A 57,671-nucleotide genomic window follows, 5' to 3' on the forward strand; every position below is an offset into this window, starting at 1 on the left:
CGTCCGATGTGTATACGCGTCCGGGCGGCAGAGGGGGGATTCTGGTCTTCGGGATCGACAAGAATGGCCAGGTCATATTTTTTCTTATCGGGTTTCAGGTCGCGCTTTCGCTGCAGGTAGGTTTCAACGGCCAGCCTGAGCAGGCTCCGGTCCTCTATGGGAACTTCACCGAGGCTGAGCGGCTTGATGCTCTGAAGCACCCATTTGTTCTTCTTGGAGAATGCGGCACTGAGGCAGGGCGCCTGTACATACTGGAACAGCTGCCGGGCCAGCTTGTTGAGATTCTCATGCTGGGTGATGCCGAAATAGATGTCGAACTCAACTTTGTCGCGTTTTTCATTTTTGAACGACGTCTGGATGAGGTCATCGAAATCTTCGAAGTCTTCGCGGAGAATGGAAGGGAAGCGAAGGTCCTGGATGGTGGAGATGCCGGGCAGCACTTTGTGTTTGCGTGCTTCGGCCAGCAGCGACACGTAATAGCCCAGGCTCTGATACTGGTAGGACTTGCAGAGGTTGATCACCTTGAGGCCCTTGAACTGCTGGTAAGTTTCTGTGGAGATGTACTTGGCCGGCGACACAACTTCTGCGTCGTAGAGGTTGAACCGCCAGTGATCAGGATTTTCAACGATGATAAGCTTTTGCATATCCCTGCATTAATACGTGTGTAGGCGTAATGTAATCATGCCAGCCCTGTTATTTTTTTGGTTCGATCACCAGCAGGTTGGCATCATAGGTCACGATGCCAAGCATGATGCTGTTGATCAGCCGCACGAAGCTCACCGGGTATACCTGGCCTTTGCCCAGCGGGTTGGGTTCCATAGGATCGGCGATATACACACAGTTCTTTTCTTCGTCGTAGCCGGTGATCACCACAAAATGGCCCGCGGGTTCGCCCTTGATGGCATCATAAATATCGAACTGCGGGATCTCGCGCGCGGTGCCATACAGATACGTGGCGCTCAAACCTGTGAGAATGGGCGCAGAGCGTTTCAGAAATCCCTTGATCAGGTTCTCATCCAGCTCGCCATAACGGATCTCGCCACCCGACTCCAGGAACTTGATATAGGCCTGCGATGCCACCTGCAGCTTGCGGCGCTTGTGTTTGAACTCCATCTGCTCTTTGAGGAACTGCACGATCTTTTTCGAAGAGTGCTTGAACCAGGTGGGATCGAAGATGTTCAGATTGTATGTGTAGATATAGGCTTTGTAGCCGCGCTTCAGGGCATGGTTGCCCAGCATCACGGCCAGTGTGCCACCGGTCTTCAGTTTTTTCACATCCCGGATCACATCTTTCAGCGGCACAGGATCCTTGTAATACTGGTAGAGGGCGTGGAGACAGGTGGGGCCGCAGGTGACCTCGTCGGGCTGGGCTTGGATATCGAAGCCTAAAGAGAGCTCTTTTCTCATTAAAAATTCAGAATCTTGATGATCAATAAATCAAAAACTTCTACCAGGATCAGGATGATGATAATGTACTCTAACGTGTTGCTTTCCCGTTGGTGGATGATCTCGCGAAACACAGTCAGGTTATCTTCGATGATGCGCAGCGTATATTCGATCTCACTGAAACGTACGCGAAGGTCGAAGTGTTTCATCAGCCCCTGGTTAAGCTTGTCGAGGTACTCGTCTTCCCAGGCCAGGTCCGGTCCATCGAAGATATAGATATTCTCGGCGATATCGTTCTGTGTGTTCAGTGCCTTACCCAGGAACCGCAGCATGTTCTTGCGGCTGATCTTCAGCTTTCCGGTAAGCTCCAGCTCATTGGCAAAGCCCTTCACTTCCGTGAGCAGGTTCTCGCTCACACCGTGGTAGTAATCCAGCGCCACAGACTGAGCCAGGTTGAGCATCGCCACGCGGATCACCCTTTCATCAAGCTTGCCGAGGATGGCTTCGTTGAACTCGAACAGGTTCTCACGGCCTTCTTCCACACGGATCTGGAACTCATCGCGAAGCCATGCAACGATCGGGTTCTTCTGATATTCATGCACGGTCTTGATGCCCCACTTCATCTCCTCTTCCGAATACCCGGTAAAAACGACCACGCCGTAATTAAAGTATTGCTGGTATTTGCCGCTGCCAAACCCGTAGAATAATTCAGACGATGAGTCTGCCAGTGGCTTAATATCCAGAAACGATTTAATGCCCTTGATATCAAGCTGATTGGCTACCAGAAAGGCGGTCAATTTTACGGTTTGGGCCATGCGTGCTTTTACTTAAATATAAACGTAAAATAATGTGTGAACAATTCCGGGTTGCGGTGAAATTGAAGATATTGGCGTTTATATTATACGGTTATGAAAAAGTTCATTCCTTCACTTTTACTATGCTTCGTTTTTTCTCTTTCGGCCTTCGGATGGGGAGCCACAGGACACCGTGCCACAGGCTGGATCGCAAATAAATACCTGAGCAAAAAAGCGCGTAAGGCCGTCGAACAGATCCTCAACGGCCAATCCCTGGCCATGGCCAGCACCTGGATGGATGAAGTGAGGTCTGACTCCACATTCGATTACATGACCGACTGGCACTGGGTGACCATACCTTATGACCAGAACTATGAGCAAAGCACCAAGAACCCCAATGGCGATATCATTCAGACGCTGGAACGCATCATCGGCGAGCTGAGATCAAAGAAGCTCAGCGCACAGGAGCAGGCACAACGCATCAGGATCCTCATCCATTTGGTAGGCGACATTCACCAGCCCCTGCATGTTGGCGGAAAAAATGACAAAGGTGGAAACGATGTGAAGATCATGTGGTTCCGCGTAGACAGCAATCTACACCGCGTGTGGGACAGCGACATCATCGATGGTACGCAGCTCAGCTACACAGAGCTTGCCGAGTCGCTCGATAAACCCTCCGACACAGAATTCAAGACATGGCAGAAAGCCACCGTCAGGGAGTGGGCCAACGAAAGCCAGGCCTATCAGAAACAGGTCTATGATTACGGCGCCGGACGCCTCGGCTACCGGTACTCCTATCTGTATTTGCCGATTGTAAGGCAGCGACTGCTCCAGGCAGGGGTGAGGTTAGCGGGTATTCTGAATGAAATTTATGGTTAAGAATTAGAAGTCAGGAGCCAGGAGTCAGAAGGGGAAGTTTAGAAAGTAGTAAGGAGTAAGTAGTAAGCCCACCCAAAGGCCCGTCATTCTGAACGGGGAATGTGCGGGAGCAGGAGGGAGTGAAGAATCCCCATATAACGAAGTGCACGAGTTGTAGACCGAAGAGGCACGCACGTTCTGGCACGCAACGCACGCCCTACGATCATGGCGTTTTTACAATGTTGATGCATGAAGTGAGGAGAAGATTACGCGATTTGTGATTGAGGGGGCGGCCGTTTTTACTTACCTTAGATGTGTATCAAATCCATTCGCCCTTATGAGATCCAACAACATCACCATGCTATTGCTGATCATTTGTTTGTGTGGTTGCTTCAGCGCGGCTTTTGCCCAGGAGCCCACCTACGCTGAAAAGCTCGGTTTCCCGAAAGGTTCCAAAGTTCTGATCATGCATGTGGACGATGTAGGCATGTCGTGGGATTCCAACAAAGGTGCGGTGGATGCGATCGAGAAAGGTGTGGCCACGTCGTTGAGTGTGATGATGCCATGCCCGTGGGTGCCGGGATTTCTTCACTACATGAAAGAGCACCCGCAGACAGATGCCGGGCTGCACCTGACCCTTACATCAGAGTGGAAAGATTATCGCTGGGGTCCGCTGGTAGGTAAGCCTGCAGCCCCAGGGTTGGTTGATACGGAAGGTGCCCTTTGGCGTAGCGTGAATGACGTGGTAAGCCATGCTTCCGCCGATGAAGTGGAGGCAGAGATCCGCGCACAGCTTCAGCGCGCAAGGGATGCCGGCTTCGAGCCCACCCATCTTGACTCACACATGGGCACACTGTTCGCCACACCGCAGTTCATGGAACGTTACATCAAGGTTGGCATCGAGAACAAGATCCCGGTGATGTTTCCCGGTGGCCACAGCACCATGATCATGCAAACGCGCAATGCCGACGCCGCCACGTGGGCCCAGATCAAACAGACGGGAGAGATGCTCTGGAAAGCAGGCCTGCCCGTGCTCGACGACCTTCACAACGTCAGCTATGGCTTCGATTACTCCAAAGAGAAGAACCTGAGCGATGCACAGATCCAGAAGTATGCCACCTCAAAATACATCGAGACCATCGGTCAGCTGAAACCCGGCCTCACCATGGTGATCATGCACTGCACTTCGCCTTCAGAAGTATTCCCCTACATCTCAGACTCCGGCCGCATCCGCAAAGGCGACCTGCTGGCGATGATGGACCCTGAGCTGAAAAAGTACATCGAGAAAGAGAAGATCATTCTCACCACCTGGAGGGAAGTGAAGGAGCGAAGGGCGAAGATGAAATAAGATGTGACCTCAGGCTTTGCCGATCCGGCCCAGGTGCGTATTCTGAAAACTATCAGCGTATTTTAATCCGTAGCCCAGCAGCCTGTCAAAGGCGCTGTGGCCGAATAACAGCAGTCCCACGAACTGAACTTCGTGGAAATTGAGGGCAATGCCGAAAATGTAAATGGCCAGCGCAACGCCCTTGTGATGAAACAGGTTGTAGGTGAAGGCGCCGACCCTCGTGTTGAGCACATAACCGATCATGCTTACGTCAGGCGTAAGGAACAACACCCAATACCACCACCACGCAAATGGCAGAAGCGTGCTCAGGTATGCAGCGAAGATGAGTTGGAGCGCTTCTTCGAGTTTTAGGATAGTTTTCATTTTCTTATTCAGTGGTGTTTAGGCGTTCAAAGTTCGGTTTTGGATGCAGACGGGTCAAGTTTAAAGTTTAAGGTTTGAAGTTTAAAGTTGCCACGTTCACGTGTGGATTACTTTGTTATAGCCTGTGTTTTGACCCGGCTTGCGAAAGTTGAAACTGCCCGTTAATCGGGTTCTCAACTTTAAACCTTAAACTTGTAACTTCAAACTTCATACCTCAAACCTCCTCCTCCACCACTGAAACACGATCAGTCCCCAGATCCTGGCATGTACATCTCCCGGGTTGGATGAGAAAAGCTGACGTTTTAGTTTGTCGATGGCGGCGTAATTGAAGATGCCCTGCTCTTCGATCTTCTTTTGGGCGAGCAGGTCGTCCATGATGAGCGATCGCATCTCTTTTCTGAACCACTTCAGCAGCGGCACTTCGAAACCCTTCTTTGGGCGATTGTAAAGCTTCGCCGGCAGCACATCGCGGTAAGCATCCTGAAGAATTCTCTTGCGCATGCTTTTGTTGATCTTGTAATGCGAAGGCAGGCTGAAGGCAAAGTTCACCACTTCGTAATCGAGGAAGGGCACGCGTACTTCCAGTCCATTCGCCATGCTCATGAGGTCTACTTTTGTGAGCATGTCGTTCGGGAGCACCACCTTCATGTCTGTGAGCAGAATATCGTTCATGGTGTGGTGGTCCGGCACGGTTTGCATCAGGGCCTGTTTCCTGGACTCGTATTCCTGCCGGTGAAATTTTTCCTGCGACGCTGCGCTGAAAAGCTCATACGCGCCATTCTCTGTGGCGTACGATGCCCAGCGCCAGTACCGTGCCGCAGGTGAAAGTCTTGCTCCTTCGGCGAATCGTGCAGCCTGACGCAGCTTGTTCGAGAACGCACCGTTGCGCGACTGCGGTAACACTTTCCACAACGGATGCAGCGCACTCACCACGTTTTCTTTCAATCCCGGGTGGGCCATGCTATAGAAGGCGGCGTGTTTGTTATATCCTCCCAGCAGCTCATCGGCGCCGTCGCCGGATAACGCTACCGTGGCGTGCTTGCGCGTTTCTTTGCTGAGGATGTAAACGTTGATGGCAGAGGAGTCGGCAAACGGCTCATCGATGTAATCCAGGATGGAGCTCACATGCGCATACAGGTCGTCATTGGTCAGTGAGAAGACGGTGTGTTCTGTATTGAACTGTTTCGCCACCAGGCGTGCATATTCGGTCTCGTCGAAGAATTTTTCGTCGCGGAAGCCGATGGAAAAAGTGTGAAGATCGGGTTTGTGTTTGCTGGCCAGCGCCGTGACCACAGAAGAATCGATACCACCACTCAGGAAAGCGCCGAGCGGAACATCGGCCACAAGCCTGCGCTGCACAGAAGCTTCGAGCAGCGTCTTCAGCTTTTCACGGGCCTGGTCATACGACAGGGGATTCGATTCAGCTTCGCCGGAAGAATAGGGGATGTCGTAATATTTTCCTTCGCTCAGCTTTTTGTTGCCCACCTTCAGGTAGTGGCCCGGTAAAAGCTTTTTCACCGTGGTGAAAATGGTGTCAGGGGCAGGGATGTAGTTCAGCTGGAGGTAAGAATGGAGGGAGCTGTAGTCCAGTGGCCTGTCGATGCCATACTTCAGCATGGTCTTCATCTCAGACGCGAAGATGAACTTGTCGTCATCGTACAGGTAGAGCAGGGGTTTGATGCCGTACCGGTCGCGGGCTACGAAAAAAGTTTGCTGTTGTTTGTCGTAGATGCAGAACGCAAAGAATCCGTTCAGCTTCGCCAGACATTGTTCCCCATAATGGAGGTAGAGCTTGAGCAGCACTTCGGTGTCTGACTGCGAAAAGAACGTTACGCCTTTATCGAGCAGATCCTTTTTCAGCTCGCGGTAGTTGAAGATCTCGCCATTAAAAACGATGCAGTAGCGTTTCGACTCATCCCACATGGGCTGATGCGCTACTGAAGAAGTATCGATGATGGACAGCCTGCGGTGCCCGAGACCTACCCATTCATCTATGTAGATATCCTGGTAATCGGGTCCCCGTTTCTCCAGCGACATAGTAGCGGCTGTAACGTGGATCTTGTTGAACTTGCCAACAAGGTTAAATGCCAGGATGCCGGTGATGCCGCACATGTGATGATGCTTTAATGGGGCAAGTTAAAAAGTTATGGCTTGCGGAGGGCGACTATTTGGGAGCTTTTATTACTTGAATTAGTCCACGGTCCACAGTCGACAGTCCACGGCAGCACCGGGTGTTTGGGCCTTTGATCAATGGGTGCCCTAATGTCTCATGTCCAATTCCTGGCGCCCTTAACACCATATGCTGATGCAGAGATGGGTCTAACTGTGGACTGTGGACCGTCGACCGTGGACTCTTACAACGTTTTGATCATGATGTTTTTGAACCACACTTCACCGCCATGGTCCTGCAGGTCTACGTGGCCGGATTGTGCCATGCCGTAACCTTTGGCATCTTTCCACTTGCTGCCTTCTTTCAGTTTTTTCCATTCGGGTGAGCCGAACTCATATTCCACGAGCTTTGCGCCGTTCAGCCAGTGCTCAACGTGGTTGCCATTCACTACAATGCGTGTGTCGTTCCACTCGCCGGCGGGGTTCAACTGTTTGTCTGCAGGGGCTGCGTGCATATCGTAGTTGGAGCCTGTCTTCTGCGCAGGTTTCAGCTCGCCGGGATACCCCGTGTCATCGATGAGCTGGTATTCCGGTCCTGACAAATAAGGCCTGTCAAATTCTTCTGTTGCCCGGTAGATCACACCACTGTTGGCTTGTGCAGCGATCTTCCACTGAAAGGCCAGCTCGAAGTTGGCATACTGGTCAGCGGTCATGATATCGCCCCGTTTATCAGCCTGATCTTTGGGCTTGCAGTGCAATGTTCCGTCCACTACTTCCCAGCTGTTGTTCTCGATGCCCTTGAAGTTGCGCCAGCCCTCCATGTTTTGCCCGTTGAAGAGCAATTTCCATCCTTCGGCTTTTTGCTGATCCGTGAGCTGGTTGGCGGCCGAGGCATCGCTTACCACAGCAGTTGTGTCCTGCTTTTGTTCTGATGATGATTCATCCTGTTTAGCAGGCAGGCAAGCGGCCAGAACCGCGATGAATGAAAAAAGGTAGATCGGTTTTCTCATGATGTAGGTTATTGTACAGCCTGAAAATAGTTAAAATAGTCCACAGTCCACTGTCGACGGTCCACGGCAGTGCTGTGCTGCTTCTCAGCTCTTGTTCCAGGTACGAGGTACGAATTACGAGGTACGGTTAGGCGCCTCCCAAACAACTCGTCTGTGGACCGCGGACCATTTAAAAGATCTTCCCCGGATTCAATATCCCGTTAGGGTCAAAAGCTTTTTTGATGCCGCGCATGAGGGTAAGGTTGGCTTCTCTCATGGCGATGGGCATGTAAGGCCTTTTGGCGATACCGATGCCGTGTTCGCCGGAGAGTGTTCCGCCCAGGCTCACCGTGAGCTTGAAGATCTCGCCGATGCCGTCGTTGATCTTGGTGTTCCAGTCCTCGTCGCTGATCTGCTCTTTCATCACGTTCACGTGCAGGTTGCCATCGCCGATGTGGCCATAGCATACAGAGTTGAATCCGTAACGTTTACCGATCTCCTTGATCCCTACAATAAGCTTCGGAAGACTGGCGCGTGGCACCACAACATCTTCTGCCTTGGTGAGTGAATAGGCGTTCACACCGGGAGAAATATTTTTTCTGATCTTCCAGAGCTCTTCCTTCTGGGCTGCCGTGTCGGCGAAGAGGATCTCGCCTGCCTGAAATTTTTCCACCACACTCATCACCGCTTCGGCTTCGCGCATCAGCACTTCATCGTCGTTGCCATCGAGCTCGCACAACAGGTAAGCATCCATGTTCTCGGGGAACGGTGTGGTTACTTTGGCGGCGTAGATCTTTTCGCAGTAGTCGATGGTCTTCATGGCCGCTTCGCGTTCGAAGAATTCCATGCCCGAAGGATTTACACCGGCCCTGAAGATCTCTGCAATAGCTTTGCAAGCTTCTTCGTTAGTAATGAAAGGCATCAGCAGCAACACTGATTTCTGGGGGATGCCCCTCAGCTTGAATACGATCTTGGTGATGATGCCCAGCGTACCTTCGCTGCCGCACATGAGTTGGGTGAGGTTATACCCGGTTGAGTTCTTGAGCACGTTGGCACCGGTCCAGATGATGTCGCCGGTAGGCAGCACTACTTCGAGGTTCAGCACGTAATCGCGGGTGACGCCGTACTTCACGGCCTTGGGACCGCCGCTATTCTCGGAGACGTTGCCGCCGATGAAACAGGAGCCACGGCTTGCGGGGTCGGGCGGGTAGAACAGCCCTTTTTCTTTCACGGCATTCTGAAACACCTCGGTGATCACGCCGGGTTCAACAGTAGCCTGAAGGTTCAGTTCGTCGATGTTTAATATTTTGTTGAAACGTTCCATGGAGATCACCACGCCGTTCTGCACGGGTAATGCGCCACCGCTCAGGCCTGTGCCGCCACCGCGGGGTGTTACAGGGATCAGGTGCTGATTGCAAAGCTTCATGATCCGGCTGATCTCTTCGGGCGTTCCCGGTTTTAGTACCACATCGGGCAGAAACGAATAGTCTTCTGTTTCGTCATGTGAATAATTGTAGCGCTTTTCCGGGTCAATGATCACGTTTTCTTCGCCGACTATCGTCTCAAACTGGCTGATGAGATCCGTGGAAACTTCTGCAAATGCCATGAATTGGATATATTTGAATACTTTTTAGACTTGTTATGAAGCTGTTTTTTCGATTCAAAATTAATCAAAAGCTTCTTTTTACTGTGCTTTTTGCAGTAACAGTTTTTCTGGTATCGTGTGCGTCATCCAGAAAAATGACAGTGAGAGAGGAGAAAATTGAGAAGGTGATCATCGCGGCACGCAGCTACACAGGTACACCTTACAAGTATGGCGGAACAACCCGCTCAGGCATGGATTGCTCAGGATTGCTGATGAATTCCTTTAAGGTGATCGCGCTGGACCTGCCCAGAAGCTCAGAAGCACAGAGCAAGATCGGCAAAGAAGTGAAGCTCAAAGACCTGGAGCCGGGCGACCTTGTGTTTTTTGCCACGGGCAAGAAGAGAAGGAGGATCACACACGTAGGACTGGTTACAGATACGAAAGACAAAGACAACGTGAAGTTCATTCACGCCTCGTCTTCGCTCGGTGTGGTGGAGACAAACATTTTTGCGGAATACTATCAGAAGCGGTTTCGAGGAGCGAGAAGAGTTATTGAATAGTTAGTTGGGTTTGAAGTTTCAGGTTTAAAGTTTAAAGTTAGGTGATCCCTGAATTCAGGGAGGATGGTTGCCGGTTGCCAGTTACCGGTTGCCAGTTGGAGGAGTTCAATCAACACGATTTTCAGTCTCCTTGAATCGTTAGAACAAAGGAGTTTCATACACCAGTATACCCGGTAACTGGCAACAGGCAACTGGCAACCTACCCGCGCTATTATCGTAGTGGGATCTAACATCAACCGAAGAAGCCTCGGCTAACGAAGCCAGGCATCCCCCACACACGGACACACGGAGTGAAATCTTCCCCAACTTTAAACTCGTAACTTGAAACTTCTAACCTGAAACTTTTAACTTTCGGTCATGACATCACGGAGAAAATTCATTCAGCTTTCTGCGTTAGGCACTTCGCTTCTTTCATCGCCACAGCTGCTGGCGGGGCAGGTGCAGCAGCATAAACCCATTGTTCTTTCTACCTGGAATTTTGGTATGGCCGCCAATGTAGCAGCGTGGAAGATCCTGTCTGCGGGCGGACGTGCGCTGGATGCTGTTGAAGCCGGTGCCAAAGTACCTGAAGCAGATCCAACGGAGGTGACGGTAGGTTATGGTGGTCTGCCCGATCGCGATGGTCATGTTACGCTCGATGCCTGCATTATGGATGAGCTTGGCAATTGTGGCTCGGTGATCTGTCTCGAGCACGTTGTACACGCTGTATCAGTAGCGCGTGCCGTGATGGAAAAAACACCTCACGTGATATTGGCCGGTGAAGGCGCGTTGCAATTTGCGCTGGCCAATGGATTCAAGAAAAAAAATCTGCTCACGCCCGAGTCAGAAAAAGCGTGGAAGGAGTGGAAGAAGAAGTCGGAATACAAACCGGTGATCAACATCGAAAACCACGACACCATCGGTATCATAGCGCTCGACGCCAATGGTAATCTGTCAGGTGCCTGTACCACTAGTGGCATGGCCTTCAAGATGCACGGCAGGGTTGGTGATTCGCCCATCATCGGCGCAGGTCTGTATGTTGATAATGAAGTAGGCGCCGCTACCGCCACCGGTGTGGGTGAAGAAGTGGTGAGGATCGTAGGCTGTCACCTTGTGGTGGAGCTCATGCGCCAGGGAAATTCTCCCGAGCAGGCGTGCAAGCTGGCCGTTGAGCGCATCCTGAAAAAAAATCCTGCGAAAGCAAAAGACGTTCAGGTCGGATTTCTGGCCCTGAACAAGAACGGTGAATATGGCGCTTATTGCCTGCAAAAAGGTTTTACATTTGCCCGCCACGACAACAGCGGTAACAAGCTGTTCGACGCCAAAAGCAATTTCTGATGACTGTTGAGATCGTAGTTTACAATATCGTCTCCGCCCTGAAGGCGCAGGAGGGCGGTGCAGACCGCATCGAGCTTTGTGATAACCCTGGCGAAGGAGGTACCACCCCTTCATTCGGTACCATCGAGGTGGTGCGGCAAAACCTGAGCATCGATGTGTTTGTGATGATCCGTCCGCGCGGAGGTGATTTTCATTATTCGAGCTATGAGTTTCACGCCATGAAACGCGATATCTACCAGTGTCAGAAGCTGAGTGTGGACGGCGTGGTGTTAGGCATCCTCAACGCCGATGGGACCATCGATAAAAAGCGTTGCCGGGAGCTGGTCGAAAAAGCGCGGCCGCTGAAAGTGACCTGCCACCGGGCGTTTGATATGGCGAAAGACCCATTCCAGGCGCTGGAAGATTGTATTGAAGTTGGTTTTGACAGGATCCTGACCTCGGGCCAGCAGCCACAGGCCATCAAAGGAGCCGAATTACTGGGAGAACTGGTGAAAAGAGCGAACGGCCGTATCACTATCATGGCAGGGTCGGGCGTAAACGAAAATACGGTAGAAGAGATCGTTGCCAAATCCCGGGTAAAAGAGATCCATTTTTCGGCGGTGGCCACCAAAGAAAGCGCTATGCAGTTCAGGAACCCCCAGATTGCCGGAATGGGCTCGGATGAGGGTTCGGAATTCAGGCTGCGGACCGTGGACCCCGAAAAGGTAAGAAAAATTCGTGCGCTGGCAGAAAATACCCTTTTGTCTGGTTCCTAATTTGGAATATATTTGCACCCTGTTACGGGGGATTAGCTCAGCTGGCTAGAGCGCTTCCATGGCATGGAAGAGGTCATCGGTTCGACTCCGATATTCTCCACGGAATTCTCCCCACAAAGGTCTGCAATAGCGGGCCTTTTTTTATGCCGTCTCGGGGACCATTGCCACAAAGTTTTCCATCCTTGCGGGATTCCCCTCGTCGTCGTGAATGATGTTGATGGTTTGCCGCACCTTTCTTTGCTCCGGGCCGGCGGCGATGCGGTAGCAGAATTCGGCACAGTGATCATGCTCCAGCCTGCCCAGCTTTTCTGTAACATTGCTCCTGTCTTCTGCCGCGATGTATGAAAGCCAGAAGTTAGGACAATCCATTACCTGGTCTTTGCCCACGCCGAAGAATGTCAACGCAGCGCGGCTTACATGGTCGTCTCCTTTTCCCGTAAGGTCAAATGACCACACACAATCGCTGACCTGTTCCATTAATCTGCGGATCTGCTCTGTTTTTTCACGCAGCTGGGTAGACGACTGCACGGCAAGTGTACGGTTGTTATTCAGCAACAGGGTATTGAGGTCTATGAGGTCGTCGTTGGTGGTGTTGATCTCCCGGATGCGCACCTCAAGCTCTTTGTTCACGAGCGAAAGCGCGGCGGTTCTGTCGAGCAGCTTTCTCTCGAACTCCATTTTAGCGATCTTCAGCTCTTCTTCGGCCTTCACCTGGTTGGTGATATCGTTGCTCATGATGAGCCCGGCATGCTGGTTATTGTAGAGGATGGAATAGGCGGATACTTCAACGTGAAGCAGGGTGCCGTCTTTGCGGATGTGCTGCCATTGTCCCAGCAACCTGTGGCCACGTTGCAGCTGACCGATGGCGTCCTGCATCCTTGACAGGTCTTCCGTGGGCCGGATCTGGTCTACGGTCATGGACAAAAATTCCTTGCGGGAATAACCATACATGATCAACGCAGCCTCGTTCACTTCCAGGAAACGCATGGTCTCCAGGTTGTAGATCCACATCGGCAGAGGATTTCGCCTGAAGAAGTCCTGGCGATCGATGGTGGTTTGCGCGTGACGGTGCTGCTGCAGTATAAAAAAGAAAATAATGCCCATGGCCACCACAAAACAGATCCCCTTTAACACGCCCAGGTGGAACAGTGAAAAATGATCCGTGCCCGGCGTGTGAAAAATGAAGAGTGCAAGATCAGACAACACTACCCACAAGATGCCGGCAACAACAAATTTAAATGTTGTACTCAGCGAAAAAACGAAACGTTCTTTGTGCAGGGTGTAGAAAAGAAGCTTGGTCATATGGCGTCCTGTTTCATCTCCTCCTAAAACCTATGTTTAAACATAAGGTCATGGGAAAGATCCAAGCTTTCTCAGAGGGGGTCAAAGCGCGCGCAAGATACAGCCGTTAAATTGAATTGTAAACCATGCGTTGCAAATTCAGTAGTTCAGGGTACGGGATACGAGGTACGAAGTACGTAAATACCCTTATTTCGCTGTCTCTACTTCGTACTTCGTATTTCGTATCTCACACTTGCCCGAACGGCCAGTAGCCTTGTCCGTTATTGAGACGACTTCGACGTGTTATCGTTTGAAAGGCCGTTATTTGTTGAGGGTTGCAATACCATCGTAGAGAACCTTGAAACAGTTTCCAGAGGTGTTCTCGCCGCCCAACGCATCTTTTTTCCGGCCATAAAATTCTTCCATGAATGAAGCCGGATCAGACCACACGGTTTGTACCATACCCTGAAAATTCTCTTTCATCTCGGTTGTGGCGGTCTGCCTGTAGTTGAGCATATCACTGAGCTGCGCGGAGGCAACGGAAGGAGTTCTCCACGGGCAGGTAACAACCTTAAAGCCCTTCATGGCAAAATAGACTGCGGTTTTATCGGCGCGTTCGTAATGCCAGTCGCAGATCATCACGTCTTTGGGGATCAGGTCAACGGCCCTGTGTGTATTGTTCATGCTGGCTTCCCACATGCCCAGCCCGGTGGTTTTTCCGTCGATGAGCCTGTCGCCCCAGATCCAGAGCTGCCTGTTCTTCTGCTGAAGATGATCGCGAACGGTTTTGACTTCGCCGGCAAACAGCTCGGCTTTATCGCGGCCGGAACAACGCGGACACTTGTCGTCGCCGAGGTAAAACACTTCATCCATACCGGCATGAAAAGCATTGGCTTCGAAGACGTCGCAGATCTCATCCACGATCTCGAAAACAACTTTGTGAACATCGGGATGCAACGGGCAGTAACTCTTGCAGTAGAGGCCGTCGGCATTGGGCCACTCATATTTTGCCGGCATCTTCACATGCGGCGTTTCATCGAACTGCGGATATTTTTCGAGCAGCTTGTGGGTTTGACTGGCCCACGACTGGTGCCCGAGCAGGTTGATCTGCGGGATCAGCCGGATGTTGTGTTTTTTTGCGATGGCCACGATCTTTTTAACATCGGCTTTCGAGAGCGCAATGCTGTCGCGCAGCTCGGGATGCGACGTGAACTGGTAATTGAAGTCGACGCGTAAGATCAATGTGTTCACGTGGCGGGGTGCAAGCTCTTCGCCTATGAATTTGATGAACGGGTCCAGTTGCTGTGGCCGTGGTGCTGCAATGCAGAAGCCCCGAACAGGAAGTAAGACATCAACTTTTTTTTGTGCTGAAGTCGAAAGTGATACAGCACAGCAGGCAAGGGCAAAAAGAACCTTAGCCGTGGAGGATTGCAGTGTTCTCATACCATGTAAAATAGAAAATTCCATGGAGAGACAAGAGGCATTTTACACATGCGTGAATAAAAAAAACACTTACCGCGATGTGTTTATTCGGACATCGCGATAAGTGCATAATTAAGGTACGAGGTACGATTTACGACCTAGAGATCTTCGATCTCTTTCCTTACCTGTTCTTTTGTTTTACCAAGCTTCTGTTGCAGGCGGCCATACAATTCGTCTTCCTTTCCTTCTGCAAAAGTGAGATCATCATCGGTAAGCTGGCCGTATTTCTGCTTCAGTTTGCCCTTCATTTCATTCCAGGCGCCTTTGATTTTTAACTTTTCCATGATTTTACTGTTTAAATTGTTGCTTCATCCGCCGCGAGGCGGGTGTCCGATGTATAGATGCTTAAATTATAATGCCACCATGATATCGTCTGCTATTGTTGAAAAGATCGTGCAACGAACCGGCTATCCGGGCCTGCTGTCGCTTCTCGCGGAAGGCCTTTCAGGCTCTGAGCTCAATTCACTGCTGCTGGAAGTATTCAATTTGCGTACGGCTTCGATGTCGCCCGCTGAATTGCTCAGCCTTTACCGGCAGAACCGGTTTGTGAAACCTGCCGACCTCCCGGTGATCCCGCTCAGGAAGATGGAGCTCGACCTGTTGCAGATCTTTGCAGACGCATCCTTTCAGCCCATCGAGCTTTCGCCGGTATCATTGCTGGGCTCCTGCTCAGTGGTGGCTCCCGCTGACCAAAAAAAAATTCTCACCGCTTTACGCGGAACGGAGGTGCTGGCCGATGCCACCAACGCCATTGCCTTGCATGTGAGCGACCTGAAGAAAACGCAACAATGGATCCCATCAGGTCCGGAAGACAGGATCAGGTTCAGCGCGATGCAGCGACATATCCGCACCCAGGCCATCAGTGGTAAAGGGTTCACGCCACATTTCAAGATCGCGTGCCTCGTTACCTGTGGTACGGATACCGGCAACTATACGTTTGAAAAGGAAAGCCTGGCAGAACACATCGCCGTGATGACTGCGCTGTACCGCGATTATTATAAGGTTGATAAAGTGCAGTTCAGATTCCTGCGCAGGCAAGGCTACCCACATGCGGATAAGCTGCTCACCGAAGTACGCGCCCATGTGCTGCAGAGAACTCAGGATGTGGTTGTAGATATTGTATCAGAACCGGCGAAAGAGATCAGCTATTACAAAGGTATTCAGTACAAGATCGACATCTGGGTAAAAGGCAAACAATACGAGATCGGTGATGGTGGTTTTGTTGACTGGACACAGCAGCTGCTGCAGAATAAAAAGGAGCGAATGCTTTCTACGGGCATCGGGTTTGAATTTATGTACAGGATCGTAACGGGGGAAATTTAACTTCGTAGGGTTATGGTTGCCGGTTGCCAGTTACCGGTTGCCGGTTGTGAGGTGTTAACAACATGGTTGGGTTATGTTCGAGAACAACTATAGATGCCGTAGGGGCCCCTGAACTGGCCATCCGGAAACCGGCAACTGGCAACCAACTACAGTCCGAGCTTATGCTGAAATATACCCGCAATGCTGTGCGCGCGTTCTATGGCCTCGGTTGCTTTTTCGCCTGAAAAATTATCTTCCACGGTTTGGCCGAACAGCTCGAGCCAGCGGTTAAAATGCCTGCGCTCGATGGGCAGGTTAATGTGTTTCTGAAACGGATTGCTTCGATAGCTTTGATCACCCAGCAGCACTGAGCACCAGAAGTCGACGATAATAGGCGTATGATGCGGCCAGTCCACATGGCTGAACACGGGCGCCAGCAATTCATCTTTCCGCACCTTGTCATAAAACCGGCTGATCAATAAGGCTACATCCTCGCGGCTGCTGATATCTTTCTTCATCGTCAAATGCAAAAATCCCTTTCACGCAAAGGACGCAAAGAAGGCGCAAAGGCCGCAAAGATTTTTGAGAAACTTTGATATGAGCGCAGCGAATCACCTTTGCGCTCTTCCGCATACGCTGATGACAGGCGCAAGCTGATTTGCGCAAAACCAGGCAAGCCTTCTCCATGCATGTTCTTGCGCTCTTGGCGTCTTCTCAGCGGTCTTTGCGTGAACCTGCATTTCCAGCATTTGTATTTCTAGATACCGATCGGTATCTTTGCCGCTATGCGCGATCCGGACAGAACCAGGGAGAAGATCTTGAGGAAATCGGGGATATTGTTCAATACCCAGGGTTACAAGGCTACGTCCATCAGCGACATCACTACAGCTACAGGATTCACCAAGGGGGCTATTTACAGGCATTTCAAGAACAAGGCGGTGCTGGAGAAGGAAACGTTGTTCTACCTGTCGTCCATCATGTTTGAAACGCTCCGCGCGCGGATCAAAGCTGAGACCACGGCCATGGGCAAGCTCGGCGCCATACTCCTTTATTTTGAATCGTATATCACCAATCCGGAAGTGAAGGGGGGATGCCCGCTAATGAATGTGGCCATCGAAGCCGACGACGCGCATCCATTGCTGCGGAGGGAAGCGGTGAAGATCCTCGATATTCTCAGGGATTCGGTGATCGCCATCCTGAAGAACGGTATTAAATACAACCAGATCAAAAAAGACATTGACCTGCAGTACTATGCCACGCTGATCATTGCTTCGCTGGAAGGCGCCATCATGATGAGCAAGCTCAGGGGCAACAACGAAGATATCCTGCGGGTGAAGAAGCACCTGGAAGTGCAGCTGAAAGCGATTGAAATGTAATTTTTTTTAACCCTATAGATACCGATTGGTATCTAATAAAATAAAAGCGATTATGAAAACACTGCTTGTACGTATGTATGGCCTCTACCTGAACGCGCTGGCATGGATCGCGCCGCGCACCGCTGGCCACAGAGGTTTTTTGTTGTTCTGCCGCCCCTTCAGGCTGCCGTTGACACAAAAGCAAAAGGAGTTCTTCAACACGGCCGACAGGCTTACCATTGCGCATGAATCGGAATCGATCCAGGTATACCGTTGGGGCAACGGGCCGAAACGTATTCTCTTTCTTCACGGGTGGCAAAGTCATACCTATCGCTGGAAAGCATACGTGGAGGCACTGCCGAAAGACGATTTCACCATTTATGCGCTCGATGCACCGGGCCATGGTCTTTCATCGGGTAACTTTCTCTCCGTGCCGTTATACAGCGCATTGATCGAGAACTTTATCAGGGAACAGGGTCCGTTCCATACAGTGATCGGTCACTCGCTGGGTGGTTTTACATTGCTTTACACATTATACCGGCAGCCATTGTTGCCGCTGAACAAGATCATTCTGATGGCGCCTCCGGGAGAAGCCAGCGATTTTATTTCAGTCTTTAAAAATACATTGGGTCTTTCTGACCGTGCCCTGCAGCTGGTCACAGATCATTTCGTAAGCCGTTATGACGTTACACCGGAATATTTCTCAACCCAACGCTTCGTAGCACACGTGAACATGAAGGGGCTGATCATCCACGATGAAGAAGACAAAGAAGCGCCCTATCACTATTCTGTTCCGCTGCAGCAAGCCTGGGAGAAATCAAGACTGATCACCACCCGGGGCTTCGGGCACAATCTGCGCTCCGCCACGGTGGTGAAAGACGTGGTCGACTTCGTTCATGAGCCGGTGAAACAGGCGCACCCTGTTAGTTAGGCCGTTGTGCGGGAAAAATAGTAAGGTTGAGCTTTTCTGTGTGCCTGATCACCGAGATATCCACGGCAGTGAGGATGTCTTTGTGGGTAAGCTCACGGAAGAGCTCATGCAACGTGTTCACAGGTTTACCGTTGAACGATACAATAATGTCGCCTTCCTTGATTTGCGAAAGTGCTGCGGGCGATCCTGCTTCGATGCTCACCACGAACAGGCCTTTCTGGTTCGGCAGATGATAGTGCCTGAGGATCTTGGGGTTCACGGGCACCTCTTGTAAGGCAAATCCCAGGTATGCCTTGAACACTTTGCCATTCCTGATCAGCTGGCTCGCGATCTCTTTGGCGGTATTGATATCCACGGAAAAGCTGAGCCCTTGTGCACCGTTGATCATGGCGGTATTCACACCCACCACCTCTGCATCGGTGTTGATCATCGGTCCACCTGAATTGCCCGGATTCAACGCGGCATCGGACTGGATCACATTGTCTACGAGCCTTCCGGACTGTGTGCGCAGTGTGCGGCCCAATGCGCTGACCACACCGGCCGTTACCGTATGCTGGTATCCATAGGGGTTGCCGATGGCGATCACGAACTGCCCGATCTGAAGCTGTGATGCATCGCCGAGCCTGGCAACGGAATATCCGTCGGTGTAGATCTTGAGAATGGCGAGGTCCGTGTCGGGGTCTTCGCCGATGAGCACACCTTCGATCTCGTTCTCATTCAGCAGGCTCACCATGATCTTCTCCGCTCCGTGCACCACATGGCTGTTGGTGAAGATCAGTCCGTCAGACGAAAAAATAAAACCCGAGCCCGATCCTGCAGGCCTGAGCTTGCCGTTGGTGTTTTTGTATACATCGATCTTGACAACCGCATTCTTAACTCTCTCCACGGCGTCAACGATCATTTTGGAAAAGGTATCCATACGCTTCCTTATTTTGTCTTCGCATAAAAACTCAAAAATCTCTCCCGTTCCTGAAAGCAGCTAAAATGGCCTGACGCCCTCAGCGTTTTGCGACATATTGGCTCAAAAAAGCATACAATAATATTCAAGCGTTTCCGTCCCCTGCTTTAAAATCGCCTGGAGAATGCCACTTTGCCAAGCGCGGATACTTTAGCCTTACATCATCTTTCCTCTTTTGCAACGATTGCAGATCTTTGGATCTATTGCTTAGATAACCCGTGAAGCGTTTCAGCTACATATTGCTTCTGCTCAGCGTTGCGTGCACCTATTTTAAAAACCCTTCAGCGCCTCAGGCCCCCACCTGGTCGCCGGTGTTCGATGCTGCAGCCATCGGAGGTTCGGATCTCGTCGCGTCACGGGCGGTGGGTGAGTTCTACAAGCGCAATGGTTATCAGTTCGTGTGGCTTGATTCAGGCGGCATCAGGCAGGCGGCTGATTCAATGGTTTCTATCATCCGCTCGGCCGATAGTTACGGACTTCTCCCCGAAGATTACCACGTTGCCGAGATCAACAAACTAATGACGTTGCCACGCGATGCACAACAAGCCGTAGCACTGGAGTTATACCTTACAGACAGTTTTTTCGCCCTGTGCTATCATCTCAGGCATGGCAGAATTGAAAGAAAGAGTCTGAGCAGGCGTGTGCTTTCCGATCATCTTGACGGCGCAGACCTTGTTGCTCTTCAGCGTGTGCTTGCAGGAAGCTTGCTCAGCGATGTGCTTGGCAGCTATGAGCCCCGGTATCCGGCATATCACACATTGAAGTCAACCCTGAAGCAAATGTTAGCCAGACGTACCAGCGACACTTTATGGTTGTGGCAGACCGGGCAGCTCGCTGTGAACATGGAAAGATGGCGCTGGTATACCCCCGGGTTGCCAGCGCGCTATATCAGTGTGAATGTGCCTTCGTTCACCATGCAGGTCATTGATCAGGATTCAGTTGTGGTGAAATCGAAGGTGATCATCGGCAAGCCCGAAACGCCTACGCCTGAATTGGAAAGTGTTGTGAGGTCGTTCATCATCTATCCTTACTGGCACGTGCCCCGCAGCATCCTCAAAGAGATCCTTCCGCACATCCAGCAAGATACGTTATACCTGAAGCAGCATAACTATGACGTGCTCGATGCGCGCGGCAGGCCCATGAAAACATCGTCCATCGACTGGCTTGCGCATACTGCTGACGATTTTCCCTACACGCTGCGACAACGCGAAGGTTCGGAGAATACCATGGGCATCATCAAGTTTGTGTTCAACAACCGGTATGGTGTTTACCTTCACGACACCAATGCACGCGGCCTGTTTTCCAAAACCGACAGGGCGCTGAGCCACGGTTGCATCAGGGTACAAAAGGCGGTAGAGCTTGCCCGCTACCTGATCAGGAACGATCACATTGTTTCTCCTGAAGACCTCGATCAATACCTCATGCTGCAGCACCGCATGGAGATCAAGCTCATCGAACCCATTCCTGTTTACCTGCAATACTTTACCTGCACCGAAAACGATGGCAAAGTTACTTTTCACAATGATCTTTATGGTAAAGACAAGGCGATGATGATTGCTTTGTATGGAGATAAAAAAGAAGTCAGGAGCCACCCTCCTTCGCTATAACTACGGCGGGCAAGGGAGTCGGAAGCCAGTGGAGCGTAGTGTGAAAATCACTCGCCTGAGTGCAGAAATTATTGGCACCTGTGAGCGAAACGCATCCGGTTGATCTGCGTTAAACCTCACTGAAAGCCTTCTCGGGAAGATCCAATGTAGAATGGCCCTGTACAACAATGGACTATGGGCCGTTGACTATGGACTTTTCCGTAACTTTGACTCCAACAGGTTTATTATGGACGACTTTCTTGCTGCGCGCATGCAGATGGCTCTGTCACTGGGCTTCCACATTATCTACGCCTGCATCGGTATGGTGATGCCTTTCTTCATGGCGGTATCGCACTATAAATGGCTGCGGAATGGCAACGATGTATACAAGAACATTACGAAGGCGTGGAGCAAGGGTGTAGCGATCTTTTTTGCAACGGGTGCCGTTTCAGGCACGGTGCTGTCGTTTGAGCTTGGATTGTTGTGGCCTGAGTTCATGAAACATGCCGGTCCTATTTTCGGAATGCCTTTTTCACTCGAGGGCACTGCTTTCTTCATCGAAGCTATCGCGTTGGGATTTTTCCTCTATGGCTGGGATCGTTTCAATAAATGGTTCCACTGGTTTACAGGCGTAGTGGTGGGCGTGAGCGGACTGGCTTCCGGCATTCTTGTGGTATCGGCCAATGCGTGGATGAACAGTCCCGCGGGATTTGACTATGTGAATGGTGAATACCTGAACATCGATCCGATCAAGGCTATGTTCAACGATGCGTGGGCGCTGCAGGCGTTGCACATGACCATCGCGGCTTTCGCCTCCACCGGTTTTGCTGTGGCGGGTGTGCATGCGGCCATGATGGTGCAAAAAAAGAATGTGAACTTTCATTTGAAAGCGTTCAGGATCGCGGCGTCGTTTGGCGCCATTGCTGCGTTGCTTCAGCCCCTTAGCGGCGATCTTTCTGCAAAAGACGTTGCAAAGCGTCAACCCGCGAAGCTTGCTGCCATGGAGGCACACTATCATACACAGGCATCTGCACCGCTGCTGATCGGTGGCATTCCCGATCCTGAAAATAAAAAAGTAGACTATGCGCTCGAGATCCCCGGCATGCTTAGCTACCTCGCCCATGGAAATTTTTCAGCGGAGGTAAAAGGACTCGATACCATTCCTGAACGTGATCATCCTCCCGTGCCCGTGGTGCATTATGCGTTCCAGGTAATGGTTGGCATCGGTACATTTCTAATGGTGCTATCTGTAATGCTGCTAATCGCCTTCCGGCGGAAACAATGGCTTTCAGCACGGTGGTTCCTGATGCTTTTTGCACTGGCAACCCCGTTGGGATTTATTGCAGTGGAAGCCGGATGGACTGTGACAGAAGTAGGAAGGCAACCGTGGATCATCCAGGGCATCATGAGAACGGCAGATGCAGTCACACCCATGCCCGGCATCGCGTGGTCATTCTACCTTTTTACGGCAGTGTATATTTCACTGAGCATCGTGATCATTTTTCTGCTGCACCGGCAGATCAAAATGGTGCCTGTACAATACGATGTGCCCGCGGGTTCATCGCAAAAACACTAACGCATGGAGTATATCGTGATAACTTACCTCTGGCTTGCTATTGTGCTCTACTTCCTGCTGGGGGGCGCTGATTTCGGCGTGGGCATCATCGAAATGTTCACGTCCACAAAAAATATCAGCCGTACACGCCGCACCATGTACCATGCGATCGGTCCCATCTGGGAAGCCAATCACATGTGGCTGATCATTGCCATCGTGATCTTGTTCGTGGGCTTTCCCGTCATTTACAGCCAGCTTTCGGTGCACCTGCACATTCCGCTGGTGATCCTGCTGCTGGGCATCATTGCGCGGGGCACCGCCTTTGTTTTCAGGCACTACGATGCGGTACGCGATAACATGCAGGAAATTTACAACAGCATCTTTGTCTGGTCGAGCTTCATCACGCCACTGTTCCTCGGCATTATTGCAGGGAGTGTTCTTTCAGGACACATCGATGCAAAGGCTCACGATTTTGCAACGGCCTATGTTTTCAGCTGGCTTAACTGGTTTTCCGTTGCCGTTGGACTTTTCACCGTGGCGCTCTGCGGATTCCTGGCATCCGTATATTTGATCGGTGAAGCGGAAGATGCAAAGGATCATCATCGTTTCATCCATAAGGCGAAGACCATGAACATCGCCGCTGTGTGCTGTGGTGCGCTGGTATTTCTCGCCGCGCAGGTGGAACGTGTGCCCCTCGCAAACTGGATCTTCGGAGATGCTGTAGGTTTAAGCGCCGTGATCCTGGCAACGCTATCGCTGGTGCTGCTATGGACTCAGATCGGAAGCGGGCGTACCACACTCCTGCGGATCCTGGTGGGTTTCCAGGTCACCATGATCCTGCTGGCAATCAGCTACGCACACTTCCCTGACTTTGTGATCATCAGGAATGGTGAAAACCTGTCGCTGTTCACGGCGCAGGCACCGGAAAAAACCATGCAGGCATTAGGCTCGGCGTTGCTCATCGGCAGCGTGCTGATCCTGCCGGCGCTGTTCTACCTTTATTATAGTTTTCAGAAAAAAAAGGTAAATGGGAGTTAGGCCTTCGCTCCGCCATCGCTTGCGCAGCGAAGTCCCTGTACATCTGCGCGCTATTTTATAGCACCACTTTCAAACAGCTCGTCTAACCGCTCGTGCATTTCGATAATACCGGTTGTCATCCCAGCCGCCATGGCTCCTTCTTTGTCTGCCACGGCCTGGAAGATATCCTGATACGAAACACGTGTGCGATTGCCCGGAAGGCTTTCAAACCTGATCGTTTCAAGACAAACATGGCCTCGTTCCGGTAGTCCTTCAAACTCGAATGTCTGAATAATTCTCTCGGGTGCTGTTACTTCATGAAATACACCGCGGAAGCTTACCTCATGTCCCGATGCAACCTCATGAAAGTAACGGTATGAGCCACCGTCACGTGGTTCGAATTTTTCGAATCGCATTTTGGTTGAACGCGGGCCCCACCATTGAACCAGGATCTTGGGGTCAGTGTATGCCCTGAAAACTTTTTCGGGCGATGCTTCAAATTCTCGGGTGACGATCACTTCCAGGCTATTGGGTTCGGCCGTGATCAGTGTTGGATTTTTTTGTGCTGTTGCTTTCATAAGAATGTGTTTAATCGGTTTGAATCTATTTTTTTCGTTTTTTCTTTATCGGTTTCTTCTCTTCATCATCCATGGTGAGCAGTACATCATCGAGCCGGGCATGGCGTTCTTCCCAATGCCTTCTGTAGTTTTCAACCCATGACGATACTTCCCTCAGCGGCTCGAGACGCGCTTCACAAACCCGCTCACGCCCCTGTGTTATAATGGAGATCAATCCACATTCCTCCAGGATCTTTACCTGAAGGGAGACTGCGGGCCGGCTGATCTTGAAATTCTCAGCGATGGCATTCACATTCATCGACTGGTTGGCAATCAGGTTAATGATGGCCCTGCGCGTAGGGTCAGCTATCGCTTGAAAAACATCTCTTCGCATGTTGGTCTTATATGTAAGTGTTCGCTTACAAATGTAAATGTAAGTGATCACTTACGCAATAGGGCGGATCATTTTTTTTTAGCGACTGTGAAAGAAGATCACGGATGGTGTTGCCATCGATGACCGATGTTCCTCAGTATTCGACTTATTGTGTTTGCAACTGCACAAACGGGATGGAAGGAATTTTATAGTTCAATCCATTGGTGGTGCCGGCAGTCACATCTATGGTAACACCTGTGATCTTACTCGCTAAAGGTGATGCCAGGAACAGCGCAACATTGGCGATATCAGCCATCATCGGCAGCTGCTTCAGCATGGTGTCGTCTTCAAGCTTGTGAATGAAGCTCTCTGTCGCACTTTGTTCTTGTGCCAGGGCATCCAGAAACGGCCGTGAGTCAGGAGAGCCTGCAGAACGAATATTGATCACGCGTACACCATGCGCACCCAGCTCACAGGCCAGGTCTCTCGAAAACCCTTCGATCGCGCAGCACGCAGGCCCGAAACCACCTACCAGCGGATAAGCCAGCGCTCCAGGTGTAGCCGTGAGTGAAAGAATAACACCCGAACGTTGTTTGACCATGATCCTTCCAGCAGCCGTAGCCGTTAAGAATTGTGTTTGCATGGCGATATTGATGGGCCTTGTAAAATCCTCGAGCTGCATATCGATCAGCGGGATGTTCTGCGTATCCTGAACACCAATGCCATTGAACGATATATCTACTTTTCCGGCAGAACGCACAACCATTTCGAGGTGGTCGCGGATCTCTTTTTCGTTCAGGGCATCTACGCGGGCAAAGTCTGCACGGCCACCCTGTGCGATGATGTCATCGGCTACCTTCTTTACCTTTTCGACATTACGGCCGGTAAGAAATACGTGCGCACCTTCCCGGGCAAATACACGGGCAAATTCTCCGGCGAGTGACTCAGCCACTCCATAAATAACAGCGGTTTTGTTTTTTAGCAACATGGGTTATTGGGTAAATAAACTCATCGAAAGTACGCTGCCGTAAATAATTGCTCAGGGGGATATTGCGACTTTCTAAGGGTGGTCATACGACAGAGGTTTTCAGTCATTGTTAAATTTAGGGTAAGGACTAGAAGCCAGTAGCGAGGAGTCAGAAGTCAGGAGGAGCAAGAATTAAGAATTAAGGAGTAAGAATTAAGGAGTAAGGAGGTATCGTGAAAGTTTTGAGGTGGGGGTACTTCTCCAATGTGTGATCTTATTGGCGTTATTTTATCTTTATGGTTTTCAGATCCAGCGTTGCGCATCAGGTATTGATGATGCAGATAAAAAAGTAAATTCACATTAATATATGAACAGTCCCGGACCGGAACACAAGTTATTGGATGCATTTGTCGGGAAATGGAAGACCACAGGCATCATCAGGGCCACCGCCGAAAATCCTGAAATTGAAATAGGTGGTACCGACACCTATGAATGGCTACCGGGTGGTTTCTTCCTGCTTCACCAGGTGGATGTGTACGTGGGTGATGACCGCAATGAGACTCATGAGGTCATCGGGTTTGACCGGCAGACCGGGAGTTATACGATGCAACATTTTGACAACAAAGGAAACTCCGGAACAATGAAGGCAAGTGTTCACAACGGCATCTGGACTTTTTTGGGCGATTCGCTGCGGTTCACGGGCAGCTTCAGCGAAGAGGGAAACGTGTTGTCGGGCCTATGGGAGCAATCCGAAGATGGAAAGAACTGGTCGCCCTTCATGGATATTAAACTGGTGAAGGATAAAGCGAATTAGCGCGGTTAGGTCGTATCATCAAAACAAAAAAACGCACATTGTCACTTCAAAGCTGCTATTTATGGATCTGAAATATCTGAATTCGTTTATTCTTGCAGGTATATTGCTCGCTTCGTGTCAGGGGCAGCGGGAAATGAATGAACAGGAAATGGAAAAATTCGAGGCAGGTACTTTCGGTTACGACCTGAACTTTCTGAAGGCAAAAGACAGTGTCATTGTTCTAAAGAATAAAAGTGGCGATGGCCAGCTGATCGTTTCGCCACGGTACCAGGGCAAAGTATTTACATCCACTGCTGAAGGTCTTGCGGGCAAAAGTTTTGGATGGATCAACTATAAGGCCTTTGACGCGGCGCCCGATCCGCACATGAACGCCTACGGTGGAGAAGATCGTCTGTGGCTTGGACCCGAGGGTGGAAAATTCTCTCTCTATTTCAAACCCGGTACCACCATGGACTTCGAGCACTGGCATACACCGCCCGCCATCGACACCGAAGCATGGAACACCGTATCCGCCAGCGATAAAAAAGTATCGCTTGCCAAACCGATGGAGTTGCAGAACTATGCAGGCACCCTGCTGAAGCTCACCGTTACACGCGACATCGAGGTGATCGAGAACAGCGGCATTGAATCGCAGTTAGGCATCACGTTGACAGATTCGGTGCGATCCATCGCTTTTCAGACAACCAATGCCATCATCAACACAGACATAAAAGAATGGAATGAACAAACGGGTGCTCCCTGCCTGTGGAACCTGGATATGCTCACGCCTTCACCGGAGGCCGTGATCGTTGTGCCGTACCGTGAAGAACAGGCCGGCAAAGTTGCCACCACCGATTATTTTGGAGAGATCGCCGCGGATCGCATCCGATACACGAAAGGTGTTTTGTTATTCCGGGCAGACGGAAGATCACGGGGAAAGCTCGGCATTGGTCCCCAGCGTGCAAAGAACATCGCCGGAAGTTATGACGGTAACAACCTGCTCACCATCACCCTGTTCGATCTCGATGCCAGGGCCACCTACCTGAACCAGGAATGGACGGTGAATAAAGACCCGTTTGCCGGAGACGCGGTGAACGCCTACAACGACGGCCCGCTTGCCACGGGAGGGCAGCTGGGGCCTTTTTATGAGCTGGAAAGTGTATCGCCCGCGGCCTTTTTGAAACCGGGCGAAAAACTTGTTCACCGGCACAGCGTTTTCCATTTTACAGGGTCGCGCGAGCAGCTCGATCAGATCTCGGAAAAAGTGCTGGGAATCTCATTGGATGAGATCGGATCCGCATTCGAAAAATAATCCCAACCTTTGCGGGTAGCCAGCGTATACCCTAAGATCACATCCCGTCTTTTCCGGATATGCAGTATCGGCAGTTTCCTCCATCCAGTATCCTGGCACCGTACGTCAAGTACTACTGGACCCTGGCCATGGATGCGGACCATCACGATGTGATCTACCCCTCCGGCCATGTTGAGCTCGCCCTTAATATTTCAGATGGAAAGGTCATTACAATTCTGGGCGACAATCACATCAAAATGCCGAACGTGGAAGTGTTCGGGCAGCTGACGGCACCCGCTCATATTGTAGCAACGAAAGGCACCACCATCCTTGTGGTCCGGTTTCACGCGCATGCCAGCGCACTTTTCTTTCCCAATCAGGCCTCTGATTTTACCAACGACTCCATCGACCTCAACGATGTTTTTCGCGGTGAACCTGTTGAGCTCCATGATCGTGTGATGGAGCAAAACAGCATCGAGCATAAAATCGATGCGTTGGAGAAATTTCTCATCCGGAGGCTGATCCGGAATGACAAGAACCAGGGGAAGCTGAAGCTGGTGGAAGAGATCTGCCGCCATGCCATGAACAGCGGGGAAGTATTCAGCGTGGAGAGCCTCGCCTCGCATTACGGTTTTTCTGAACGGTATCTTCAGAAGTTGTTCCTTGATTTTACGGGCGTCAGCCCCAAGAGCTTTTTCACCATTCAGCGCTTCAACCGGAGCCTCGAGCTTCTGAAGTCAACCACCTTGTCGCTTACAGCCATAGCCCACGAGTGCGGCTATTACGATCAGGCGCATTTTATCCGTGAATTCAAGGCATTTACCGGCATCACCCCCTCGCAATTCAGCAGGCCGCAGATCGCCGTTAAGGTATTTTAAACCTGTTCGCTTTTTTACAATTCGCGGACCGGGCGATTTATTTTCTTTGCTGAAGATCAAAATGGAAGGAATTATGATGTACAGGAATTATTTCACGGTTTTCAAACGCAGCTTTTTAAAGCAGAAAGGTTATTCGTTTGTCAGTGTATTCGGGCTTGCCATCGGTATTGCCTGTTTTCTCCTGATCAGTTTATATATCCGCGATGAATATAGCTTCGATCGCATGCATACGAAGGCAGGCCGGATCTACCGGATCCACGAGATCTTTCAGGCCGACGGTGTGGGCGAACGATCTGCCAGCCAGCCTTTTCCGGTGGCGGAAGCATTGCAGAACGACTATGGCACACAGATCGAGAGGGTGGTACGGTTCTTCAATTTCCAGGCACCTACGCTAGCCATATCCACCATCGATCATCAGAAGGAGTTCAACGAGTCGCGGTTGTTCTTCGTAGACTCGACGGTTTTTGACGTGTTCGATTTTCGTTTGTTGCAGGGCGATGCCAGCACTGCGCTCAACGATGTGAACACAGTGGTGATCACCGAAAGCACCGCGAAAAAATATTTCGAAGGAAAAGATCCCGTGGGGCAATACCTGAGATTCCAGGGAACCACCAACCTGCTGGTGACAGGTGTGCTCGCAGATATTCCGGACAACACACACTTCCAGTTCGACTTCCTGGTGTCTTTTGAAACGCTCGCCGACCTTTATAACCCAGCCGTTCCCCAGCGATGGCACTGGTACTGGAATCCCTGCTGGACCTACCTGCTGCTGAAAGATGAAGGCGCGGCGCAAGGGCTGCAGGCGGCGATGCCAGCCTTCGTTCAGAAATATTTTCCGGAATTTGTGCGCAATGACATTACGATGGAGCTGGTACCCCTGACGGACCTGCACCTGAAGTCGCACATGGACTATGAGATCCAGCCCAATAGCAGCTTGACCACGGTTTATGTATTTGCTTCCATCGCTTTCTTCGTGCTGGTGATCGCGTGCATCAACTTTGTGAACCTGAGCACGGCCCGCGCGGCGAAACGTGCCAAGGAAGTAGGCATGCGCAAAACACTTGGCAGCCAGAAAGCGCAGCTCGTAGGCCAGTTCCTTTTTGAATCCATTATGGTGTCGTTGCTGTCCGTAGTGATCGCTGTGCTCATGGTGGGCGTTGCCTTACCTTTCTTTAATGCTTTCGCGGAAAAAAGTATCGGTATCCATGTTCTCCTCGAGCCGTTTTATCTGTGGTTGCTGATAGCGCTGCCGTTAGTAGTAGGCGTTATATCGGGAATGTATCCGGCATTTGTTCTATCGTCGTTCAGGCCGATCACGGCGTTGAAAGCGAATACCAGTCTTGAAAAGGGCGCGATGTTCAGGAAAACACTGGTGGTGGTGCAGTTCACACTGTCGATCATTTTGCTTATCGGTACAGGGGTTGCCATCGACCAGTTGAACATGCTGCGCAACAGCGATACCGGCTTCACCCGCGAGAATGTGATCATGATCCCCGTCTCACGCTCTCCCGTAGCGCGTAATTTTGAGTCGCTGCGCACAGAGCTCCTGCGCGATGAGAACGTTCTCAGCGTCACAGCGCTGGAAGAAGTAATGGGCGCCAAACACCAGGTAGGCAATTACCTCATCGAAGGTATGCATGAGTCGAAGCCTTTCCCCCGCCTTACCGTGCGTCACGACTTTATCAAAACATTCGGCATTCCGCTGGTTGCCGGTCGCGACTACTCTGAAGATGTGGTTACGGATGATTCCCTGGCCTTGCTGGTAAATGAGTCGTTTGTGCGGCAGATGGGATGGAGCTCCAATGAAGAAGCCATCGGTAAAAAATTCGATAACCGCCCGGACCATACCATCATCGGCGTGGTGAAGGATTTTAATTTCACCTCACGGCATCAGCCCATCCGCCCGCTGGTGCTCAAGCTCAACCTTGCGCCACAGGCATTCGATGTGCTTATCAAATACATGGCGGTGCGGGTCAGTGGCAAGGATGTGGACGAAACCGTTCAATGGATCGAGAAGCAGTGGAAGGCGCAGATGCCCGGATGGCCCTTCGAGTATTTCTTCCTTGAAAATAACCTCGAGCAGCTTTACAAGGCTGAGAACAAGATGAGCACCATCACGCTGATCTTTTCGGGTCTCTCGATTTTAGTGGCCTGCCTGGGATTGTTCGGCCTTTCCACGTACACGGCAGAGCAGCGCAAGAAAGAAATGAGCATCCGCAAGGTGCTGGGCAGCTCCGATACAGAGATCTTCATGCTGTTCTCAAAAGATTTCTTCAGCCTCATCCTGATCGCAAATGTGGTGGCGTTTCCGCTGGCTTACTTCCTCCTGAAGCAGTGGCTTGCGGGTTTTGCTTACCAGGTAGGCATCAACCTCGCTTTATTTGTTGTAGCTGGAGTCATTGCGGCAGCCATCGCGTTCTTCACCATTTGCTACCAGGCCTTGCGCACCGCGCGCAGCAACCCGGCGGAGGTGTTGAAAAAAAGTGAATGATCATACAGGCTTATTCATGACGCATAGACACGGATGGGTTTGTGCGAGCCGCCCGCAGTGATTCAAATCCAACCGTGAAAACGGTAACGAATAAAATGAGCAGGCATGCCCAAAGCAGGTACCAGCCACCGATCTCGGCTTTGTAGACGAATGCTTCCATCCAGGAATGTACGGCTACAGCGGCGAGCGGAATACCGATGAAAAATGCAATGAGCGCGAGCCTTACATAACGTGAGGTAAGCATCAGCAGGATCTGCAACGTTGACGCACCCATCACTTTGCGGATGCCGATCTCTTTGGTTTTTTGTTCTGCCGTAAAAGAGGCAAGTCCAAACAGTCCGAGGCATGCAATGATCATGGCCATGCCGCCCAGGTAGTTGAACAGCTTCGCCATCTGCCGTTCGGTTTGATAGAGTCTTCCGAACTCTTCATCCATGAACCAGTACTGGAAGGGTGTTGACGGATAAACCTGCTTCCATACGTTTTGCAGATGATCAAGCGTTTCAGGGAATTCATCACCCGCCAGCATCACGTACATCATCTCAGCGGAGCGCCACTGGCCACCGATCGCAATGGGTGAAATGGCCTTTCGCACCGAGGCATAATTGAAGTCTTTGACCACACCGATCACGTTGTACTTCATGGTGACGGGCTTCGGTATTCCCTGCACTTCTATGTAATACGTACCTTCTGCCTGAAGCCCGAGGGCCTTTTCCGCTGTAACGCCAAGGTCTTTCACGGCCGTTTCATTGAGGATGATGGCCAAGGTATCTGATGGATTGTTCACAGAAAAATTTCTTCCAGCAACAAACTCGAGCCGGAACATTGAAGGAAAATCGAAATCAACATCGAGACGGTCCCAGTTGCGCTGCGTTTCATCAAGCTCGCGGAATTGAAAAGCCCTGCCCATGAAGCCGAAGTTCTCGCGCCGTGGCAGGTGTGGACCTGTTGAAATTTCTTTAACGCGGGGATCCTGTTGGGCGATCTGTTTGAAGCCGGCGATCTTTTGGCGGGCCACCGCGTCGCCCAGGCGTACCGTGACGATCTGGTCTTTGTACCGGCTCAACTTGGTGTGATCGATAAAAGCAAGCTGGTGATGGATGACGTACGTTCCGGTGATGAACAAAAGGGTGATGCTGATCTGAACAACGACCAGGGCTTTCCTGAAATTTTCAGGCGCACGCCCAACCGTAAATGTGCCTTTCAGCGCTTCCATGGGCCTGAATGATGACAGATAAAGTGCAGGGTAACATCCCGCCAGGGTACCCACCGTAACGAACGCTGTCAACAGCAGATACACGGTTTTGGTTTGCAGCAGGTGTGCGAGGCTGAAGTCTTTTAACGTGAGCGCGTTGAAGTAAGGCAGTAGTATCACCAGCAGTGTGATGGCGATGATCAGTGCGATACCGGTCATGAGCAACGATTCACCCAGGAACTGCATCACGAGCATTCCCCTGCCGGCACCCAATGTTTTGCGTAAGCCTACTTCTTTCGATCTTGAAATGGAACGGGCCGTGGCAAGGTTCATATAGTTGATACAGGCCATGCCCAGGATCAGCAAGGCAATGGACCCAAAGATGTAAAGGTGTACCTTATCACCGGGTGCGTCCAGCTCGAACATGAATCCCTCCGTAAAATGGACATCCCGTAACGGTATGAGTATGGGATGCATGACCTTGGCGAACTCACCCAGGTTCCGGTTGAAGATCTCTTGCAGTGCTTGCGATACTTTGGCAGGATCCGTGCCGGGTTCCAGGGTGACAAAGGAGTAGGAGAACGAATCCATCCACGAGTTGACGCGATCTTCATTGTTTCTTTTCCAGAGTGGATCCAGCGCCACACTGCTGGCAATGAAGTCAGGTTTGAAGTGTGTGTTGGACGGGGCACGTTTCATCACCGCACCCACGATGAGTTGAAATTCCATACCATCGCGCATATAGATGATCGGTTGACCCACGGGATCATCGGCACCAAAATATTTATGGGCAATGGTTTCGTTGATGATCACATGCTTCGGATCAGACAGGATCGTTTTTACATCGCCCCCAGTGATCAATGGAAGCGAAAAAATATCGGTAAAGTTGGGATCAACCCAGAAGAACTGCTGTTCTACGAACACGTGATTTGGATCGCTGGTCCTGACGTTTCCCGGATAACCGAACCGTGAGAACCGGGTTACAGCTTTGATCCCGGGCATGGATTCTTTGAGCTTGATACACCAGAGCCCCGCGGCCCGGGCATCCCTGCCTTCTTTTCCGTCGAACCCCTTGAACGAATAGCTGATGCGATATACGTGGTCTGCATCGGGATGGAACGAGTCATAGGTGGCTTCATCGATGAGGTACAAGGCGATCAGCAGAAAGCCCGTGAGACTGATGGCCAGCCCGGAGAGGTTGAGGATCGATGACGACTTGCTGCGAAGCATATTGCGGAAGGCGATGATAAAAAAGTGACTGAGCCTGTCGCGGTATGGAAGCGATGGGGGAGAAGGTTTCCTGGGTTCTGACCGTCTTGGGTTGATGGAATGCAGCACATCCGTCCAGTAATATAATTTTGCCCTGAACGGCCCGACAGTTTCAACACGCTCCCGGAACAATTCATAGAGGTCGCCTTCAACCTCTTCCACGAGCTCGGCATGGCAGAACCATTGTAATATTTTTGTTGCGAAGTAGGGCGGATGGTATTTCATAAAACAGACATGAGATTTGAGATATGAGTCCCGATAGCTATCGGGATGAGACCCGTTACACCTGACAGTTAGCTGCGCTGAAGTAAAATTTTGGGAAGCTGTGCCCACATCTGCTTGCGGATGGCCTGCGCTTCGCGTAAAGCGTTCATGCCAGACGAGGTGAGCGTAAACAACCGCTTCCGTTTTCCGCCTCGCACTTCTTCCGCTTCACCAAACTTGGACGTGAGATATCCCTTCGCCTCGAGGCGGTGCAGTGCGGTGTGCACAGCGCCGATATTCACATTACGCCCGGTCTGGTTTTCAATTTCCTGGCGGATGCTTACACCATACGCCCTTCCATGAAGGATGCCGGCAGCAAGCAAAACGATCTCCTCGAATTCTCCCAGATAAGTTCCTTTCATAAACGGAGTGGTGAAGTAATATATTATTTATAAATGTATATATTATAATTCACATCTGCAATGCCAGTATGCCGCAGATGAGCGAGAGGTTGAACCCCACACCGGCACCGGACAAAGTTGTCCGCCAATGAACATTTGAGCCAACCGATCGAAATGTGAAACTTCATTTTAAGCTGTGCAGGACGCATTTTTCAATCATGGCAGGCTATTTGTTCGACAAAATCAAATGATATTATGAGACGTACCTCCTTAGGTGAGCTGGAAGAGCTGGTGTTGCTGATCATCGGTGTGATCAAGGACGATGCCTATGGCGTGAACATCACCCAGGCGCTTGAAAGGGAAACCGGCCGCACCGTTGATTTCAGTACCGTTCACACCACGTTGAAACGCCTTGAAGAAAAAGGATTTCTGAGGTCGGTAATGTCCGGCGCTACCGCAGAACGGGGTGGCCGGCGAAAACGGATCTTCTCCATTACCGCCTATGGTTACAAGGCCCTGCGCGAGAGCCAGGAGATCCGCATGCGCCTGTGGTCGTTGATCCCGTTGAAATTCAAACCCAGCGGCGTATGAAACATGAGAGAGATCTGTATGCTCCGCCAAAGTGGGCGCAGTCTTTACTGCGGTGGCGGTGCCCGAAGGAAAGCCTGGAAGAAGTGGAGGGCGATCTTCAGGAGCTTTACCTGTACTGGGTCGATACCGTAGGTGTGGCAGAGGCCCGTAAACGTTATGTGCTGAACGCCATCCGCCTTCAGAGGCCTTTCCATTCAAAGAATTCCCGCACTTCATCCATCAATCATAAAGACATGTTCCAGCATTACATCATGGTAGCGTTCCGAAACCTCGTGCGCAGCCGATCATTTTCACTCATCAATATATCAGGGCTCGCTTTTGGCCTGGCGTGCAGCCTGCTGATCTTTCTCTGGGCACGCGATGAGCAAAGTGTAGATCGTTTTCACACAAACAACAAGTTATTGTATCGCGTGTACCTGCGGCAGGTCTATGACGGACAAGCGCATGCCGATTATCATACACCGGCCCCGCTACCCGCAGAGCTGAAGAAGATGATCCCGGAAATAGAATATGCCACCGGTTTTGTCAAATTCTTCCGGCTTAGCTTACAGGACGATATTTATGAAAGCTTCAGCGTAGATGATAAAGTTTATAAGCTGAAAGGCAGTCGTGCAGAAGAGGACTTCTTCAGTATGTTCAGTTACAAGCTCCTGTACGGTACACCGCAAACAGCATTGAGTCGCCCGGAGAGTCTCTGCATGTCTCGCAAGATGGCGGAGCTTTTCTTTGGCAGCGTGGAGGCAGCTGTTGGGAAGACGGTGCGCTTTGATGGCAGGACCGATGTGACGGTGACCGCTGTTTTTGAAAACCTTCCTCCGCAGGCGTCAGACCAGTTCGATTACCTGATGAACTGGGATGCGTGGGTGGCGGAAAATCCGTTCAAACAAAGCTGGGGGCATTTCGGTACGTTGTCATTCATCCAGCTCCGACCCGACGCCGATCCGGTGAAAGTGGAAGAGAAGATCAAAGATTTTCTGAAAACATACCTCAAGGGCATGTCTGATAACCTCAGGCTTGAGCTGGGCCTGCAGCCTTTCGGCGATCAGTACCTGTATGGTGATTTTGAGAATGGCCTGCCTGCGGGTGGGCGCATTCTCTATGTGAACCTGTTCATGGGCGTCGGCATTTTTATCCTGCTGATTGCCTGTATCAACTTTATGAACCTGGCCACAGCACGCTCTGTGAAGCGCGCAAAAGAAGTAGGTGTACGCAAGGTGGTGGGCTCGTCGCGGCTTCACCTGATCTACCAGTTTATCGGTGAGGCTATGCTGCTCACATTGATGGCGGTGTTACTTTCATTGGCGCTGGCCGCCCTGAGCCTGCCCGCGTTCAATGATCTGACTGCGAAGCAAATGGCCATCCCTCTGCGGGAACCCTTGTTTTACCTTTTCATGCTGGGGCTGGTGTTGCTGACGGGATTTATTGCCGGCAGCTACCCGGCGTTGTTCCTTTCATCGCTGCAACCGGTAAAAGTGTTGAAGGGCCACTTTCGTTTCAGCTTCAGCGCGGCGGCATTCAGAAAAGGCCTGGTGGTGTTTCAATTCGTGCTGTCGATGCTGCTGTTGATCTCCACGCTTGTGGTTACGCGCCAGACGAATTATCTCCAGTATAAAAACCTTGGCTATGACCGTGAGAATGTGTTGTACATTCCTATTGAAGGAAACCTGATCACGAAGTATGCGCTGTTCAGGGAAGAAGCTTCCAAAATACCTGGCATCAAGATGGTGGACCGCAGCAGCCAGTTCCCCCATGCCATGTCGTTCAGGGTAGACGCTGTGCAATGGCCGGGCCGGGACCCGAACAAGGTGATCAACTTTGCAGTGTCTTCAGTAGGATATGATTTTGTAAAACTGATGAACCTCGACATTGTGAACGGGCGTGATGTTGACAGGTATAACAGGACCGATTCCGTGGGCTTCCTGGTCAACGAAGAGGCTGTGCGGCAGATGGGTGTGAAAGATCCCATCGGAATGGAGATCAGCGTCTTCGGGAAACAAGGCCGCATCGTTGGCGTGCTGAAAGATTATCACACCAACACCCTGCATCAGGCCATCGATCCCGTGGTGCTGGATGTAAAGGAGTTCCTGAATTTCGGAACCGTACTGGTTCGCACGGAGAAAGGCAAATTAAAAGAAGCGCTGGCGGGCCTCGAAAAAGTATACAAGCAGATGAATCCCGGTCACGCGTTCAACTTTACGTTCATGGATGAGCAATACGGTAAACTGTATAAAAGTGAGCAGGTGGCGAGCAAGCTTTCATATGTGTTCACGTTGCTCGCCATTGTTATTTCATGCCTGGGATTGTTGGGACTCTCCATGTTTGCCGCCGAGCAGTGGAAAAAAGAGATCGGCATCCGCAAGATCCTCGGCGCTACGCTGCGTCACATCATGGCAAGGTTCTCCGGAGATTTTGTAAGACTGGTGTTGCTTTCCATTGTCATTGCAGTGCCCCCTGCGTGGCTGGCTATGAACCAGTGGCTTCAGAACTTTGCTTACCGCATCGACCTGGCGTGGTGGATCTTTGTGCTCGCAGGCATCATTGCCCTGGTTGTTTCCTTGCTGACGGTAAGCACGCAGGCGGTGAAGGCGGCGCTGGAAAATCCCGTGAAGAACCTGAGAAGTGAATAGTTTGTTTATCAAAGCAACGGGCGCAAAGCGATCAGAGCCTTGCGCCCGTTTTTTATTTTTAGCGATCAGAAAGTATAACGCAGGGTGACGCCGTATGTTCTCGGATCTCCCAGCACACCGGCATAGTGCCCGGCATTGCCAGCAGCGGGCAGGAGTTGTTCAAAATAGTCCTTATCCGCCAGGTTCCGGCCCCAGAAAAAGAATGATACCCCCTCCGTTGCGCGGAAGCCCACCCGCGCGTTGAGCAGCGCATAGCCTTCAATGTTCAGGTATTGCGAAGGCGAAGGACTCGATGAGAAGGAAGAGCGGTAGTAGCTATCGATGGCCAGGAAAAGCTTGGCATCGCGGCCGGAGACCTTCAGCGGGTTGGAGAGGAGCTCGCCACCAAGAGAGCCGGCCCATTCGGAGATGCCGGGAAGGTCGCCTCCTGAAATGTCTTTGAACGCATTGGTCGCGCCGGTTTCTTCCAGCGGTACCGGTGCATTGGTGAATGAAACGTATTCGCCATCGGTATACGCAACAGCGCCGTAGATGGAAAGATTTCTGCCGATCCTGGTGCTTCCGTCAAGCTCGATGCCGAGCACCCTGACCTCTTCGGCGTTGGCTAGATAACCACGGTTCACACCCACCTCGGCCGTCTGCACTTGAGTCTGGTAGTCGGTAACGTTGGTATGATGGAGCACGAGGTTCAGGGTTGAGCGCTGGTTCGGTGTGGTCTTCACACCTATTTCGAAGTGTTGCACATATTCGGGTTTGATCTGCGCCAAGTTGGTCATCACTTCACCGTTGCTGGTGGGAAGACCGCCCAGGTTCACACCCACGGGCTTGTAGCTGGTAGAGAAAGTGGCGAAGGTGTTGACACTTTTCACCGGTTTGTAAGCCACCGTGAGCTGGCCCGATACGTTCGATTCGTTCACGTCAGCTGTAAAGGCCTGGTCGGTATACACAACACGTTTCAGCGCGATGAGGGCCGGATCGTCAGTTTGCAAACCACCATAGGTCTGGCGGTCGTAGTCCACTTCCTTGCGATCGTAGTTGTACCTCAGGCCGGGCAATACGTGCAGCCGGTCCGTGATGGCCCAGTCTGCCTGCGCAAAAACGGCGGCGCCTAATGTTTTGAGATTCGATCTTGTTTTGATGCCATAGCCATCAAGCAAACCAGGCGTCTGCCACAGGTTGCTGGTGGAGTTTTGTGAAAAGCGCCATTGTGCCGAGCCTGATTCTTCAATGTGCACGGGATCGGTGTTGAGGTCCTGGCCGATCACGAAGACCCCGATCACACCACTGAGGCGTGAAGAGATATCTCCCGCGTAACGGATCTCCTGCGTCCATTGCTCATGCGTGGAGGTGGCTTGCGACAGGGAGAGCACCGGCAGCCCGGTAAAGTCACGGTCGTTCGAGGGATCCCAGTTCCAGTAACGCCATGCCGTGGTAGAGGTCAGTGTTCCGGACCCGATCTTGGCGTCGATATTGAGCGATACGCCACCGAGGTCGTTGCCCGATCTCCAGGGTGTGTCGTGGTCTATCCAGCGATCGAAAGGATTACGGCTGGCCGGACTGTAGTTGAGGTCTGCGATGATCTGCTCGAACTGGCGGTATGCAGGGCGTTGTGTGGTAACGACGCCGGCCAGCACCTGCGCATAGCCATCGGGATGCTGACGTGTGTTGTCGCCTGTCAGGGTGATCCGCAGGTTGTTCGAGGGCGCGTACAGTAACTGCGCCCTGAAGCCGAGGTTATTGAGATCGTTCACATGCTTTTGTGTGGTCACATTGTACAGCAGGCCATTGCGCTGTGTGCCGGAGAAAGATACACGTGCGGCAAGGGTCTTGCTCAACGGACCAGTGATGGAGCTTTTGGCCTGGATGTAGCCGTAGTTGCCATAGCTCACCTCGAAATTCACACCCGGTGTAAAGCTGGGCGCACGGGTAGTGACGTTGAAGGCGCCCGCGGTAGTGTTTTTACCGAAGAGTGTTCCCTGTGGTCCGCGCAGCACTTCCACCTGCTCGATGTCAATGAAGTCAAGCGTTGTTGCGGCAGGACGCGCATAGTATACACCATCTACATAAAATCCTACTCCGGGATCGATGCCGTCATTGGTGAGCCCGAAAGTGGAGCCCAGTCCACGGATGTTAAGCGTGGTATTGCGGGGGTTGGATGAATAGAGCTGTACTGTGGGAACCAGTTCCTTGACACGGTTCACATTGAAGGCACCCGCGTCTTCAACGAGGTCGCCACTGATCACCGAGATGGGAATGGGTACCTCTTGCACCGTCTCGCTTCTGCGCCTGGCGGTAACCACTACTTCAGAGAGCAGGTTATCGTCAACGAGTGTGACCTCCAGGGGTTCTTCAGGCAGCTCGAACACCTGAATATCTTTCTGGCCAAACCCGGGTGAGTTGATCCTGATGGAGAATGGAAAGTCCTTAGGCGAGGCAAAGCTGAACTGGCCGCTGGCATCCGTCACAGCGTAAATGTTGGTGCCTTTCACGATCACCGTTGCGCCAACAATGGGCGCGTCATTATTATCCCTGACCACGCCCGCCACATTATTCTGTGCCAGCGCGGCGTTGGCCCACAGCAGCAGTGAGAGGAAAAAAAGGTAAAAAGATTTCATACGATTTAAGGGGTTAAGGTTATGCGTTTGGTTAAGTTATTTTCCGCGCTTGGTGGCGAATTCGTTGAATTTTTCTTTTTCGAAACGTTTGGCTTCCGGCGTCAGGTAGCCGAAGTCATGCAGGTAGGTCTGCCCATTTTCATTCACCCACTTTAAAAAATCGATCGCCTCTGCACTCGCATGCTGTTTGTCAACGGAAAGGTGGAGGTATTCAACAGGGATATTTTTGATGTCGCCAGGCTCCGTTGCTTCAAGCTGTTCAATGACCTTATCCAGTGTATCGTAGAATTTTTCGTTGTCACTCACCTTTCCGTTGCCATTGAGGTCAACAGGCAATACGGTGAGGCCCTCAACAGGCTTGCGGGTTTGCTCGTCATAAGCCAGCGGAAGCGGGAGGTAGGTTACGCCTGTTGAATCGCGCAGCAACGCTTTCAATAAATGAGAATCGGCGCCGGCGATGGCGTTGCCCTTGATATCTTTTTGCTGGTATCCGAAGTATTTGGTGAAGACAATGGGAACACCCGCCTTCTGCAACCTGGTGTAAACTGTAAAGGGAGCTTTGATGGGCTTCTGCTTTTCCTTATCGGCAAAGATGTCGTGGAAGAAGATCTGTTTGATGAGGTCGGCGTCGAGACCTTTCTCGCTGTACGTTTTAGCAAAGGTTGACCGGGCTGTGGCTACAGGAAGGATCGCATAACGCCCGATGTTAATGTACTCGCGGGTCTTACGGATCGCGTCTTCCTGTTCATAAACTTCTGCGAGGATATCATATTTAAGCGGATCGGCCGAACCTCTCGATTCAATGATCAATTGTACATCGGGCTTCACTTTATTATAGTCATCGATCCATTGCTGCACCAGCTTGTAAGAGAAGCGCGCTCCTGTGATGATCACGATCTTCTGGGCGGCACGGGCACCTGGATTCAGATCGGTCTTTCCGGCGCTGGCCAGTGGTTCAGGGCTTTGCGCTGCCAGCGAAAAAGAGAACAGCAAAAGTGCTGCGGTGATGGTTTGGTGGAATGATAACATAAACTCTATAGGTTAAATAGATTTCTAACAAATGTATGACTTATATCTACTAAATCAATAGACATTACGGAGGAATGAACAAATTGTTACCCGATGTGTTAAAAAAGGCCTTGAATTGCGTTAAAAAAGGCTTTTTCTATACTGACCTCACTTTCAAGAAATCCCGCATCCACAGGCTGAACAGGCAAATCCAGGTGCCTCGGCTATCGAAAAAAGAAACTAAAAACTATAATGTCTATTGATTTAGTAGATATTGGTATTATGTTTGTATCGTATTGATCGACGATAAGAATCTGCAACGTAAACTTTAAAAGACCATGGCACTACCAGCATCTTTACCCCTCGAGATCCAACCGCTGAAGGCTTCACAAAGCGGTGATGTTTCGTCTGCGGAAGAGCGTGCGGTGAACGACCGCTTCTATTTGCAATCCCTCGTAACCGAAGACCGTTTTTATGATCAGCCCGCGGCGTTCTATTATAAGGATCAGGTCAGGTTTTGCTTTACAGCGACCCCGGAATTTGCTGCTCACTTCATATTGATCAAAGGCCTGGTTGAGTTTCACCGGTCCAGGCATTTGCAGTTCACGTTCGATCTCAATAAAAAACAATTCGAGGCAGACCTTGCGGTGACGCATGTGGGAGCGCTGCATCAATTGCTGGAAGTGGTGTATAGTGAAGTGCTTCGGGAGATCCGGTTTAAAGCTGCGTTGAAGAAAGCGATCCTGTTTGAGGAACGTTACAGGCAGGCGTGTGCCGAAGTATATACTTTTTCATAATTGAATAGTTGTTTTGAGTGGATAAGGGGAGTGCCCGCCAGGGCATTTCTCTTTTTTTAAGTGTAATGAAGATGAATAAACCTGTTGAGCCTCTTTATAATCAGGTCTACGTTGATACCGGCGATGGCCAGCCCGTTGTATTGTTGCATGGATTGTTTGGCAATGTTGCCATGTGGCGGCAGACCATCCAGGCGCTGCAGGATAGCTATAGGGTTATTGTGCCGCGGCTGCCTTTGTTTGAAGTACCCGTTCACCTGGCAAACCTGGATTATCTCCTGGAGATCCTCCATGATTTTCTCGACTGGCATCAGCTGACCGATGTTACTTTCGTGGGCACGGATATCGGCGGACAGATCGCCCTGTGTTATGCGCACCTCCATCCGGAGCGTGTGAAACGGATCGTGTTATCCGGGAGCTCGGGATTGTTTGAAAACCTGCCGGTGGCCGAAAAGGATTACGATAAGGACTTCAACTCGGTGCATCAGCAGGTGAAGGAGGCTTTTTACAGGAAAGACTTCGCCACACCCAACCTGGTAGACAAGGTTTATAAAACCGTTAATACCTTTTCAAAGGGATTGCACATTACGTCACTGGCACGTTCATCGCGCAAAGCGGACATTTCGCGGTTCCTTCACAAGCTCGATACACCGGTGCTGTTGATCTGGGGCCTTCAGGATAAGATCACACCTCCCGAAGTAGCGCTGCATTTTCACGACCTGCTGCGCTTCGGCACCGTTCAGTTCATCGATGCCTGTGGCCACCTGCCCATGATCGAGAACCCGGCTTTGTATGTGAAACACCTGCGCTCGTTTCTCGAAGCGTAACTCAGCAACCACTTCTCGGATAACCCATACGTTAACCCGTAACGACTCTCTTTTAGCTTACTTTTTACCGTTTCCCCTGGGGATCAACGATCGATATGACTTTCTTTGTAAGGGAAATTGAATGTTCCTGTGATTGATGTTGTGCCACCCTTAATTTGCATGGATCGATGAATTACTCAACACCTGTCATCCTGGAAACCCCGCGCCTTTACCTGCGCCAGCCCCGGGAAGACGACTGGCGCCAACTGCACGCCTACTACGGCGATGCCGAATGTATGAAGTACACCGCTGGAAAAGCCATGACTGAATGGGAAAGCTGGCGCAAGCTCGCCTCACTGATCGGCCACTGGCAGATGCGAAAGTACGGCTCATACGCGCTGGAAGAAAGATCAACCGGCAACGTGATCGGCGTGGCGGGAATCGAGTTTCCCATGGGATGGCCCGACCCCGAAATTCAATGGGGATTGTCGCGCGACTTCTGGAGAAAGGGATACGCCAGCGAAGCCGTGAAGGCTATCAAAAATATGGCGGATGAATTCGTGCCAACGCTGCCACTGATCAGCATCATTCATCCCGGCAATGTCAATTCCACGCATGTGGCCCGGGCAGCAGGAGCATCGTTTGAAAGAGAGTTTTTATTCCGCGACGATACCTGGCACATTTACCGGCATTCCGCGCCTTCCCGATAAAAGGCGTTGAGAAGGTCTGACTATAACTACGCCATCGCTGACCGAAGCATCTCGATGCTTTTGGGCACGGCTGTGAACGGGTCTTCCTTTCCTTCAAACTCCAGCGACACATAGCCCTGGTAGTTGACCTTTTTCAGGATGTCGAAGATCCGTTTGTAGTCAAGGTCGAGGCTGTACCACTCGCCGCCGCCATAGTACGTTTTGGCCTGAACGAAGCTGGTGTACGGCGCGAGCATCTCCAGCTTGCTGTACGGGTTTTCGAGGAAGTTGCCGGTATCCATCATGATGCCCAGCCAGGGTGAATCGATCGCCTTCTTGATCCGGAGTTGCCCCTCAGGCGTGGAGCAGAGCCCCCAGTGATTCTCCAGCGCCAGCAGCACGCCATTTTCTTCTGCGGTGGGCAAACATTGCTGAATGCTGTCGATGCACCATTTGAAGCCATCATCTTCAGCGTAGCCGGGCAGGATCGGCTCAACGCCACGGTTCTTCATCAGCTCGTTAAACGACTTGGTGGTGCCCCAACGTCCTGAGTTCAGGCGCAGGCACGGAATGCCCATCTTCGCAGCGAGCCTGATGCAGCTCTTGGTGTGCTCGATCTCTTTTTTAAGGAATTCCTTGTCTGGCGATACAAAGCTTTGATGGATGGAGAGACAGGTAAACGCGATGCCGTTGATGAACGCGTGGCGCTTCAGTTTCTGAAGATAAGCGTTGTCATCAGCTGCCATCTGGCGGTGCAGTATGTCAATACCTTCCACGCCGATCCTCGCGGCCTCATCGATCACTTTTTCGATCGGGAATTTATCTCCCTTGAAATGCCAGAAGGAGTATGAAGAGACCGACAGCTTGATGCGTGGCGCAGGTGCAGGTGTGCTTGCGAATGAAAGCAGGGGTGTAGCGGCAACAGCAGCACCGCCGGCCAGCATATTGTTGAAGAACTGTCTCCTGGAATGGGTCATAGGTAAAAAGGTTTTATACAATGTATCGTAAAAAGCGCTGGTGATCAAGCTACGTTATACAGCAGGTATTCGCGGCAGATGGGATTGCAGCAGGCTGCCGAAAATAGGGATGGTTCGGCGCTGTTGCTGAACAAACCAGGCCAATGGTTCGAAAGTTGTCCAGAGAACAATGGATCATCAAATTACTTATAATTATGGACCAGCAAAGACAAAAACAAATCGCAAAGGAATGGCACGAGGCTTTTGGAACGGATGCCCTGAAAAACAATTACAATCAATATCTGCACGATAATTTTGTGGCCGACTTTTTTGGAGGTCAACAGGTTGATAAAGCCAGATATATAGAGGAAGATCAGCGATTTGCATCGGCGTTTAAGAATAGCCATATAACCGTGCTGGAACAGATTGCTGAGGATAATAAGGTTGTATCTGTTATGACGTGGACCGCTGTTCAGGTCAACGATATACCGGGCATTCCGGCAACCGGGAGATCATTTGAGATCAGGGGAATTGCCATTGACTATTTCAAAGACGGCAAGGTAATCAAACATTTTCCATTGTTCGATCAGCTCAATATGATGCAGCAATTGGGAGCGATGCCTGAAGCCAACGCAGCTGATAAAAAATAACTGTCTTGCCGCTTAAGGATCGGCTGCTAGGCCTGACAACCGTTTCAGATCCCAATGATTCGGATTGAACAAGGACCACACGGTCAGACACCGGTCTTTGGAAGATAGTTTGCACAGGTTGTAATTGAACTTTGCCTTGTAAAATCAAATTACTATTATTGCAGCCCGTTTTGCCATAAATGCACAAACGGTTGGATTCGGGGTGTAGCGCAGCCCGGTTAGCGCACCACGTTAGGGACGTGGGGGTCGGAAGTTCGAATCTTCTCACCCCGACTGCGCCCGCCTGGCTTCGGCAAGGCGGGCGTTTTTCATTTTAGGCCCTGCTTTCTTCGATTGCCACGCCGGGCTTCGCCGGGCGCGGCCAGACTTCTGTGCTCCGATTCTACATCGGTCTCATTTTCAGCCACTTATGGGTTTTAATGCTCGATTCTCCACCAAACATTAAAAACTGCAAATTTTAATGTCTACGGCCACTTTCAGGCTCTTAAATCGGGATTACCCATTGAGCCCGCCCATTGCAGGCGGGTTTTATTGGTCCGGCGATTAACGTTTGCTGGCCTGGTCCATCATCTTCATCACTTCAAGGGCTTCTTCCAGCGAGCAGGGGTTGGGGCCTTCTCCGCGAAAGAACTTGGTTACTGCCTCGATCATGGGGTGCTGGATGTTCACGGGATATTCCATTTCCAGGGATTCGGTGCCGGCATCGGTCACCAGTGTTATGGTAGACTGACGGAAGAAAGAGAACTGAAGTTTGCCTTTGTCGCCGATGATCTCACAGAGGTCTTCCGTAGCTTTTTCTGAAACATTAAAAGCCCACACGCCATTCATCGCTACATGCTGATCGTACACCGCTTCCACCATGGTGAAGTCAGGCGCTTCATATTGTTTCGACTGATTCAGCGAGCGCCCGTACACCTCCCTGGGCTTACCGAAGATCCAGTAGAGAATATCGAGCTGGTGTGGAGAGAGGTCGTGAAATAATCCGCCGCCGGAGATCTCGGGTTTAATGCGCCAGTTGTCGCGGGTTTGTGTGACGATCTTGCTGGCAGGCGGCTGCAGTGTCCTGAGCGTGACCAGCCGCGCCTGGCCAATGGCGCCCTCGTGAATGAGCTCCTTCACTTTTCTGAAAAGTGGCAACCCCCTCCGATAGTGGGCAACGGAAACTTTATTGTTGTATTCACGGGCATAACCGATCATACGTTCGCACGAAGCGGCGTCAAGGGTTACCGGTTTTTCAACGTAAACAGGTTTGCCTGCCTTCAGCGCCGCCTGTGTGTAAGCTTCGTGCGATGATGGTGGGGTTGCAATGTAAATGGCATTGACCTCCGCATCATTGATGAGCGCGTCGGCATCACTATAGAATTTGGATACCTGGTGTCGTTTGGCATAATCTTCAGCTTTGGAGAGGTCGCGCCGCATGACCGCAGCGAGCCGTGAATGACTCACCTTGTTAAAGGCAGGTCCGCTTTTTACTTCGCATACATCGCCGCAGCCAATGATGCCCCAGTGTATCGTTCCGGTAATTGATCTCATGTTGGTATAAGCACGTTAATTTAACCTCGAATTTTCCATATTCAATGAATCTCACTTTTTCATTAGTGCCTTTTTTCGGAGCGGATGTTGAATCTGTGAATTATAGCGTCTAACTTAGGTAGGTCAGGTCATTCCTTTATACATATGGGCCATCAGGTTCGCAGGCGTACATTCTTATCCGTGCTGGCGGGTGTTCCGCTCGCGGCATCGGCAACGCCCAAGCCAGACGCGGGCCAGGCAAACCATTTGCCTCCGGGCACGCAACGACTGAAGTCCAGCCTCAACGCATATTCGTTCAACAAACCGCTGATGGATGGAACCATGACCATCGACGACCTGCTCGACTTCTGCGCGACAACCGGTTTTGATGCCGTGGATATCACGGGTTACTACTTCAAAGGTTATCCGCAGGTGCCGGCTGACGATTATCTTTTTCATGTTAAGCGAAAAGCTTTCAGCGTTGGCATGGAGATCAGTGGCACGGGCGTGCGTAATGACTTCACCATCGCTGATAAAGACAAACGGCAGCAGGAAGTTGCGCTCGTCAAAAAGTGGGTAGTCGCGGCCGCCAAGCTCGGGGCACCTGTGTTACGCATCTTTGCAGGAACGCAGAAGAATGAAAATTACAGCAAGGCCCAGGTTACGGAGTGGATGCTGAAAGACATCGAAACCTGTGTGGCGTTTGCCCGGGAACACGGCGTGATCATAGGCCTGCAAAACCATAATGACTTTATTCAGACGGCAGACGAAGTGAACAAGATCATCGAGTCTATCAACTCGGCATGGTTCGGCCTTATCCTGGATACAGGGAGCTACCGCGTTCATGATCCTTATGATGAAATTGGAAAATCGGTGAAACATGCCGTGAACTGGCAGATCAAGGAAAAGATCTTTGTCAAGGGCGCGGAAGTGGAAACGGATATCCCGAGGGTGATGGCCATTATCAAAGCCTCCGCGTACAACGGGTACCTGCCCATTGAAACGTTGGGTGAGGGAGACCCGAAGGTGAAGGTTGCTGCCTTGCTTGGTAAATTGAAACGCGCGATGCGTGAGTAAGTCCATAGTCGATGGTCCATGGTCCATCGCTGCGTCGTGTATGGTAACAAGGTCAGCGTTTCGAAGGAAGATTAATGAATAATACACCAGACGTCCATGGACTATCGACCATGGACCATGGACCCTTCGTCAGGACATTATTATAAAACGATTGACAACCTGGATTAAAAACGAATATCACAATAAAAATTTCAGCGATGAACAGCACGAGACGCGATTTTCTTAAGACAACCGGCGCAGCGGCGATCGGGATTGGATTGTTGCCTGCGTTTGCCGGGCGGATGTCGGATGTTTTTGCACCTGCGGGTCTGGCACGTATGAGTCCGGAATCTCAGGGTGTTTCTTCCGCGGCCATCAGCAAATTCATCAACGCGGCCAACGCCTCTGGCTTGCAGTGGCATGGGTTCATGCTGCTGCGTCATGGTAACGTGATCGCCGAAGGCTGGTGGAAACCTTTTGACTTCCAGTATCGACATACGTTGTACTCGCTGAGCAAAAGTTTTACAAGCACCGCCATCGGACTGCTGGTGAAAGAGGGAAAATTAAAAGTTGACGAACCGGTGATCTCGCTGTTCCCGGAAGACCTGCCCGTGGAGGTCAGCGACAACCTGAAGCAGATGAAAGTAAAACACCTGCTAACGATGAACACCGGTCACGGCGAAGATACCACGGGAAAGATGCGGGAAGGCACTGCCCCCTGGACGAAGACCTTTCTTTCGCTGCCCGTGGAACACGCTCCTGGTTCGCATTTTTTGTACAACACAGGCGCCACGTACATGCTGGGCGCAATCGTTCATAAAGTAAGCGGGCAAGACGTGGAAACATTTTTGTCGTCACGTTTATTCAAGCCCCTGGGTATTACCGGGTATGACTGGGAAAAATCGCCGCAGGGTTTGAGCGTGGCAGGGTGGGGGTTGCGCATTACCACTGAGGACATTGCCAAGTTCGGGCAGCTGTATCTGCAGAAAGGAAAATGGAACGACAAAACGATCCTGACTGAAAGCTGGGTGAATGAAGCCACCAGCGCGCAGACCACCTCCAATCCAGGCGATGGTGACTGGAGCCAGGGATACGGCTACCAGTTCTGGCGCTGCAAGCCCGGTTTCTTCAGGGGCGACGGCGCCTTTGGACAATACTGCATTGTGATGCCGCAATACGACGCGGTGCTGGCCGTGAACAGCGAGAGCTGGGATATGCAGAAGCAGATGACCATTGCGTGGGAGACACTGTTGCCCGCCATGCAGGCTTCCGCGTTGCCTGAAAGCGCCACTGACCAGCAGCAATTGAAACAGGATCTCGCCAACCTCAGTCTGCCCGTTGTGAAAGGTTCAGTCACCTCGGCGCTGGCGAAGAAGTACAATGGCGCCGAGATCAAGTTCGGCAACAATGAGTTCGGGGTTACCTCCATGCAATTGAAGTTTTCTGATGACGGATGTACCTGGACCGCAAAGACGGCAAAGGGCGCTCAGGTGATCAAAACCGGATGGGAGAAGTGGGCCACGAACAAAGAAAGTATGAAGTATCTCTTCAGCGTGGGCAACCGGAATCCCGTACCCTCCAAGGTAGCCGCGACTGCTACCTGGATCAACGAGAACACACTGCAGCTAAACCTCAGGTTTATAGAAGCGATCCACGGCGACAAGATCACCTGTGTATTCGATGGCAATAAAGTTTCCGTTTCTTTCCTGAACAGCGTCTCCGAGAATACTAAGAATAATACCGAGAAGAGGGGAACGCTTGAGGGAACGGTTTAGTTGGTAATCGGTGACCGGTAATCGGTAATCAGGTGATCAGTGATCGGTAATCAGTAAAATCGGTAATAACTCTCAAGACAGGTTACCGAATACCGGTACCATTTTACCGGTTTAAGGCCAGTAAGCAGGTTTGTCGGTGGCGTTTGGAAAGATCGCTTTGCAGGCGTTTACATTACCTGTTTCGGGTGTAAACGCGTAAGGGATGAGGGCGCGGTCTATAAAAACCGACTTTCGCGTGATGCCACACACGGCGAAGATGCCCAGTACTTCATCACTCTTTCCATCAGCCGTAACGATGTTGCCGCGTACTTTCACAGCGCTGGGTTGAAAGATACTGCCTGATGACTCCTGAAGGGTTTTAACCAGCTTCCAGAAATTATAGACTTCCGTAGAGAGGCTGAGCTGCTCGATCTCCACATGGTAAAGATTGATCATGCGCACAGATGTAACAGGTATCTTATGAAGCAACACGTTTTTATACTCGGCGTGCTGTGTGAACTGTGTATTGGAGAGCAGTATTGAATTGTTGTATTCGGTGGGCCAGCATTCACAACAGGTGCAGTCTCCTATTTTCAACAGCTCATCAAAATAGTTGATGTGGCCACTGCACGGTAACGGGTCGGGGATGCGCTCATCGTTGAGGGTTTCATAGTAGCGCAGCTCCGGGTAGGTGCGGGCATGGAACGTTCCCTTGAACCGCCACCGCAGATGGCCTGTGCTTGTCGTGGCGGCCTTCGCGTCTACTGACACGTTGATGGCATCCTGCTTTTCGGAGCCGTCACTCTGATAAACGATGGCGTCGTCTTCGAACTCGGTGTAGATGTTGTCGATAGAACCTGCATCGGTCAGCACCTGCGGTTCGGATCTGTATTCTTTCTGCGTACTGGTAATGATGCGTACGGCGTAAGTTTTGCCCACCTGCGCCTGCCAGTTGTTATAGGTCTGGTACACGCCGCCGCCAGCCTGGTAGAGGTCCCTGACAATGGTACCATCTTCGACGATCGAGACCTTGGCATCCGTGACGGGCACGGCATCGCTGGAAAGCGCATCCGTGCTCACGGTGTGCGAGATCTTAACGGTATAAGGTCCTGGCTCATTGGTTACCATGCCGTCTACCACCAGCTTGTTTAAATTTGAAACAGCGGCTATCTCGAGCGGCTCGATACATCCATCGATCAGCACCATCAACATTGGTATTGCGATCCGAAGAACCTTTGTGCCCATGATCTGAAATATTTTATCTCACCACTTTAAAATACCGGTACGTCTCAAAGGGTACTCCGTCTTCAGTAATACCCGAGACCTTGACGGTATAAGTTCCTGTTCCGTCTGCCGTATAAAACTCAACCGGTGTCTCTTTCGTAGCATAAACGCTGATGCCCGGCTCCCAGTGCAGGGTAGACCGGAGATCGGGTACCCGCTTATCGGAGTCGCCCTGGTGTTGTTTTGTTTTGAAGCGCAACGGTGAGTCTATGCCTTTGATGTTAAGTGAACCTTTTCTCCTGAGCGCTTCCTGGTGAACTTCCGGCGCGCCCGTGGTGATGACAAGGATCCCGTTCTTGCCAAGTATGCCGTACCGTACAAGGGTATTCTTGTCGTGGATCACACCGATGCTCCTGATCATGGAGGGGTTCATGGCCATTAGATAATCGATGCTGTCGGTCAGTACCCCATCGATCACCAGCAGCGGCGATCCCGATGCGAACATAGAAGTACCTTTGATGAAGACACGGATGTCGTCTTTGCCCTGTACTTTTTTCGACTTCACCATGGTGACCGCTTCGCTCAGTATTTCGGCAACGGAAGCAAACTCTTTGAATCGTCCGAGCTCCACCGTGAAATCCGTATCAATGTAATCCTCTGCAATGTCTTCATTTTCTATTACGCGTTGCTCCGAACCTTCATTGCGTTTTTTCTCGTAGTAAGAAAATGATTTGAGGATAGGCACTTTCACCTTCATAAAAGCATGATAAGCGTCATTCTCCGTGCTCTTCATTTTAATAGCGGTATTCCCCATCACAAACGACGGCTCTTCTATGGTGAGCTTGGTATTTTTGATGGTGGTGTTCCTGTAGGTTACGCCGTACAACGCCTGGTCATCGCTGAAGTTTTTAAAGAGTGGAAAATAGAATGCTCCGTTGTTCCGTGTGTAAACGCCATAGATGAAATCGTTCTGGTTGAGCCAGAAGGTGATGAGCGTGGAGTCTTTCGCCGGTTTGCCCTCCTCATCGGTGAGGTGTCCTTTGAGGAAAAGGGCGTTGGAAGTTTTTGGGACCCCTGGTGTTATGGCAAGCATTTGTTGCCAGGTCATTTTGTTCCATTTGGCAGCGATCAGCACATCGTTGATCTCCTGTGAAGAATAGTCGATGTTAGAGAGCGCCTGTGGCAGGGAAAGGTCGCTGTTGAAAAAAACATGGTTGAAGAAGCTCGTGCCTGGCGCTGTATCTTTGAAAAAGTCGTTCCGGTAAACGGTAACGGAAGCGTTGCCCGTATGCAGCGCATTCTCCGTGGAAGAAAGCCTGATGTCTACCGTTACCTTCTCACGGGTGCTGTATTGTTCTTTGTCGAACTGTACATCGATCGCGGGTTTTGACGGCTCGAGAAAAATGAAACGTTCCGCGAGCACATCGCCATCCGCAGTAAACAATGTCAGCCGCGCGGTGCCATAGGTGCACAGCTTGCTGGCGAGGGACACCGACATTTTCGTATTTCTTTTGAAGGAAACCGGTGCGGCGAAACAGATCTGGTCATGCACGTTCATCACCAGGTACAGCTCGGCATCGCGCATGGTGGAGTTCTCCCTGACCTGCAGCGACGCCGTTAACCCTTCCGCATCATTCCCGGAAACCGTCATCACAACGCCATCTTTTTTTGGAGCTTCCAGCGGGAGCCTGTTGCCTTTATATTCTACGGTGTATTGTTTGCCTGCTTCGGGTACGAAAGAGAATTTTCCCCATCCGTGGTCTGTGGCCCGGAACGAAACGATCCTGTTACCATCAGCACTCACATACGCTTCGTCCGAAGCATTCATGCCACTCACGGCTACGGTATTGGAAAGCCCCTCGATCAGCGCGCCGCCTTCGGCAAAGAACTGTAAGGGTGTATTTTTCTCATCTTTCAGCGATTTCTCGCCTGTGATAACAAAAGAGCGCTGAAAGTAAGCAGGTGTTGATGTTTTGTCGGATTCACCGCCATCGATGAAAGCAACCAGTGAATAGTCTCCACCCGGAAGGTCTGCAGGAAAGATGAGCTGGCTGAGTCCCTTTCCGTTTTGCACGAATGTTTTGTTTCGCAAAATGCCCTGTTGCTCCGCATTCACCAGCATGACGTTGATCACGTATTTTCCTTGGGTAAGGAGCCGGCCTGTGGGGGTGAGCACATAAGTTTTAAAAAAGGCTGTATCACCCGGGCTGTATTTCGGCTGATTGAAATCGACGTAGATCTTCAGCGGAGCGTGATAGCGGTAATAGAGCGATAACTGTTGCTGGAGCCGCACGGGGAATTCGGTTTTGCTTGTAAAAGCAACGCCAGACAGGCAAAGCAATAGCATCAGATAAAGATGGAATTTTTTCATGGCCAGTAAGCGGGTTTATCCGTTGCATTTGAGAATACCTCCTTGCACGGGTGGATAATGGCTTCAGCTAAGGGGTTGAGCGAGGTGCGCACAACAGACGGATCGACATACACGGCTTTTCTGGTGATGCCACAAACGGCAAAAACACCCAGCACTTCTTCCTTGTCATCGGTGTCATAAAGATTTCCCCTCACCCTCACCGCACTGGGTTGAAAAATGCTGCCGGCTGATTCCTGCTGGATCTTCACCAGTTTCCAATAGTGATACAATTCAGGTGAAAGGCTGAGCTGTTCTACCTCCGCCCTGTAGAGGTTCATAAACCTGAGGGAATTGACGGGAATTTTGTGAACCGACACTTTTTTATATGTTGCATCTTTCACGATCTGGGTATTAGACAGAACAACCTCGCTGCCCAATTCCGTAGGCCAGCATTCACAGCAATTGCATGGACCGATCTTGCTAAGCCCTCCCGGACCGCCGATGTATCCGCTGCACGGCCACGGCTTGGGTATGCGCTCGCCGGTGTCATTGTTTACCGTATAGTACAGCTCAGGGTACGTGCGGGCATGGTAGACTCCCTTGAACCGCCACCGCAGGTTACCGGCATCAGGGGTCGCGGCTTTGGCGTCAACCAGTATATTGATGGCATCCATTTTCCCGGATCCATCGTCGTTAAAGGTAAAGCCGTCTTCTTCAAACTCGGTATAGATGTGATCGATCGAACCTGCCGATATGAGGGTCTGCGGAACTGACCGAAATTCTTTGTCCGCGCCGGTGATGATCCTTACTTCGTAGGTATTGCCCTCCTGTGCCTGCCAGGTGGCGCTGGTCTGGTATACGCCGTTACCGGTTTCATACAACGGCCTTACTATACTACCATTTTCAACGATGGTGATCGTAGCGCCGCGAACGGGCGGGGCGTCCTGGGAGAATTTATCGGTGCTGCCGGAGTACGTGAGCTTCACCGTATATGGCCCGGGCTCGTTGGTAACCAGTCCGTCTACCACGATCTTGGATAACACGGCCGGCGTAATGTTCAGCGGCTCGATGCATCCATCCGACAGTAACAAGAGAAGGGGTATGATGATTCTCAGTAACTTCATGTTCAAAATTTAAACTGGTACGTGAGCGATGGTACGGCGGTTCCGATCAACGACAACTGATAAGGCTTTAACAACATTCCCGACTGGCTTACGAAAAACACCGAGTACGGATTTTTGCGGCCATATACGTTGTAGATCGAAAGCACCCACGTACTTTCAAATAACCTGTTCTTTTTTCTCGATCCTTCCAACACAAAGGCCACGTCCATCCGGTGGTAGTCAGCAAGCCTGTAGTTATTCCTGGCCGTAAAATCCATGATCATGTTGCCATCCGTTGAGTAGGCAGAAACGGGGATCGACACCGGCCTTCCTGTGTGATACGTGAAGGTTCCTGTGAAGAAGATCCTGCGGGTGATGTTGTAACGCCAGTTGGCATTGAATACGTTCGGTTGGTCAAAGTTGGAAGGATACCAGCTTCCGTTGTTTACAGTTTCAACGTCGAAAGGTCCTTCAACTTTCCGTTTGGATCTTGCATAAGCGTAATTGAACCCGCCCGTGAGCCTTCCCTTGAGCTTATTCACCGTCAGCTCCGCTCCATATGCCCTGGCTTTTCCATTGAGCAGCGCCGTTTCCAGCTGCGGATTCAGGATCAGGTTGGCGCCGTCTTTGAACTCCAGGATGTTGGCCTGCATCTTGTAATACACTTCAAAGGCAAAGTCGTAAACATTGGATTTGGAATTTCTGAAATACCCAACGGAGAACTGGTCCGATCTCACGGGTTTGAAGTAGGTGTTGCTGGCCTGCCAGATGTCTACGGGGGTAATGGTTGCAGAATTGGTAATAAGGTGCACGTACTGATGCATGCGGTTGTAACCGATCTTCAGGGCCGACTGAAGGTCAAGCGTGATGTTGGCGGCAAGCCGGGGCTCGGGCCTGATATAAGTTTTGATGAATTGTCCCGCGCTGTAGGAGGTGGTGTCTGTGGTGTATTCCGGTTCCCGTGGCAGGTCCGGCAGGTAGTGGTATACGTTGCCTGCGCCGAGGCGGTTATAAATGGAAAGCCTGAGCCCTGCTTCGATCTGTACATTACTTCTCCAGTTATAGCTATCGTTGAAATAGAGCGCGGATTCGATGGCAGTTTCGCGTGGCACTGACGCAGGCTTGATCTGTGATTCCTCCGAAGTAGGCGTGATGGTGCCGGGTCTGAACTGGTAATAGGTGGAGTGAAATCCGAAAGACTGTTTGTGCAGGATGCCGTTCCGGTTCACATCGATCTTCAGGGAGGGATATATGACTCCGAAATTAAGATCGAAAGCCTGAACCGGATCATCTTCACTCACCTGGTATCCGTATTGTCCCCAATGCAGCGCGGCCGTATAGAACCACGCATCGTTCACTGTTTTATCGTAACGTACGGTGGCTGCGATGTTCTGCCACTGGTTCACGGTGTCGTTGGCGATTGAAAAACGATCCATGCTGGTGTAGCCGGATACGGTGAGCTTGCTGTGCTTGTCGAGCTTGTGCGCATACTTGATGTTGGCATCGTAAAAGAAAATGGAGCCTTCGCTGATTCCCCTGTACCGGGTTTCCAACTGGTTCAGGATCCAGTCTGAGTAAGACGACCTTACCGAGAAGGCGAGCGAGCTCGTATCTTTTTTGAGGGGGCCATCCAGCACAAGCTCACTCGATACCAGTCCCAATCCTCCTTTACCATGCCACTTGTTGAAATCGCCTTCCTTCGAGGTGATGTTCAATACCGAAGACGTACGTCCGCCGAACTCTGCCGGCACGCTTCCCTTGTAGAAGGCAGATTCCTGTAAAGCATCTGAGTTGAAAGCAGTGAAGAACCCGAGTGCGTGCGATGTGTTGAAGATGGGCGTACCATCAAAGAGCACCAGGTTCTGGTCGGTAGAGCCACCCCTCACATTAAATCCCTGCGCGGCTTCACTGGCCGTGGTAACACCGCTCTGCATCTGGATCTGCTTGATCACATCGGCTTCACCTAAAAATGAAGGTGCCCGTTGCAGCTCTGTTAACTTAAGCTTCGACTGGCCGATGCCTGTATTCAAAATGTTCTGGTCACTGATCACGATCTCTTCCAGCAGGGTAGGCTCAATGATCATCTGCACCTTGAGCTCGCCATTGCCATAAGCCATCACATTCAGCACCTTTTCTTCGTAGTTGACAGACCGCAGGGTGAACAGGTATTCTCCCGCCGGCAGCACCAGGTTGAATTTACCGGCGGCATCCGTTGCAAGCCCGCGGTTGAGCTCGTGAACATAGATCGTTACGCCAGCCAACGGGGCTTTGTTGTCTTCATCGCTCACCAGGCCCTGGATGGTTACTCTTTTGCCTGGCTGATAAGTGTTCTTATTGCCCACCGTGACCCGGTCTATCTTCTTTCGTTCAGCGGTAGCCTTTTTGATCAATGCGTCCCTTTGCTGTGAGTGCGCGGGATTTTTAAAGAAGACCACGGCATAATTGTAGATCACCACAAAGTCGACTCCCGAACCTTCCAGCAGGGTGCCCAGCGTTGTGCGTAACGACACACGGTCTGTGCTTTCGGGCATGCGAAACGGCTCGAGCCATTCGTCAAGGTAATAGAACCGGAGGGTGCTCTTCTGCTCAACGGATGCAAGGAACTCTGTTAATGCCTGATCGGGTGTAGGCTGCTGGAATGTTGAATCTAAGATATCCTGGGCATGGGAGGCTGAAACTGCAAGGAGTAAGAGCAAGTAAAAAAGCAAAATGCGTTTGCTTCCCAGGAATAATAGCTTCACAGGTCTTTAGGTTAATGATCTTAATAGACGGCGATATTGCGAAAAGAGTTACACAATCGGTATACCGCTTGTCAAAATACGCTTTTTATGCGGGTAGTCCCGTATAGGGTTTCGGTTGCATAGGAGAACCACTTCGCGCCGGGAAAGTTGGAATGTGTGCCTTGATTTTTTAAATGTCCGGAAACGGGCTCCCGGAAAAATTTTAAACCGTGAAGGCTATTTTTTCTTTTTCAGTCCGTTGAAGAATTTCACCCAGTTGAACGGGTTGAGGAACGGGTTGGTAACGGGCATGAACTTGTCGTTCTGCGAAGCTGCCCACTGGTTCAGGGCGTAACGCTGATTCAGCGGTCCATCCATCGGCGTGGTTTTCAGGATCAGCGCCAGGAGCTCGGCATTGAGGTTCTTTTCGTCTATGGTATTGTCTGGTGGCAGGTTCAGGGCCAGCACGGCTTCCTTGAACACTTCTTCCGTTGGATAGGGGAGGATCACGATCTCTTTCAGGTACGTTACATCTTCTACCATGGGAACGATGATGGTGAAGAATTCGGTGGCGGTAGCCGGTACAATGTAATGCTGGCGCTTATAACCTACCGAGCTGATGATAATGCTATCGCCCACCAGCACGGGCAGGGAAAAGAAACCTACGGCGTTGGTGGTCACGCCACGGCCTGCTTTGGGGATGTAGACGTGTACACCGGGCAGGGGGCCTGAAACGGTATCCATCACGATACCCGAAAGCTGGATCACACGCTTTTGCTGCTGCGCTTCTGCGTGTTGTGAAAACGATAAACAGCAGGCGAGTGCCAGTACTGTTGCTGCGAGAAATTTGTTGTTTAAGACGTTCACGGCTCCACCATTTAAACCCATCAAATATAAAAATAAGGTCGTTGCCAGCCTAATTTATAACTTTGACCCCATAAATTTAAGATGCTGAATGCGCCTAAAAAGTTTCAATTTAACGCTGGGATCGCAGATTTTTAAGGCATGCGCCGATGAATCCCGGCTTCGTATCCTGCACCTCATTTTTATGAACGGCGAAATGACCATCTCCGACGTGGAAAAAATACTGGATTTTACCCAGGCCAAGTCCTCACGGCACCTGATCTACCTGAAGAACTCGGGCATTTTAACCTTCCGGCGATACAATCACTGGGTGTTTTACCAGATAAAAGACGAGGTTTATGAAATTCTTAAGCAGATTTTTCAGTTTTTAAAAAAAGATCAGCAATTGCAGCAAGACCAGCA

At 51.0% G+C, this 57,671-nt stretch carries 50 protein-coding genes and 2 tRNA genes (1 of these 52 running past the window's edge); 26 read left to right on the forward strand and 26 right to left on the reverse strand.

Annotated features, from left to right (window positions below; all coding sequences use genetic code 11):
* The 3 genes from KK083_RS25240 to KK083_RS25250 form a co-directional block, all read right to left on the reverse strand.
* A partial coding sequence (locus KK083_RS25240; RefSeq protein WP_254168654.1) for a RimK-like ATPgrasp N-terminal domain-containing protein occupies positions 1-644 on the reverse strand: 644 nt, incomplete at its 3' end.
* A gap of 49 nt (positions 645-693) precedes the next feature.
* Positions 694-1,407, reverse strand: a complete 714-nt coding sequence (locus KK083_RS25245; RefSeq protein WP_254168656.1) for a C39 family peptidase — start codon at positions 1,405-1,407, stop codon at positions 694-696.
* Entirely contained in the window at positions 1,407-2,201 is a 795-nt protein-coding gene (locus tag KK083_RS25250; protein WP_254168659.1) for an RMD1 family protein, read from the reverse strand. Before KK083_RS25250 ends, KK083_RS25245 begins: the two co-directional genes overlap by 1 nt.
* 93 nt (positions 2,202-2,294) lie before the next feature.
* Between KK083_RS25250 and KK083_RS25255 the strand changes: the two genes are divergently transcribed.
* Together KK083_RS25255 and KK083_RS25260 are read left to right on the forward strand one after the other, a co-directional pair.
* Complete coding sequence (locus tag KK083_RS25255; protein WP_254168661.1) at positions 2,295-3,059, forward strand: S1/P1 nuclease; 765 nt, start codon at positions 2,295-2,297, stop codon at positions 3,057-3,059.
* 316 nt (positions 3,060-3,375) lie between these two features.
* Positions 3,376-4,386 (forward strand): polysaccharide deacetylase family protein, encoded by a 1,011-nt coding sequence (locus KK083_RS25260; RefSeq protein ID WP_438834731.1) that lies wholly within the window; start codon positions 3,376-3,378, stop codon positions 4,384-4,386.
* Positions 4,387-4,395: 9 nt separating this feature from the next.
* On the opposite strand, the gene KK083_RS25265 is transcribed toward KK083_RS25260, so the two are convergent.
* From KK083_RS25265 to KK083_RS25280, 4 genes are all read right to left on the reverse strand, one after another.
* On the reverse strand, positions 4,396-4,749 hold the full coding sequence (locus tag KK083_RS25265) for a DUF4260 domain-containing protein (RefSeq protein ID WP_254168663.1): 354 nt from the start codon (positions 4,747-4,749) through the stop codon (positions 4,396-4,398).
* 207 nt (positions 4,750-4,956) lie between these two features.
* The gene (gene asnB / locus KK083_RS25270) at positions 4,957-6,861 is read right to left on the reverse strand and encodes an asparagine synthase (glutamine-hydrolyzing) (RefSeq protein WP_254168665.1); all 1,905 of its coding nucleotides are present in this window, start codon (positions 6,859-6,861) and stop codon (positions 4,957-4,959) included.
* Between the two features lie 242 nt (positions 6,862-7,103).
* On the reverse strand, positions 7,104-7,868 hold the full coding sequence (locus tag KK083_RS25275; protein ID WP_254168667.1) for a 3-keto-disaccharide hydrolase: 765 nt from the start codon (positions 7,866-7,868) through the stop codon (positions 7,104-7,106).
* Between the two features lie 169 nt (positions 7,869-8,037).
* The gene (locus tag KK083_RS25280; protein ID WP_254168669.1) at positions 8,038-9,453 is read right to left on the reverse strand and encodes an FAD-binding oxidoreductase; all 1,416 of its coding nucleotides are present in this window, start codon (positions 9,451-9,453) and stop codon (positions 8,038-8,040) included.
* A gap of 134 nt (positions 9,454-9,587) precedes the next feature.
* On the opposite strand from KK083_RS25280, the gene KK083_RS25285 reads away from it, so the two are divergent.
* The 4 genes from KK083_RS25285 (at position 9,588) to KK083_RS25300 (ending at position 12,164) form a co-directional block, all read left to right on the forward strand.
* Positions 9,588-9,992 carry a C40 family peptidase gene (locus KK083_RS25285; protein ID WP_254168671.1) on the forward strand — a complete coding sequence of 135 codons (405 nt, stop codon included), beginning with the start codon at positions 9,588-9,590 and terminating at the stop codon, positions 9,990-9,992.
* Positions 9,993-10,349: 357 nt separating this feature from the next.
* Positions 10,350-11,309, forward strand: a complete 960-nt coding sequence (locus KK083_RS25290; RefSeq protein ID WP_254168674.1) for an isoaspartyl peptidase/L-asparaginase family protein — start codon at positions 10,350-10,352, stop codon at positions 11,307-11,309.
* A complete protein-coding gene (locus KK083_RS25295; protein WP_254168676.1) occupies positions 11,309-12,064 on the forward strand; it encodes a copper homeostasis protein CutC in 756 nt (251 codons plus the stop codon). The genes KK083_RS25290 and KK083_RS25295 overlap by 1 nt, the downstream gene beginning before the upstream one ends.
* A gap of 26 nt (positions 12,065-12,090) precedes the next feature.
* A tRNA-Ala gene (locus tag KK083_RS25300) sits at positions 12,091-12,164 on the forward strand.
* A gap of 41 nt (positions 12,165-12,205) precedes the next feature.
* Here KK083_RS25300 and KK083_RS25305 read toward each other — a convergent pair.
* From KK083_RS25305 to KK083_RS25315, 3 genes are all read right to left on the reverse strand, one after another.
* Entirely contained in the window at positions 12,206-13,366 is a 1,161-nt protein-coding gene (locus tag KK083_RS25305) for a PAS domain S-box protein (protein ID WP_254168679.1), read from the reverse strand.
* 300 nt (positions 13,367-13,666) lie between these two features.
* Positions 13,667-14,788 (reverse strand): family 20 glycosylhydrolase, encoded by a 1,122-nt coding sequence (locus tag KK083_RS25310; protein WP_254168681.1) that lies wholly within the window; start codon positions 14,786-14,788, stop codon positions 13,667-13,669.
* A 137-nt stretch (positions 14,789-14,925) separates the two neighbouring features.
* Complete coding sequence (locus tag KK083_RS25315) at positions 14,926-15,111, reverse strand: CsbD family protein (RefSeq protein ID WP_254168684.1); 186 nt, start codon at positions 15,109-15,111, stop codon at positions 14,926-14,928.
* 79 nt (positions 15,112-15,190) lie between these two features.
* Between KK083_RS25315 and KK083_RS25320 the strand changes: the two genes are divergently transcribed.
* Positions 15,191-16,150 (forward strand): hypothetical protein, encoded by a 960-nt coding sequence (locus tag KK083_RS25320; RefSeq protein ID WP_254168686.1) that lies wholly within the window; start codon positions 15,191-15,193, stop codon positions 16,148-16,150.
* A 146-nt stretch (positions 16,151-16,296) separates the two neighbouring features.
* Here the strand turns inward: KK083_RS25320 and KK083_RS25325 are convergent, their stop codons facing one another.
* Positions 16,297-16,647, reverse strand: a complete 351-nt coding sequence (locus KK083_RS25325) for a group III truncated hemoglobin (protein ID WP_254168688.1) — start codon at positions 16,645-16,647, stop codon at positions 16,297-16,299.
* 267 nt (positions 16,648-16,914) lie between these two features.
* On the opposite strand from KK083_RS25325, the gene KK083_RS25330 reads away from it, so the two are divergent.
* Together KK083_RS25330 and KK083_RS25335 are read left to right on the forward strand one after the other, a co-directional pair.
* Positions 16,915-17,505: a TetR/AcrR family transcriptional regulator gene (locus KK083_RS25330; protein WP_254168690.1), complete on the forward strand. Its 591-nt coding sequence runs from the start codon at positions 16,915-16,917 to the stop codon at positions 17,503-17,505.
* 52 nt (positions 17,506-17,557) lie between these two features.
* Positions 17,558-18,415, forward strand: coding sequence for an alpha/beta hydrolase (locus tag KK083_RS25335; protein ID WP_254168692.1), 858 nt, complete (start codon positions 17,558-17,560; stop codon positions 18,413-18,415).
* Here the strand turns inward: KK083_RS25335 and KK083_RS25340 are convergent.
* Positions 18,408-19,334: a S1C family serine protease gene (locus KK083_RS25340; protein WP_254168694.1), complete on the reverse strand. Its 927-nt coding sequence runs from the start codon at positions 19,332-19,334 to the stop codon at positions 18,408-18,410. The two genes, KK083_RS25335 and KK083_RS25340, sit on opposite strands and share 8 nt — an antisense overlap.
* Positions 19,335-19,591: 257 nt before the next feature.
* On the opposite strand from KK083_RS25340, the gene KK083_RS25345 reads away from it, so the two are divergent.
* The 3 genes from KK083_RS25345 to KK083_RS25355 all read left to right on the forward strand — a co-directional run bounded on the left by KK083_RS25345 (position 19,592) and on the right by KK083_RS25355 (position 23,552).
* A complete protein-coding gene (locus KK083_RS25345; RefSeq protein ID WP_254168697.1) occupies positions 19,592-20,980 on the forward strand; it encodes a L,D-transpeptidase family protein in 1,389 nt (462 codons plus the stop codon).
* 226 nt (positions 20,981-21,206) lie between these two features.
* Entirely contained in the window at positions 21,207-22,535 is a 1,329-nt protein-coding gene (locus tag KK083_RS25350) for a cytochrome ubiquinol oxidase subunit I (protein ID WP_254168766.1), read from the forward strand.
* A gap of 3 nt (positions 22,536-22,538) precedes the next feature.
* Complete coding sequence (locus tag KK083_RS25355; protein ID WP_254168699.1) at positions 22,539-23,552, forward strand: cytochrome d ubiquinol oxidase subunit II; 1,014 nt, start codon at positions 22,539-22,541, stop codon at positions 23,550-23,552.
* A 50-nt stretch (positions 23,553-23,602) separates the two neighbouring features.
* Here the strand turns inward: KK083_RS25355 and KK083_RS25360 are convergent, their stop codons facing one another.
* From KK083_RS25360 to KK083_RS25370, 3 genes are all read right to left on the reverse strand, one after another.
* Positions 23,603-24,109 (reverse strand): SRPBCC family protein, encoded by a 507-nt coding sequence (locus tag KK083_RS25360; protein ID WP_254168701.1) that lies wholly within the window; start codon positions 24,107-24,109, stop codon positions 23,603-23,605.
* A 25-nt stretch (positions 24,110-24,134) separates the two neighbouring features.
* Complete coding sequence (locus KK083_RS25365) at positions 24,135-24,482, reverse strand: ArsR/SmtB family transcription factor (RefSeq protein WP_254168703.1); 348 nt, start codon at positions 24,480-24,482, stop codon at positions 24,135-24,137.
* A gap of 145 nt (positions 24,483-24,627) precedes the next feature.
* Positions 24,628-25,449 (reverse strand): SDR family NAD(P)-dependent oxidoreductase, encoded by an 822-nt coding sequence (locus KK083_RS25370; protein WP_254168705.1) that lies wholly within the window; start codon positions 25,447-25,449, stop codon positions 24,628-24,630.
* 346 nt (positions 25,450-25,795) lie between these two features.
* Here KK083_RS25370 and KK083_RS25375 point away from each other — a divergent pair, with 346 nt between their 5' ends.
* From KK083_RS25375 to KK083_RS25390, 4 genes are all read left to right on the forward strand, one after another.
* Positions 25,796-26,242: a DUF1579 family protein gene (locus KK083_RS25375; RefSeq protein WP_254168707.1), complete on the forward strand. Its 447-nt coding sequence runs from the start codon at positions 25,796-25,798 to the stop codon at positions 26,240-26,242.
* 61 nt (positions 26,243-26,303) lie between these two features.
* Positions 26,304-27,533 (forward strand): DUF6786 family protein, encoded by a 1,230-nt coding sequence (locus tag KK083_RS25380; protein ID WP_254168709.1) that lies wholly within the window; start codon positions 26,304-26,306, stop codon positions 27,531-27,533.
* A 59-nt stretch (positions 27,534-27,592) separates the two neighbouring features.
* Positions 27,593-28,390 carry a helix-turn-helix domain-containing protein gene (locus tag KK083_RS25385; RefSeq protein ID WP_254168711.1) on the forward strand — a complete coding sequence of 266 codons (798 nt, stop codon included), beginning with the start codon at positions 27,593-27,595 and terminating at the stop codon, positions 28,388-28,390.
* Positions 28,391-28,463: 73 nt separating this feature from the next.
* Positions 28,464-30,881, forward strand: a complete 2,418-nt coding sequence (locus KK083_RS25390; protein ID WP_254168712.1) for an ABC transporter permease — start codon at positions 28,464-28,466, stop codon at positions 30,879-30,881.
* 10 nt (positions 30,882-30,891) lie between these two features.
* On the opposite strand, the gene KK083_RS25395 is transcribed toward KK083_RS25390, so the two are convergent.
* Positions 30,892-33,570: an FtsX-like permease family protein gene (locus KK083_RS25395; RefSeq protein WP_254168714.1), complete on the reverse strand. Its 2,679-nt coding sequence runs from the start codon at positions 33,568-33,570 to the stop codon at positions 30,892-30,894.
* Positions 33,571-33,638: 68 nt separating this feature from the next.
* Positions 33,639-33,971, reverse strand: coding sequence for a PadR family transcriptional regulator (locus KK083_RS25400; RefSeq protein ID WP_254168716.1), 333 nt, complete (start codon positions 33,969-33,971; stop codon positions 33,639-33,641).
* 234 nt (positions 33,972-34,205) lie between these two features.
* Between KK083_RS25400 and KK083_RS25405 the strand changes: the two genes are divergently transcribed.
* On the forward strand, positions 34,206-34,541 hold the full coding sequence (locus tag KK083_RS25405) for a PadR family transcriptional regulator (protein WP_254168718.1): 336 nt from the start codon (positions 34,206-34,208) through the stop codon (positions 34,539-34,541).
* Positions 34,538-37,168 carry an ABC transporter permease gene (locus KK083_RS25410; RefSeq protein WP_254168720.1) on the forward strand — a complete coding sequence of 877 codons (2,631 nt, stop codon included), beginning with the start codon at positions 34,538-34,540 and terminating at the stop codon, positions 37,166-37,168. Before KK083_RS25405 ends, KK083_RS25410 begins: the two co-directional genes overlap by 4 nt.
* Positions 37,169-37,233: 65 nt before the next feature.
* Here the strand turns inward: KK083_RS25410 and KK083_RS25415 are convergent, their stop codons facing one another.
* A complete protein-coding gene (locus tag KK083_RS25415; protein WP_254168722.1) occupies positions 37,234-39,783 on the reverse strand; it encodes a TonB-dependent receptor in 2,550 nt (849 codons plus the stop codon).
* Positions 39,784-39,819: 36 nt separating this feature from the next.
* The gene (locus KK083_RS25420) at positions 39,820-40,812 is read right to left on the reverse strand and encodes a type 2 periplasmic-binding domain-containing protein (protein WP_254168725.1); all 993 of its coding nucleotides are present in this window, start codon (positions 40,810-40,812) and stop codon (positions 39,820-39,822) included.
* A gap of 317 nt (positions 40,813-41,129) precedes the next feature.
* On the opposite strand from KK083_RS25420, the gene KK083_RS25425 reads away from it, so the two are divergent.
* From KK083_RS25425 to KK083_RS25435, 3 genes are all read left to right on the forward strand, one after another.
* A complete protein-coding gene (locus KK083_RS25425) occupies positions 41,130-41,588 on the forward strand; it encodes a hypothetical protein (protein WP_254168727.1) in 459 nt (152 codons plus the stop codon).
* Between the two features lie 71 nt (positions 41,589-41,659).
* Positions 41,660-42,412: an alpha/beta fold hydrolase gene (locus KK083_RS25430; protein ID WP_254168730.1), complete on the forward strand. Its 753-nt coding sequence runs from the start codon at positions 41,660-41,662 to the stop codon at positions 42,410-42,412.
* Positions 42,413-42,579: 167 nt separating this feature from the next.
* Positions 42,580-43,101 (forward strand): GNAT family N-acetyltransferase, encoded by a 522-nt coding sequence (locus KK083_RS25435; protein WP_254168733.1) that lies wholly within the window; start codon positions 42,580-42,582, stop codon positions 43,099-43,101.
* Positions 43,102-43,127: 26 nt separating this feature from the next.
* On the opposite strand, the gene KK083_RS25440 is transcribed toward KK083_RS25435, so the two are convergent.
* On the reverse strand, positions 43,128-44,057 hold the full coding sequence (locus tag KK083_RS25440; protein WP_254168735.1) for a sugar phosphate isomerase/epimerase family protein: 930 nt from the start codon (positions 44,055-44,057) through the stop codon (positions 43,128-43,130).
* A 194-nt stretch (positions 44,058-44,251) separates the two neighbouring features.
* On the opposite strand from KK083_RS25440, the gene KK083_RS25445 reads away from it, so the two are divergent.
* Entirely contained in the window at positions 44,252-44,686 is a 435-nt protein-coding gene (locus tag KK083_RS25445; protein ID WP_254168737.1) for an ester cyclase, read from the forward strand.
* Between the two features lie 198 nt (positions 44,687-44,884).
* Positions 44,885-44,959, forward strand: a tRNA-Pro gene (locus KK083_RS25450).
* 270 nt (positions 44,960-45,229) lie between these two features.
* Here the strand turns inward: KK083_RS25450 and KK083_RS25455 are convergent.
* Entirely contained in the window at positions 45,230-46,219 is a 990-nt protein-coding gene (locus KK083_RS25455; protein ID WP_254168739.1) for a Gfo/Idh/MocA family protein, read from the reverse strand.
* A 144-nt stretch (positions 46,220-46,363) separates the two neighbouring features.
* Between KK083_RS25455 and KK083_RS25460 the strand changes: the two genes are divergently transcribed.
* On the forward strand, positions 46,364-47,275 hold the full coding sequence (locus KK083_RS25460) for a sugar phosphate isomerase/epimerase family protein (protein ID WP_254168741.1): 912 nt from the start codon (positions 46,364-46,366) through the stop codon (positions 47,273-47,275).
* Positions 47,276-47,472: 197 nt separating this feature from the next.
* Positions 47,473-49,029 carry a serine hydrolase domain-containing protein gene (locus KK083_RS25465; RefSeq protein WP_254168743.1) on the forward strand — a complete coding sequence of 519 codons (1,557 nt, stop codon included), beginning with the start codon at positions 47,473-47,475 and terminating at the stop codon, positions 49,027-49,029.
* 111 nt (positions 49,030-49,140) lie between these two features.
* Here KK083_RS25465 and KK083_RS25470 read toward each other — a convergent pair whose 3' ends face one another.
* The 5 genes from KK083_RS25470 to KK083_RS25490 form a co-directional block, all read right to left on the reverse strand.
* The gene (locus KK083_RS25470) at positions 49,141-50,253 is read right to left on the reverse strand and encodes a DUF4249 domain-containing protein (RefSeq protein WP_254168744.1); all 1,113 of its coding nucleotides are present in this window, start codon (positions 50,251-50,253) and stop codon (positions 49,141-49,143) included.
* 13 nt (positions 50,254-50,266) lie between these two features.
* The gene (locus KK083_RS25475; protein WP_254168745.1) at positions 50,267-52,603 is read right to left on the reverse strand and encodes a hypothetical protein; all 2,337 of its coding nucleotides are present in this window, start codon (positions 52,601-52,603) and stop codon (positions 50,267-50,269) included.
* Positions 52,600-53,706 carry a DUF4249 domain-containing protein gene (locus KK083_RS25480; protein WP_254168746.1) on the reverse strand — a complete coding sequence of 369 codons (1,107 nt, stop codon included), beginning with the start codon at positions 53,704-53,706 and terminating at the stop codon, positions 52,600-52,602. The genes KK083_RS25475 and KK083_RS25480 overlap by 4 nt, the downstream gene beginning before the upstream one ends.
* Positions 53,707-53,708: 2 nt before the next feature.
* On the reverse strand, positions 53,709-56,426 hold the full coding sequence (locus KK083_RS25485; RefSeq protein WP_254168747.1) for a TonB-dependent receptor: 2,718 nt from the start codon (positions 56,424-56,426) through the stop codon (positions 53,709-53,711).
* Positions 56,427-56,642: 216 nt separating this feature from the next.
* Positions 56,643-57,272 (reverse strand): carboxypeptidase-like regulatory domain-containing protein, encoded by a 630-nt coding sequence (locus KK083_RS25490; protein WP_254168748.1) that lies wholly within the window; start codon positions 57,270-57,272, stop codon positions 56,643-56,645.
* An 88-nt stretch (positions 57,273-57,360) separates the two neighbouring features.
* Here KK083_RS25490 and KK083_RS25495 point away from each other — a divergent pair, with 88 nt between their 5' ends.
* Positions 57,361-57,671 carry the 5' portion of an ArsR/SmtB family transcription factor gene (locus KK083_RS25495; protein ID WP_254168749.1) on the forward strand. 76 nt of this gene lie beyond the right edge of the window, so only the first 311 of its 387 coding nucleotides appear in the window; its start codon is at positions 57,361-57,363; its stop codon lies off the right edge, out of view.

Origin of the sequence: Chryseosolibacter histidinae (assembly GCF_018598225.1) — a bacterium.
Taxonomy (GTDB): domain Bacteria; phylum Bacteroidota; class Bacteroidia; order Cytophagales; family Cyclobacteriaceae; genus Chryseosolibacter; species Chryseosolibacter histidini.

Excerpts from the sequence above, each read along its gene's own strand:
- KK083_RS25415 (WP_254168722.1), bottom strand. The coding sequence starts at position 39,783 with ATGAAATCTTTTTACCTTTTTTTCCTCTCACTGCTGCTGTGGGCCAAC.
- KK083_RS25375 (WP_254168707.1), top strand. The coding sequence starts at position 25,796 with ATGAACAGTCCCGGACCGGAACACAAGTTATTGGATGCATTTGTCGGG.
- KK083_RS25275 (WP_254168667.1), bottom strand. The coding sequence starts at position 7,868 with ATGAGAAAACCGATCTACCTTTTTTCATTCATCGCGGTTCTGGCCGCT.
- KK083_RS25480 (WP_254168746.1), bottom strand. The coding sequence starts at position 53,706 with ATGAAGTTACTGAGAATCATCATACCCCTTCTCTTGTTACTGTCGGAT.
- KK083_RS25330 (WP_254168690.1), top strand. The coding sequence starts at position 16,915 with ATGCGCGATCCGGACAGAACCAGGGAGAAGATCTTGAGGAAATCGGGG.
- KK083_RS25410 (WP_254168720.1), top strand. The coding sequence starts at position 34,538 with ATGAAACATGAGAGAGATCTGTATGCTCCGCCAAAGTGGGCGCAGTCT.
- KK083_RS25245 (WP_254168656.1), bottom strand. The coding sequence starts at position 1,407 with ATGAGAAAAGAGCTCTCTTTAGGCTTCGATATCCAAGCCCAGCCCGAC.
- KK083_RS25405 (WP_254168718.1), top strand. The coding sequence starts at position 34,206 with ATGAGACGTACCTCCTTAGGTGAGCTGGAAGAGCTGGTGTTGCTGATC.
- KK083_RS25290 (WP_254168674.1), top strand. The coding sequence starts at position 10,350 with ATGACATCACGGAGAAAATTCATTCAGCTTTCTGCGTTAGGCACTTCG.
- KK083_RS25385 (WP_254168711.1), top strand. The coding sequence starts at position 27,593 with ATGCAGTATCGGCAGTTTCCTCCATCCAGTATCCTGGCACCGTACGTC.
- KK083_RS25365 (WP_254168703.1), bottom strand. The coding sequence starts at position 24,482 with ATGCGAAGAGATGTTTTTCAAGCGATAGCTGACCCTACGCGCAGGGCC.
- KK083_RS25360 (WP_254168701.1), bottom strand. The coding sequence starts at position 24,109 with ATGAAAGCAACAGCACAAAAAAATCCAACACTGATCACGGCCGAACCC.
- KK083_RS25430 (WP_254168730.1), top strand. The coding sequence starts at position 41,660 with ATGAATAAACCTGTTGAGCCTCTTTATAATCAGGTCTACGTTGATACC.
- KK083_RS25255 (WP_254168661.1), top strand. The coding sequence starts at position 2,295 with ATGAAAAAGTTCATTCCTTCACTTTTACTATGCTTCGTTTTTTCTCTT.
- KK083_RS25425 (WP_254168727.1), top strand. The coding sequence starts at position 41,130 with ATGGCACTACCAGCATCTTTACCCCTCGAGATCCAACCGCTGAAGGCT.
- KK083_RS25380 (WP_254168709.1), top strand. The coding sequence starts at position 26,304 with ATGGATCTGAAATATCTGAATTCGTTTATTCTTGCAGGTATATTGCTC.
- KK083_RS25305 (WP_254168679.1), bottom strand. The coding sequence starts at position 13,366 with ATGACCAAGCTTCTTTTCTACACCCTGCACAAAGAACGTTTCGTTTTT.
- KK083_RS25265 (WP_254168663.1), bottom strand. The coding sequence starts at position 4,749 with ATGAAAACTATCCTAAAACTCGAAGAAGCGCTCCAACTCATCTTCGCT.
- KK083_RS25340 (WP_254168694.1), bottom strand. The coding sequence starts at position 19,334 with ATGGATACCTTTTCCAAAATGATCGTTGACGCCGTGGAGAGAGTTAAG.
- KK083_RS25250 (WP_254168659.1), bottom strand. The coding sequence starts at position 2,201 with ATGGCCCAAACCGTAAAATTGACCGCCTTTCTGGTAGCCAATCAGCTT.
- KK083_RS25285 (WP_254168671.1), top strand. The coding sequence starts at position 9,588 with ATGACAGTGAGAGAGGAGAAAATTGAGAAGGTGATCATCGCGGCACGC.
- KK083_RS25335 (WP_254168692.1), top strand. The coding sequence starts at position 17,558 with ATGAAAACACTGCTTGTACGTATGTATGGCCTCTACCTGAACGCGCTG.
- KK083_RS25320 (WP_254168686.1), top strand. The coding sequence starts at position 15,191 with ATGATATCGTCTGCTATTGTTGAAAAGATCGTGCAACGAACCGGCTAT.
- KK083_RS25400 (WP_254168716.1), bottom strand. The coding sequence starts at position 33,971 with ATGAAAGGAACTTATCTGGGAGAATTCGAGGAGATCGTTTTGCTTGCT.
- KK083_RS25445 (WP_254168737.1), top strand. The coding sequence starts at position 44,252 with ATGGACCAGCAAAGACAAAAACAAATCGCAAAGGAATGGCACGAGGCT.
- KK083_RS25355 (WP_254168699.1), top strand. The coding sequence starts at position 22,539 with ATGGAGTATATCGTGATAACTTACCTCTGGCTTGCTATTGTGCTCTAC.
- KK083_RS25475 (WP_254168745.1), bottom strand. The coding sequence starts at position 52,603 with ATGAAAAAATTCCATCTTTATCTGATGCTATTGCTTTGCCTGTCTGGC.
- KK083_RS25370 (WP_254168705.1), bottom strand. The coding sequence starts at position 25,449 with ATGTTGCTAAAAAACAAAACCGCTGTTATTTATGGAGTGGCTGAGTCA.
- KK083_RS25310 (WP_254168681.1), bottom strand. The coding sequence starts at position 14,788 with ATGAGAACACTGCAATCCTCCACGGCTAAGGTTCTTTTTGCCCTTGCC.
- KK083_RS25440 (WP_254168735.1), bottom strand. The coding sequence starts at position 44,057 with ATGACCCATTCCAGGAGACAGTTCTTCAACAATATGCTGGCCGGCGGT.
- KK083_RS25295 (WP_254168676.1), top strand. The coding sequence starts at position 11,309 with ATGACTGTTGAGATCGTAGTTTACAATATCGTCTCCGCCCTGAAGGCG.
- KK083_RS25280 (WP_254168669.1), bottom strand. The coding sequence starts at position 9,453 with ATGGCATTTGCAGAAGTTTCCACGGATCTCATCAGCCAGTTTGAGACG.
- KK083_RS25350 (WP_254168766.1), top strand. The coding sequence starts at position 21,207 with ATGGACGACTTTCTTGCTGCGCGCATGCAGATGGCTCTGTCACTGGGC.
- KK083_RS25465 (WP_254168743.1), top strand. The coding sequence starts at position 47,473 with ATGAACAGCACGAGACGCGATTTTCTTAAGACAACCGGCGCAGCGGCG.
- KK083_RS25260 (WP_438834731.1), top strand. The coding sequence starts at position 3,376 with ATGAGATCCAACAACATCACCATGCTATTGCTGATCATTTGTTTGTGT.
- KK083_RS25395 (WP_254168714.1), bottom strand. The coding sequence starts at position 33,570 with ATGAAATACCATCCGCCCTACTTCGCAACAAAAATATTACAATGGTTC.
- KK083_RS25435 (WP_254168733.1), top strand. The coding sequence starts at position 42,580 with ATGAATTACTCAACACCTGTCATCCTGGAAACCCCGCGCCTTTACCTG.
- KK083_RS25460 (WP_254168741.1), top strand. The coding sequence starts at position 46,364 with ATGGGCCATCAGGTTCGCAGGCGTACATTCTTATCCGTGCTGGCGGGT.
- KK083_RS25470 (WP_254168744.1), bottom strand. The coding sequence starts at position 50,253 with ATGGGCACAAAGGTTCTTCGGATCGCAATACCAATGTTGATGGTGCTG.
- KK083_RS25390 (WP_254168712.1), top strand. The coding sequence starts at position 28,464 with ATGATGTACAGGAATTATTTCACGGTTTTCAAACGCAGCTTTTTAAAG.
- asnB (WP_254168665.1), bottom strand. The coding sequence starts at position 6,861 with ATGTGCGGCATCACCGGCATCCTGGCATTTAACCTTGTTGGCAAGTTC.
- KK083_RS25325 (WP_254168688.1), bottom strand. The coding sequence starts at position 16,647 with ATGAAGAAAGATATCAGCAGCCGCGAGGATGTAGCCTTATTGATCAGC.
- KK083_RS25420 (WP_254168725.1), bottom strand. The coding sequence starts at position 40,812 with ATGTTATCATTCCACCAAACCATCACCGCAGCACTTTTGCTGTTCTCT.
- KK083_RS25315 (WP_254168684.1), bottom strand. The coding sequence starts at position 15,111 with ATGGAAAAGTTAAAAATCAAAGGCGCCTGGAATGAAATGAAGGGCAAA.
- KK083_RS25455 (WP_254168739.1), bottom strand. The coding sequence starts at position 46,219 with ATGAGATCAATTACCGGAACGATACACTGGGGCATCATTGGCTGCGGC.